Source organism: Embleya sp. NPDC056575 (assembly GCF_042793325.1).
Taxonomy (GTDB): Bacteria; Actinomycetota; Actinomycetes; order Streptomycetales; family Streptomycetaceae; genus Embleya.
This window is the reverse complement of sequence record NZ_JBHTVA010000022.1, coordinates 57672-115342: the sequence shown is the minus strand read 5'-3', so window position 1 is coordinate 115342 and position 57671 is coordinate 57672. Positions and strand designations below refer to the sequence as shown.

General features: G+C 72.5%; 25 protein-coding genes and 1 pseudogene (2 of these 26 cut by a window edge). 21 read left to right on the top strand and 5 right to left on the bottom strand.

Features of this window, described 5'->3' with window-relative positions:
* A protein-coding gene (locus ACFRCG_RS19225; protein WP_380032959.1) for a TetR/AcrR family transcriptional regulator crosses the window boundary here: on the bottom strand, positions 1–467 show its 5' portion. 142 nt of this gene lie to the left of the window's left edge; the window shows 467 of its 609 coding nt (coding positions 1–467); its start codon is at positions 465–467; its stop codon lies beyond the left edge, outside the window.
* Between the two features lie 282 nt (positions 468–749).
* Here ACFRCG_RS19225 and ACFRCG_RS19220 point away from each other — a divergent pair, with 282 nt between their 5' ends.
* The 12 genes from ACFRCG_RS19220 (at position 750) to bla (ending at position 14928) form a co-directional block, all read left to right on the top strand.
* On the top strand, positions 750–1961 hold the full coding sequence (locus tag ACFRCG_RS19220) for a hydroxymethylcytosylglucuronate/cytosylglucuronate synthase (protein WP_380032957.1): 1212 nt from the start codon (positions 750–752) through the stop codon (positions 1959–1961).
* Between the two features lie 86 nt (positions 1962–2047).
* A complete protein-coding gene (blsE, locus tag ACFRCG_RS19215) occupies positions 2048–3037 on the top strand; it encodes a cytosylglucuronate decarboxylase (protein ID WP_380032955.1) in 990 nt (329 codons plus the stop codon).
* Positions 3025–4002: a CGA synthase-related protein gene (gene blsF / locus ACFRCG_RS19210; protein WP_380032953.1), complete on the top strand. Its 978-nt coding sequence runs from the start codon at positions 3025–3027 to the stop codon at positions 4000–4002. The genes blsE and blsF overlap by 13 nt, the downstream gene beginning before the upstream one ends.
* A 155-nt stretch (positions 4003–4157) precedes the next feature.
* Complete coding sequence (blsG, locus tag ACFRCG_RS19205; protein ID WP_380032951.1) at positions 4158–5327, top strand: arginine 2,3-aminomutase; 1170 nt, start codon at positions 4158–4160, stop codon at positions 5325–5327.
* Positions 5324–6502, top strand: a complete 1179-nt coding sequence (locus tag ACFRCG_RS19200; protein ID WP_380032950.1) for a DegT/DnrJ/EryC1/StrS family aminotransferase — start codon at positions 5324–5326, stop codon at positions 6500–6502. The genes blsG and ACFRCG_RS19200 overlap by 4 nt, the downstream gene beginning before the upstream one ends.
* Complete coding sequence (locus tag ACFRCG_RS19195; protein ID WP_380032948.1) at positions 6499–7746, top strand: ATP-dependent carboxylate-amine ligase; 1248 nt, start codon at positions 6499–6501, stop codon at positions 7744–7746. The genes ACFRCG_RS19200 and ACFRCG_RS19195 overlap by 4 nt, the downstream gene beginning before the upstream one ends.
* Entirely contained in the window at positions 7743–9095 is a 1353-nt protein-coding gene (locus ACFRCG_RS19190; RefSeq protein ID WP_380032946.1) for an MFS transporter, read from the top strand. Before ACFRCG_RS19195 ends, ACFRCG_RS19190 begins: the two co-directional genes overlap by 4 nt.
* A 133-nt stretch (positions 9096–9228) precedes the next feature.
* The gene (locus ACFRCG_RS19185) at positions 9229–11121 is read left to right on the top strand and encodes a hypothetical protein (RefSeq protein WP_380032944.1); all 1893 of its coding nucleotides are present in this window, start codon (positions 9229–9231) and stop codon (positions 11119–11121) included.
* Positions 11122–11175: 54 nt separating this feature from the next.
* Positions 11176–11793, top strand: coding sequence for a class I SAM-dependent methyltransferase (locus ACFRCG_RS19180; protein WP_380032943.1), 618 nt, complete (start codon positions 11176–11178; stop codon positions 11791–11793).
* Between the two features lie 43 nt (positions 11794–11836).
* Positions 11837–12370 (top strand): nucleoside 2-deoxyribosyltransferase, encoded by a 534-nt coding sequence (locus ACFRCG_RS19175; RefSeq protein WP_380032941.1) that lies wholly within the window; start codon positions 11837–11839, stop codon positions 12368–12370.
* A 117-nt stretch (positions 12371–12487) separates the two neighbouring features.
* Positions 12488–13861 carry a M1 family metallopeptidase gene (locus ACFRCG_RS19170; protein WP_380032940.1) on the top strand — a complete coding sequence of 458 codons (1374 nt, stop codon included), beginning with the start codon at positions 12488–12490 and terminating at the stop codon, positions 13859–13861.
* 152 nt (positions 13862–14013) lie between these two features.
* Entirely contained in the window at positions 14014–14928 is a 915-nt protein-coding gene (gene bla, locus ACFRCG_RS19165) for a class A beta-lactamase (RefSeq protein WP_380032938.1), read from the top strand.
* A 117-nt stretch (positions 14929–15045) separates the two neighbouring features.
* Here the strand turns inward: bla and ACFRCG_RS19160 are convergent, their stop codons facing one another.
* Positions 15046–15909, bottom strand: a complete 864-nt coding sequence (locus tag ACFRCG_RS19160; RefSeq protein WP_380032936.1) for a helix-turn-helix transcriptional regulator — start codon at positions 15907–15909, stop codon at positions 15046–15048.
* Between the two features lie 240 nt (positions 15910–16149).
* Here ACFRCG_RS19160 and ACFRCG_RS19155 point away from each other — a divergent pair, with 240 nt between their 5' ends.
* From ACFRCG_RS19155 to ACFRCG_RS19140, 4 genes are all read left to right on the top strand, one after another.
* Positions 16150–16908, top strand: coding sequence for an SDR family oxidoreductase (locus ACFRCG_RS19155; protein WP_380033030.1), 759 nt, complete (start codon positions 16150–16152; stop codon positions 16906–16908).
* 42 nt (positions 16909–16950) lie between these two features.
* Entirely contained in the window at positions 16951–17166 is a 216-nt protein-coding gene (locus ACFRCG_RS19150; protein WP_380032934.1) for a tautomerase family protein, read from the top strand.
* Positions 17167–17384: 218 nt separating this feature from the next.
* Positions 17385–17909: a peptidylprolyl isomerase gene (locus ACFRCG_RS19145; protein WP_380032932.1), complete on the top strand. Its 525-nt coding sequence runs from the start codon at positions 17385–17387 to the stop codon at positions 17907–17909.
* A gap of 251 nt (positions 17910–18160) precedes the next feature.
* Entirely contained in the window at positions 18161–19189 is a 1029-nt protein-coding gene (locus ACFRCG_RS19140) for an alpha/beta fold hydrolase (protein WP_380032930.1), read from the top strand.
* Between the two features lie 7 nt (positions 19190–19196).
* Here ACFRCG_RS19140 and ACFRCG_RS19135 read toward each other — a convergent pair whose 3' ends face one another.
* On the bottom strand, positions 19197–20195 hold the full coding sequence (locus tag ACFRCG_RS19135; protein WP_380032928.1) for a hypothetical protein: 999 nt from the start codon (positions 20193–20195) through the stop codon (positions 19197–19199).
* Positions 20196–20305: 110 nt separating this feature from the next.
* Positions 20306–20746 (bottom strand): nuclear transport factor 2 family protein, encoded by a 441-nt coding sequence (locus ACFRCG_RS19130; RefSeq protein WP_380032926.1) that lies wholly within the window; start codon positions 20744–20746, stop codon positions 20306–20308.
* Positions 20747–20837: 91 nt separating this feature from the next.
* On the opposite strand from ACFRCG_RS19130, the gene ACFRCG_RS19125 reads away from it, so the two are divergent.
* Both ACFRCG_RS19125 and ACFRCG_RS19120 read left to right on the top strand, forming a co-directional pair.
* Complete coding sequence (locus tag ACFRCG_RS19125; RefSeq protein WP_380032925.1) at positions 20838–21389, top strand: winged helix-turn-helix transcriptional regulator; 552 nt, start codon at positions 20838–20840, stop codon at positions 21387–21389.
* Positions 21390–21564: 175 nt separating this feature from the next.
* Complete coding sequence (locus ACFRCG_RS19120) at positions 21565–22692, top strand: MFS transporter (RefSeq protein ID WP_380032923.1); 1128 nt, start codon at positions 21565–21567, stop codon at positions 22690–22692.
* A 263-nt stretch (positions 22693–22955) separates the two neighbouring features.
* Here the strand turns inward: ACFRCG_RS19120 and ACFRCG_RS19115 are convergent, their stop codons facing one another.
* Positions 22956–25745, bottom strand: a complete 2790-nt coding sequence (locus ACFRCG_RS19115) for an AAA family ATPase (protein WP_380032921.1) — start codon at positions 25743–25745, stop codon at positions 22956–22958.
* Between the two features lie 632 nt (positions 25746–26377).
* Here ACFRCG_RS19115 and ACFRCG_RS19110 point away from each other — a divergent pair.
* The 3 genes and pseudogenes from ACFRCG_RS19110 to ACFRCG_RS19100 form a co-directional block, all read left to right on the top strand.
* On the top strand, positions 26378–41230 hold the full coding sequence (locus ACFRCG_RS19110) for an SDR family NAD(P)-dependent oxidoreductase (protein WP_380032919.1): 14853 nt from the start codon (positions 26378–26380) through the stop codon (positions 41228–41230).
* A 44-nt stretch (positions 41231–41274) separates the two neighbouring features.
* Positions 41275–50694: a type I polyketide synthase gene (locus tag ACFRCG_RS19105; RefSeq protein ID WP_380033028.1), complete on the top strand. Its 9420-nt coding sequence runs from the start codon at positions 41275–41277 to the stop codon at positions 50692–50694.
* A gap of 66 nt (positions 50695–50760) precedes the next feature.
* Positions 50761–57671 (top strand): annotated as a pseudogene (locus ACFRCG_RS19100) (SDR family NAD(P)-dependent oxidoreductase) (its annotated part continues 3538 nt past the right edge of the window); the annotation flags it as partial.

The window sequence follows — 57671 nt, the reverse complement described above, 5'->3', positions numbered from 1 at the left end:
AGGAGGACGACCATCTCGATCCGGGCCCGATCCGGCCCCCCGGGCGGGGGGAGCACGCTGCGCACCCCCTCTTCCACGGCGTCGACCAGTTTGGAGAGGTTCGCCCCGGGCGTCTCGACGTCCCAGTCGTGCAGTTGGGACCAGGCCCACAGCCGTACGTAGCGCTCGTCCGCGACGATGTCGAACAGGACCCGCGTCATGCCGCCCGCGAAGGGCACGCCCCCGTCGGCGCGCATACGTTCGCGGACCAGTTCGCGTTTGCGCTCGTTCTCGCGTTGCAGGACGGCCCGCACCAGTGCCCGGTACGTGCCGAAGTAGTGCGTCACCAGTCCGTGTGTCACACCGACCGCTTCCGCGACCCGGCGCAACCCCACACCGTCCGGGCCGTGTCGCGCGATGAGTTCGGTGGCGGCCTCCAGGATCTCCTCCCGTGCCTGCTCGGGCGTGCGCCTGCGTCGTCCGGTCATGACCCTCCTATTGGCAAGGTGGATAATAAGCTGTTGGCCACCTTGCCGACAAGGCCGGGCGGACCGGCGGGGATTGGCGGGAGTCGGCCCGTGGGCGAGCCGTTGTCGCGTCCAACGATGCCGATTCTCATATAAGCGATCCGTATTCTCGGATCGTTGAAATTCCGATGGAAATAGCATTCGTGCATACGGGCGAATCTCGACTAACTGGTTGCATGGCTCCGGGGCGGCGACCTAGATTGATGTCGCCAACCGCCGACCGGGAAGTCGAGACGGATTCAATTGCGCACTGATTCCAGTACACGAACCGTAATCGTCTCCGGAGCGGAATTCGGCTGGGGCAGCTCGGGAAAACTCGGCGCGATCCTCGCGGCCTTGCACGAACGCTCGGCCGTGCCGCTGCGATTCGTCGGCCTGGCCTCCGGGCTCGGCCGGCCGGTGTTGTCCGAACACGCCATCGAGCGCTGGTACGACCTGCCGGACGACGCCGAGGACGTACCCGAAGCCGTCGCCGCCGTCGCCGGCGCGGAAGCGGCGGTGGCCGCGGTCGTCGTCCTGGACGGTGCCGTCGCCAAGGCGACGGAGGCGGCCGGCGTACCGACCGTGTTCGTGGACAGCCTGCCGTTCATGTGGGGCGAGGGGGACCGGGCGGCGCTGCCCTTGGAGGCGACGGTCTACTGCGCGCAAAGGTGCGTCGAACTGCCCGCCGAATGCCGGGACGTGCTCGCATCCGTGCGAGCGCTGCGCTGGGTGGGCGCAGTCGTCGGCACCCCGCCCCGCGCCGAGCGGTCGGCCTCCGCCGGCGGTGCCCACCGCACCGCCCTGGTCAGTCTCGGCGGCCTGCGCGCACCTCGGCTCGCCGACTGGACCGCCTATCCGCGCATCGTCGTTCCCGCCGTCCTGGAAGCGCTCGCGGCCCACGGGGTGCACGAGGTACACCTCGCCGGCAACCTGCCGGCCGACCTCGCCGGGCGCCTCGTGGACGCGTCGATCACCCCGCCACATGTGACCACGGGCGCGCTCGCACACGGCGAGTTCCTGGACCGGCTCGCCGGCTGCGACGTGCTGCTGACCTCCCCGGGCCTGACCACCCTCCTCGAAGCCGGCCGGCAGCACGTGCCCACGCTGTGCCTGCCGCCACAGAACCTCAGCCAGATCTTCAACGGCCGTTTCCACAGCCGCGCGATCGGCACGAAGACCCGAATCACCTGGCCCAAGGCGGTGTTCGCCGAAGAGGAGGCGCTGTCGCTGCGCACTCGCGGCGAGGACCACGCCCTGGAGCGCATCTACGCCGGAATCGCCGCGGCGGCCGCCGACACGGCGGGCCGGAGCACGACCGTCGTGTTGCGTGACGCCATCCTGACCGCGTTGCGCGGCGCCGCCGCCGGGGCCGACGACTGGGGCGCGCTGACCGCGACCGTCGGTGTCGACGGGGCCGCGGACGTGGCCGACGCCCTGCTCGCGCTCCTGCCGGGCGTACCCCGCGCCGCCTGACCGCCGCACACCCTCATCCGTCGTCCGACCCCGCCACACCCATACCCATACCCGCCCCGCCTCCGACCGGCCCGAAGGGGTCCCCTGTGCGTGAGCGTCATCGTTATCTGTTCATCCGGATTCTGGAAGCCTGCAACGCCGACTGTTTCATGTGTGACTTCGCGTTGTCGCGCGACACATTCCGCTTTTCGCGCGAGGACTTCGCCGACCTGTTGCCGAAAGCCCGCGCGGCCGGCGTGGCCTATGTGCGCTTCACCGGCGGCGAACCCCTCATGCACCCGGACGTGGTGGACCTGGTGCGCTCCGGCGCGGCGGCCGGTATGAAGATGTCCCTGATCACCAACGGCTCGATGTTGCCCAGGATGGCCGAGCGGCTGGCCGAGGCGGGCCTGGCCCAGGTGATCGTCAGCCTCGACGGGGCGTCCGCCGCGACCCACGACGTCTACCGCCGCTCGCCCGGCATGTTCGACAACGGGCTGCGCGGACTGCGCGCCGCCGCCGACCTCGGCGTCCTGCCCCGGGTCAACACCGTGGTCGGACCGCACAACTACCACGAAATGCCGCTGCTCCAGGAGGTGTTGACGCGCGCCGGAGTGCGACAGTGGGAGTTGTCCGCGCTGAAACTGGATCGCAGCATCACCTATCCCGACCCCGACGACGTACGTCGCGTCTGCGACCGCGTCTACGACGCGGACCCGAATGTGCTGCTCGTGCCGTTGGGCAAACGTTTCTACGGTGACGAACCGGCGGAACAGGAACGCTACTTCGCAGAATCCGTCACCCCGCGCGCGTCGCTGCCGCAGTGCCACGTCGCCGACGACGTCATCTACATCGACGGCAAGTACGGGCGGATGTACGCGTGCAGCTGCATCCCGCACCGCGAAGGGGACGACGGGCCGGGCGGCGCGCCGCTGCGCGAGGGCGGTGTGATCGACCTGGACACCCCGGCGTTCCGTGCGCACGCCGACTTCTACCGCGAACGCGGACCCCTGGTGTGCAACGGCTGTTCCACCACGGCGGCCGGCTACAGCGACGACGTCGCCCGGCTGGGGACGGTGACGGCATGGCAGTACTGACTCCCCGGGAAGGGGCCGACGCGCGACGAACGGCCGGCGCGGATCCCGGACCGGGCTCCGCGGTACCGTCCGCCGAGTCCGCGCGGCGGATTCTCCTGGTCTCCCGCGACGAGCACCTGGACTCGCTGCTCGCCCGGCGCCGGATCGCCGCCCATCTCGGCGACCTGCGGCCGGTACGGGAGGCGCCCGACGAGCCGCCGCCGGACGTGGTGTTGCTCTGCGACGACGAGGACGTCACCGGCCGACTCCGCGCGTCCGGCCTGCCGGTCGTACACCTGACGTCGGGTCACCGCCCCCCGGGCGACCCACCCGCGCGCGTCGACGGTGTGGTGCAACGGGTCCATCGGCCCGGATGGTTGCCCGACCCCGCCCCCGGCGCCGGCGAGGCCCGAGCCACCGGCCTGCTCGTGCCCGCCCGCTCGGCGCGCGGCCGGCAACGCGGCGGAACCCTGCTGTTGTTGTCGGCATGGGGGGTGCCGGCCGCCGAGGCGGACACCTTCGCCGCCGAGACGGTGCCCGCGCTGGTTCGGGCGGCGCTGCGCCGGACCGGTCGATGCGACGTGGTGTGCGATACCCGGCTGAAGCCGATCCGCGCCGCGCTGGCGGGGCTCGGCAACGACCGGCGGGTGCGGGTGAGCCGCGCGGTCGACGTGGACGTGGACGCGCTGCACGCCGAGGCCGAAGTCTTCCTGGCCGCGCCGACGTTGGGCGCCGTCGCCCTGGCCCGCGCCCGGCGTGCGCCGCTCGTGTTCCTGCCCGCCCTGGGCGAGAGCCAGCGCGATCTGACCGCCCGAATGCGGCGGTTGCTCCCCATTCCGCTCGTCGACGATCCCGAGCACGACGTGGTCTGGGAATCGTCCGACGGCACCGTGCCATGGGACGTACTCGACCCCGAGGCGGACGATCTGCGCGGCGCGCAACGCGTCGCCCGCACACTGCGCCAACTCGCGCTCGCACCACTGTGAGCGGCCCGGTACCCGACCAGGTTTTCCGCCGGGTCTCCACCCGGCCGCACCGCCCCCGCTGAGTGCCCGCGTCGCCACCACCCGGCCGGGCCCCGCCCCGCGCACCCCGACCGAACGCCTCGCGTCGCCGAAGGTCCGTCAACCCTGGAGCCGCCATGTCCGCCATCCCCCTCGACACCGACACCCAGGCCGCCGCCCCCACGATCGTGCGCCCCGATGTCCCCGACTCGGACTGGAACGACTGGCACTGGCACATGCGTCGACGCATCACCAACGTCGACAAGGCCCGGCAGTGGATCAACCTCACCGCCGCGGAGGAGCAGGCGATTGCCGGGGTGGCGGGGCGATACCGCTGGAGCGTCACGCCCTACTACGCCTCGCTGATGGATCCCGACGACCCGCTCTGTCCGGTACGGCAACAGGCCGTGCCCGCCGGCGGCGAACTGGTCGAGTTCTCCGGCGCGGAGGTCGACCCCGTCGGTGACACGTTCTACCGCAAGACCAATCGTGTCGTGCACAAGTATCCGGACCGGGTCATCCTGCTGGTCACCGAGGCATGCCCGGTGTACTGCCGGCACTGCACGCGCAAGTTCCACACCACCGACGTCAACGGCACCTACTTCCGCGACGACGAGGGCGAGTCCTTCGACGAGGATCTGCGCTACATCGCCGAACACCCGGAGATCCGGGACGTGTTGCTGACCGGCGGGGATCCGCTGTCCTATCGGGACGGCAAACTCGAGGAGATCATCGCGGGACTGCGGGCGATCCCGAGCGTGGAGATCATCCGCATCGGCAGCCGGTTCCCCGTGTTGTTGCCGCAGCGCATCACCGACGAACTGTGCGAGATGCTGGCCCGCTACCACCCGGTGTGGGTCAACACCCACTTCAACCACCCCAAGGAGATCACCCCGGAGGCGAGCGCGGCGGTGGACCGCATGTTGCGCCACGGCATCCCGGTCGGGAACCAGACCGTGCTGCTGCGCGGGATCAACGACGACGTCGCGACCATGCGCACGCTGATGACGGAACTGCTGCGCATCCGGGTCCGCCCGTACTACCTGTACCACTGCGACAACGTCACCGGCGTCTCGCACTTCATGACCTCCGTGGCCAAGGGCTGGGAGATCATGGAGGGCCTCCAGGGCCACATCACCGGCTTCGGGGTGCCGCAGTACGTGCTGACCACCCGCCTCGGCAAGATCCCCATCGCGCGGCCCTACTACACCGTCACGCCCGACGGCCTGCGCCTGCGCAACCACAAGGGCGAGGAAATGCTCGTCGACAACGCGGTGTACCCGATCACGGAGGCGGACGCGCGATGACCCTGGACAAGCGACTGGGACAACGTTTCCTGCCCTACGGCGCGAACTGGCTCGACTGGTCCGACATGACGGAACTGCGGGAGGTGATCGACCACCAGGTGCTGTTCCGCTACCAGACCGAAACCGAGAGCATGGCCTCGCGGTTGGAGCGGGTCACCTGCGAACGCCTGGGCGTGGCCCACACGCTGGCCGTACACAACTGCACGGAGGCGCTGCGACTCGCGCTGATCGCCACCCGCCCGCGCATCGGCGACCGGGTGTACATGCCGGCCGTCACGTTCGTGGCGGTGGCCGGCGCCGTGTTGTCCTGCGGGCTGATCCCGGTACTGGTGGACGCCGACGACTCGTTGTCGCTGGACCCCACGCTGCTGCCGGCCGACGCCGAACGGGTGATCGTGGCCCACATGGAGGGCGCGGTGGCCACGCTGCCGAAGGGGGTGCCGTATCTCATCGAGGACTGCGCCCAGTCCCTCGGCGCCCGCTTCCCGGACGGCCGTTCGGTGGGGACCGCCGGCTACGCGGGGACCTTCAGCTTCCACCACAACAAGGTGCTCACCTCGGGCGAGGGCGGGTTGGTGATCAGCAACGACGAGCAGGCGTGGGCGGCGATGCGCTGCTACCACGACCACGGCTCCGCGCGGGTGCCCGGGCGTTATCCCACCTGGAACGAAGACGCCTACTACGGGGAGAACTTCGTCACCGGCGAGCAGGTCGCCGCGGTCCAGTGCCAGCAGTTCCGCCACCTCGACGAACTCCTCGAGGGGCTGGAGCGCATGTACGCCATCGCGATGCGGGACCTGCCGGACCGTGCGGACCTGGAGGTACGGCCGCGCGCGGCGGGCGACGCGAAGGTCAGCCTGCGCTTTCGCTGCCGCGACCGCGCGCTGCGCGACGCCGCCGTGGCCGCGCTGACCGCCGAGGGCATCGCCAACTGGACGCTGAACAAGTACCTGTTGCCGGAGCACCCGGTACTCACCGGCCGCCGCTCGCTCTACGCCGACGGCTTCCCGTGGAACCACGCCCCCCAGGGCCCGCTCATGCTCAGCCACGACGGATTCGCGCGTACCCGCGACCGGTTGGACCGCACACTGTGCGTACCGCTGGCGCCGGAATTGCCGGAGGCGGAACAGGTCGCCGCGGTCAAGGCGATCCGGCGCGTCCTGGAGGCGGTGTGAGCGCGGGGCGGGCGCCCGTGTTGCTGATGGTGGACGATCGTGCCTCGTCGTTCACCCGCTACGCGGCGCGGGCGTTGCCCGAGGGCCTGGTCCTGCTGCGGTTCGCCGAGTCGCGCGGCGATCTGCGGGAGGACCACCTGAGCGAGACCGCGCACCTGCCGGCGTTCTGGGTTCGCGAGGGTGTGCCCCTGGCGGAGGAGGCCCGGCGCTACCGGGAGTGGGCCGGCGAACTGCCCACACCACCCACCCGGTTCTGCAACCCCTCCGAGCCGCGCCAGCACGTCGCCCAGCGCTTCGCCGCCCTGGCCGGGCTGCCCCACCTCGGCGAACACCAGGTGGCCTGGGTGCGCGACAAGGCCGCGATGAAGCAGCGGTTCCGCGAACTCGGCCTGCGCACGGCCGCCTTCGGTCGCGTGCGGTCGGCGGCGGACGTGGAGCGGTTCGCCGCGGAACACGGATGGCCGCTCGTGCTCAAGCCGGTGGACTCGTTCGCGTGCGTCGACACCCACCTGCTGCGCGACCGGGACACGGTGCGCGAGATCGACCTCATCGCCCGCGACTTCATGGTCGAGCAGTACCTCGGCGGCACCGAATGGGAGGTGTGCGGCCTCATCCACGACGGCGAGGTGCTGAGCGCCTGGCCCAGCGCGATGCCCTACCGCCCGCTGGCCATCGTCGACGGCGCGATGAACGCCAACATCAGCGTCGGTACGGACGAGGGCCCGGCCGTGGACCTGCCCGCCCTGCTCCAGCGTGTCGTCACCGGCATGGGCATCGACCACGGATACGCCCACATGGAGTTCTTCGTGGTCGACGGGCAGGTCTACGCCGGCGAGATCGGGATCCGGTTGGCCGGCTGCGAGATCCCCGCCAACCACGGACACGCCTACGGATTCGACGTCTTCGCGGCCACGCTGGACGTGTACCTCGGCCGCCGCCCCCGCCTGGACTACCGCGAACGCCGGTGCGCCGGCGATCTGCTGCTGCCGCTGCCCGGATCGGGAACGGTACGCCGGGTCACCTCGGCGGACGAACTCCTGCGCCTGCCGGGCGTGGTCGACGCGGTCGTGCGGGCCGGGGTCGGCGACGCGGTGACGGCCCGCCGCGCGTCGCACAACGCCTCGGGACACGTCCACGTCGTGGGCGAGTCGATCGGGCAGGTCGAACAGCGTATGCGGGCGGTCCTGGACGCCTTCACGATCGAGGTGGCCCCGGTCCGCGAACCCGATCCGGTCTCCGGATGACCGCCGCTCCGCGTCGGGAGAACACCGACACCGACACCGGGCCCGACGCCGGATCCGTGGTCGACCCGGGCCCGGCCGCCGCGAACTCGGCGCCGGCGGCGGCCTCCGGGCCCGGCGACGGGCTGTTCACCCGCTTCCGTGCCCTGCTCACCCGCCCCGGCGTCGCCGGCGTGGCCTGGTGGAGTGTCGTCGCCCGGCTGCCCGTCTACCTGATGTCGCTGGCCATGGTGCTGACGATCCGCGAGCAGGGCGGGAGTTACCCGCAGGCCGGGCTGATCGCCGCGCTGTACACGGTCGGCATGGCCCTCGGCAGCCCGCTGATCGCCCGCCTGCTCGACCGCGACGGCCGCCGAGGCGTGCTGATCGTGACCGGCCTCGCCTATCCGGCCACGCTCGCCGCGCTGGTGTGGGCCACCCGACCCGGCTCCTGGGCGCAGCCCGTCCTGGCCGTCGCCTCGGGCATCGCGCTGCCGCCGACGAACGCGTGCATGCGGGCGCTGTGGGCGCGTATGCCGCTCGACGACGCGCAACGGGAGACCGCCTACCTGTGGGAGGCCCTGCTCACCGAGATCCTGGTCATCGGCGCACCGCTGATGCTCGCGGCCCTGATGGTGTGCGGCTCCGCCGGGACGGCGCTGACCGTGGTCGCCGTCGTCGGCGGCGCGGGCGCCCTCGGCCTGGCCCGCGTGCACGTGCCCACGACCCCGGAGGCGGCGACCGAGCCGGGCTCGAAGGGGGCCGACGCCCGCGCCGCGCCGCGTCACCCCCTGCGCGATCCGTCGATGCTCGTGCTGATGGGCGTGATGGCGGCGAGTGCCGTGCCGATCGGCCTGATGACGCTGGCCATTCCGGCCTCGGTTTCCGCACACGGATCGAGCGACGGCACGGGAGTCGTGTACGCCTGCTGGGGCGTCGGCAGCGCACTGGGCGCGCTGTGGCTGGGGCGCGCCTCGTCGCGGGTCGCGATGCACGTGCGCTTTCCCCGACTGGTGCTCGCGTACGCGATCGGTACGGGGCTGACCGTGCCCACCACCTCCCCGGTGACCCTGGGCATCGCCCTGGTCGTGGGGAGCATGCCGATGGCCCTGGTGTCGGCCGGCGAGATGACCCTGGTCGGCGCCCTCGCGGACCGGCGAACGCTGGCACAGGCGTTCACGTGGGCGTCGCTGGCAACGGTCCTGGGGGACGCGGTGGGTCAACAGGTCGGTGGTCTGCTGATGGACCCGATCGGTCCGCGCGGCGTGTTCACGGTCGCGTTCGGCGTGGCCCTGGCGGGGGCTGCGCTGGCCTTCGCGGGGCGCAGGCTGCTCGTCCCCGAGGCCGCGGCCCCGGCGCGGTGCGGGATTTGACCGCCCGCTTCGACCGCCTCGACGGCTACGGCCCCGCGATGGCCGCCGACCGCCCCGCGAAGTCCCGTCCGCCCCACCCGGTTCGTCCTGTGCCCGACCGGGCCAATCCACATCACACACGAGGTCACCCGTCATGAACGCTCCCGTTGTCGCCGCAGCACCCGACCGCCCGGATCCGACGCCCGCCGGCGCGCTGTTCACCGTGGTCGACTTCGACCGACTGCCACAGGCGGTGGCCGAGTTCCTGGCCGCGCCCGCGCACACCCCGGTACCCGTGGCATGCGGGCAACGCCCGGACCTGGCGCACGCCGTCGAGCTGGCCTCGCGCCTGTACGCCGGGATCGCCCTCCCCGAACCCCTGGACGTGGGCATCCTGCTCGGGGCGGACGACCTGCCGGACGGCCTGCCCGCGCTCGCCCGCCCGCTCGCCCGCACCTGGGTGAGCGAGCACGAACTCTGCGGCACGGCCGAGGCGTTCCGCCGTCGACACCCCGGGACACTGCTGCTCGTCGGCGGCTACGACCGACTCAACCTGGACCCGATCCGCGGCCTGCTGCTGACCACCTATCGCGGCCGCGAGCCCGGCCTCACCCTGCTGAGCGGACGCGACGCGGCCTCGGTGGCCTGGAACGTGGCCAAGCAGTACACCTCGACACCGGCCGCCGGGGTCGACGCGATCGGCCTGTTCACCGATACCGACCGCCCGCCGCACCCGTCCGGGGTCCGGGTGTTCGACGACCGCGACTTCGAACGTGTCGACATCCAGGCGGAGATCCTGGGCACGCGCTGGCACCGGGTGGCGTTCCAGGGACACGGCAAGGACGACAGCGTCAACCTCGGCGAGTTCACGATCTGCGGCCTGAACGGGGCCGTCCCGCCCCGGGCCGGCCTGCTCGGGCCGCGCTGCGCGTACGGGCTGCCCTGCTACAAGCCCGAGGACAAGCTGGTCCCGCTCAACCGCGTGGAGGCGGCCGAGGTGGTGCTCAGCGCCTGCAACAGTGGCCCGCTGGCCGACCTCGCGCTGTACGACCCCCGGTATCAGCTGCTGCTCAACGCCCTCGACGGGCCGGCGCGCACGGTCGTCTCCGCCGTCTCCGTGCACGACTCCGACCGGCCGGAGAACGTCGCGTGGATGCGCGCGGCCCTGGCCGGCGCGGACTCCGTGGACACCCTGAACGCCGGCCTCGCCGGCTCGCACCCCTACCCGGCGTTCATGCGCTTCGGGCTGCCCCGTACCCCCCGGGACGTGCCCGCGCCGACCCCTTCCGAGCACCGCCCCGACCCGCTCGTGCTCACCGTCGGTCGCCGCCTGACCACTCTGCTCACCTCGGAACTGCTTCCGCACAACCACGCGTTGCGCCCGAGGCTGGTCAAGCTCGCGCGCAAGGTGGACCTGTGGATCGCCCGGCCGACGCATCTCGCCGACCAGTCGCCCGAGGAGATCCGCTCCTCGCTCACGGCCGACCTCCAGTCGCTGGACCACGTGATCACCGAACAGGTCGTGGCGAACCCCGAGAACGAGATCATGAGCTACCCCGCGCACTTCGGCGACCGCAGCTCGCTCGATCCGCAGGTGCACGAGGTGACCTGCCACTGCGGGCGCCCCGCCCAGGAGTTCACCCGGCGCGGGCTGCTCCCGCACGTCTCGGACACGATCTGCGCGGTCTGCATGCGGTGCGGCGACGTCACCTTCCGGGTGCCCGACGCCCCGTCCCTGCTGGCGTACGCGGCCGACGAGGTGGCGCAGGGCCAGGAGTTGGAGGTGCGCGCGGTGCTCACGGCCGCCCGGCCGGGACCGGTACGACTGGGCCTGTTCGTGCCCACGTACCTGCGTGGGGACACGACCGTGGTACCGGCCACCGTCCGGGTCCGGGCCGTGGACGATCGCCCCCAGGACGTCGCCTTCCGGGTCCGGTTCGCCGCCGAAACCGCGCCGCAGGCCTACTACTTCACGGTCTTCGCCGTGCAGGACCTCGCCGTCTCGACGGCACGCCGCCACTTCGGAGTCGTGCCGCGCCGAACCTGAGGATCCACCCGCCCCCGAACCCCCATTCCCTCGTCAACGCAAAGGACGGATGCCATGGAAACCCGAGACAAGCCCGATATCGAACTCGTCGAGCAGGACGGCGAGGTGACCCTGAGCATCGGCGGCGAACAGGCCATGCAGGCCTGGGAGCGCGACCTGATGTGGGCCAGTGCCGACATGTTGTGCGAATACGGCCGGGACTTCTACGAAGTCGGCCTCGGTCTGGGGCTGTCCGCGCTGCGCATCGCCGGCAACCCGGCCACCCGCAGCCACACCGTGCTCGAACTCTTCGACGAGGTTGAGGAGTTGTTCCGGATCAAGCACCCGACACTGCCCGACAACCTCGCCATCGAGCGCGGCGACTTCTTCCAACGTGTCTTCGAACTGCCGTCGGAGAGCGTCGACGGCATGTTCTTCGACCCCGCCCTGGACATGGAGGTGTGGAAGGACGAGGCGCTGTGGGCGAGGACCATGCCCGAGGTCGTTCGAGCGCTGCGCCCCGGCGGGGTGTTCATCCCCTTCTTCAGCACCCGGCCGGAACTGCGGTGGCAATACCTGCCGCACTTCCGCAGCATCCGGGTCGAGTCGCATCCCTACCAGGCGTACGACGGCACCGAGTACACGTACGGCACCAGCGGCCAGGCGTACATCCAGTGTTTCCGCAAGACCTGACCACGCCGTTTCGTTCCCACGATCTCATTCCGGAGGCAGCCGCATGACCATCGCCCCCTCGACCGACCGACTGTGCGGCCTCGACGTGAGTTCGCTCTTCCTGGCCGGGCCGTTCATCCAACTCCTGGACCCGGCCACCGGCGAGATGCCGGAGCAGGCACGGGCGCCCTTCGACATCCTGATCCGACACTTCGAGGCACGCGGACTCGCCGTGCACAACGCGCATCGCCGCGAGGCGTGGGGCGCCGAGCTGATGCGCCCGGACCAGTGCACCGGCCTCGACCAGGACGAGATCCGCAAAGCCGACGTCTTCGTCGCGCTCCCGGGCTTCCCCGCCTCGCCGGGCACCCACATCGAGATGGGCTGGGCCAGCGCCTTCGACAAGCCCATCGTGCTGATGTTGGAGGAGGGACGGGAGTACACGTTCCTCGTCCAGGGGCTGCACACCGTGGCCACGGTGGAGTACGTGGAGTACGCGCAGGGCCGGGACATCGCGGAATACCTGCCCGAAGTCGACGCGGCACTGCACCGTGCGGTGTCCCGGCACCGTGAGCGCACCGGCAAGGCCGCGAGCTGACCGGCGCGTTGCCGCATCGGCGGGTGGTCGGGCGCAGGCTCGGCCACCCGCCTACGCACGTCGGCGATCCGACGGGGACAGGGAAGGGACGGGGATCACGATGGGGACGGGGCTTCGATGAGAATCGCCGTGGCCGCGCTTGCCGTCCTGGCCACGTTCGTCGCGGGGGGCGTGGCCGGCTCCGGGGCGGTGCGCCCGGACGGGGCACGAACGTTCACCGTGGCGCGGGCGGAGGCGGCGCGCACGCCGGCGGCGCCCCGCTACACGGTCGAGTTGGCCGGTGACGCCTCGGGGAGCGGGTGGACCGGTCACGAGCGGGTGGGGTTCACCAACGTGTCGGCCGCTCCGCTCGGTGAGGTGTACCTGCGGTTGTGGGGCAACGCGCACGGTACGTGTTCCGCGCCGCCGATCGAGGTCTTCGAGGTCACCGGTGGTGTTCCGGCGGGCCTGTCGGTCGGCTGCACGGCCCTGCGGATCGAGTTGGGCAGGCCGCTGCGCCGCGGGGAGGGCGCCACGATCGGCTTCCGGCTGCGGATCCGGGTCCCGGACGGTATCGACCGGTTCGGCCACGACGGCGACCACGCCTTCCTGGGCAACGCGCTGCCGGTACTGGCGGTTCGGGACGGGACGGGCCGGCACCTGGACCCCTACACGAACACGGGCGAGTCCTTCTACTCGCTCGCCGCCGACTTCGACGTCACGCTCGATCACCCGTCGAACCTGCGGGTACCGGCCACCGGCACCTCGGTCGACCGTCCGGGCGCACCCGGGCGTACCGTCACCACCGCGACGGCCCGCGACGTGCGGGACTTCGCCTGGGCGGCGGGGCCGTTCACCGGGATCTCCGGGACCTCCTCGACCGGCGTCGAGATCAACGTGTATGCGGACGGCGGTGTCGAACCGGCGGACGCCCGGGCCATGTTGGACGTCGCACGGGCGGCCGTCGACGCCCATGCCGGGCGCTTCGGCGTGTACCCGTACACCGAACTGGACGTGGTCCTGGACGACGATCTGTGGTTCAGCGGCATGGAGTATCCGGGCTTCGTCCTGGACCGCGTGCGGCCCACGGCGCTCGTGCACGAACTGGCCCACCAGTGGTGGTACGGGATCGTCGGCAACGACGAGTACGGCGACCCGTGGCTCGACGAGTCGTTCGCCGAATACGCGACGGACCTCGCGCTCGGGAAGACGGGGGAGGGGTGCGGGAGCGGGCTCTCCTGGGCCGCGCCGACGGAGCGGATCACCAACTCGATGCGGTACTGGGACGCGCACCCGACACGCTACGAGACGGTGGTCTACGACTACGGGAAGTGCGCGCTGCACGAACTGCGACGGCTGATCGGCGAACCCGCGATGCGGACCCTGCTGCGCGACTACGCCACCGCCCACCGGTACGGGATCTCCACCACGGCGGAGTTCAAGGAGGCGGCCCGGGCGGCCACTTCGCGGGACCTGACGCCGTTCTGGGCGGTGTACCGCATCGACGGTTGACGGGACTCGCGGCCCGGACGGATCACGGGCGACGTCCTCCGCGCCGACGACTCGCGCGGACGGCGAGCGGGTTTCGGGTGTGCGGGATCTTGGGGGAGGGCAGGCGGGAAGGTCGGTGGCCTGTCCGCCGGTCGGTGTTCGAGGTGAGGGAGATGGTTGTGGAGTTCGGTCCGAGTCGGCGTGGGGTTATCGGTGGCGTTGCCGCGGGGGTCCTTGCCGTTGTTGTTCCGGGCGCGGGAAGCGCCGTCGCGCGGGGTGTGGACGACCGTGGGATCGTCGGGCGGTTGCGGGCGCTGGAGCGGGCGCACGCGGCACGGCTCGGGGTGTTCGCGTGTGATGTGGTTTCGGGGCGGACCGTGGTCCATCGCGCGGACGAACCGTTCCCGATGTGTTCGTCGTTCAAGACCATCGCGGTGGCCGCCGTGCTGCGGGACCTCGATCGGGACGGCGAGTTCCTGGCCAGGCGCATCCGGTACACCGAGAAGGACGTCACCGAGTCCGGGTACGCGCCGATCACGGGGCGGCCCGAGAACCTGGCCGACGGCATGATCGTCGCGGACCTGTGCGCCGCCGCCATCTCCTACAGCGACAACGGGGCGGCGAATCTGCTGCTGCGCCGGCTCGGCGGTCCCGGCGCGGTGACCGGTTTCTGTCGGTCCGTCGGGGACGGGGTGACCCGACTCGACCGGTGGGAGCCCGCGCTGAATTCGGCGGAGCCCGGGCGGGTGACGGATACGTCGAGTCCGCGTGCGCTCGGCCGGACCTACGCCCGGCTCGCGCTGGGCGATGCGCTCGACGCTCGGGACCGCGAGCGGCTGACCGGGTGGCTGCTGGCCAACACGACCGGCGGGAAACGACTGCGGGCGGGGCTTCCCCGGGACTGGGTCGTCGCGGACAAGACCGGCACCGGTGGCTACGGCACCACCAACGACGTGGCCATCGTTCGGCCACCGGGTCGGGGGCCGATCGTGATGGCGGTCCTGTCCACGAAGGACGACGCCGCGGCGCCGGCCGATGAACCGCTGCTCGCCGAGACCGCGACGGTGCTCGCGCAGGCTCTGGGCTGACGCGTACGGGGGCGGGTGGCCGGGACGGCGGGCGCCCCCGGCCACCGCCTCGGGTGACCGACCGGTTCCGTTCGGTTACGGGCCGTGCGGCGGGAGTTTGAAGACACGCGCCAGTGGTCAGGGTCGTGGTGCTCCGGAGCCGTCCGGGGACATGTCCTCGCTGCCGATGACCGACAGCAGTTCGAGGCGGGCGGCGCCCTCGGTGCCCGACGGGGCGGTGAACCACAGCAGGCGTTGGCGTCCGTCTTCGCTGAAGAGGCTGTGGCAGTCGAGTTCGATCAGGCCCAGGGTCGGGTGCACGATGCGCTTGTGGTCCGTCCGCCGCAGCCCGACGTCGCCGGTGTCCCACAGGTCGGCGAACTCCACGCTGCGGCGTTGCAGTACGGCGACGATGCGTCGGACCGCACTGTCGCGGTCGCGCCGGGCGGCGACCGCGCGCAGGTCGGCGACGAAGACGCGGGAGTGGTGGGGATGGTCCTCGGGCGGGTGGATCGCCCGAGCCGTCGGGTCGGTGAACCAGCGGTACACCAGGCTCGCCGCGGGACCGTGCAGCGCCGGCGCCGGTCCGACCAGGGCGACCGCGAGCGGGTTCTGGACGAGGGTCTCGTGCAGGTCGGTGATGACCTGCGCGGGTGTGTCGGCGAGCCGGTCGAGCAGCCCGAGCAGGGCGGGTTGTACGTGTGCGGCCGGGCCGTGCGGCGGTGGGAGCGGTCGGTCGGCGAGGTGGAACAGGTGGTCCCGCTCGTCGCCGTTCAGCCGCAGGGCGCGGGCCAGGGCGGCCAGGACCTGGGCGGAGGGTCGGGTGCCGCGGCCGCGTTCCAGTTCCGTGTAGTAGTCGGCGGACAGCCCGGCCAACTGCGCGACCTCCTCGCGCCGCAGGCCCGGGACCCGGCGCCGAGGGCCGACGGGCAGCCCGACGTCGGCGGGCCGGACCCGATCGCGCCGGGTCCTCAGGAATGCGGCCAACTCGGACTCGTTCACGCCACCATCCTCGGACATGCCGCCACGCGGATCCAGGGGTCGGCGACCCCAGGGTGAACACAACCGTGGTTGGACCGGGCCCGTCGGCCCAGGCTGGGATCGCAGCGAGCCGGCCGCGCCGCAGCGCGGTCGCGGCGGCCGGCTCCTCGATCCCTCCACTCATCCACCGCAGGAGTTCGAATGTCCGCCGAGGAAACCGAGAAGATCCCGATGCCGGCTCGGGAAGCCGGGCAAACCGCGATGCCGGACGCGGCGGGTGTCGGTCCGGTCCGACCCCGCGTCGCCGTCGTCACCGGCGGCTCGCGCGGCATCGGCCGGGGGACCGTGCACCGGCTGGCGGCCGACCGATACGACGTCGTCGTCGGGTACGCGGGCAACCGGGACGCGGCCGAAGCCGCCGCCGAGGCCGTGGTCGCCGCCGGTGGTCGTGCGGTGGCCGTGCGTGCCGACGTCGCCGACGAGGACGAGGTGGCCGCGTTGTTCGCCGTCGCCGAGTCGGAGTTCGGCGGGGTCGACGTCGTGGTGCACGCCGCGGGACGCATGTACCTGGCGCCGGTCGCGGATCTGGACCTCGCCGAGTTGGACGCCGCCCACCGCACCAACATCCGGGGCACGTTCGTGGTCGCCCGACAGGCGGCCCGTACCCTGCGCCCCGGCGGCGCGTTCATCACCCTCTCCACCTCGGTGGTCGGCTTGGCCTTCCCCGGCTACGCCGCCTACAGCGCGAGCAAGGGCGCGGTCGAAGCGCTCACCCTGATCCTCGCCCGCGAACTGCGCGGCCGGGACGTGACCGTCAACGCCGTCGCCCCCGGTCCCACCGCCACCGACCTGTTCCTCGACGGCAAGGACGCCGCGACGATCGCCCGACTCGCCGCCGAACCGCCGCTGGAACGCCTCGGCACCCCGGCCGACATCGCCGAGGTCGTCGCCTTCCTCGCCGCACCGGCCGGCCACTGGGTCAACGGCCAGGTCATCCGCGCCAACGGCGGCATCGTCTGACCGCCCGGCAACCCCGACAGACCACCTTCGAAAGGAAATCCCATGCCGTTCGCGAACTTCAAGATCCCCGCCGGAACCCTCGACGAAACGGCCAAGGAAACCATCGTCACCCGCACCACCGAGCTGTATGTCGAGATCTACGGCGAACGAGCCCGCGCCACCACGATGGTCCTCATCGAGGAGGTCCCCGACGGCGGTTGGGGAATCGGCGGCAACGTCCTGACCCTCGCCCGGCTCACGCGGCCCACCGACGACTGACACCCGATCGACCCGCCGATCCCACCGTGGGAGGCCATCGCCGGGTATGGTGATTCGCCTTGTGTGGGTGGGTTGTTCGGATATGGGACGGGCCCGGGACCGGGCTCTTCGCCGGAAATCCGTTGTCGTTCCGGCGTCGCCGGGGTCTTCGATGGGTGTTCGCGTGCTTCGATGTGGCGGCGGCCCGCAGGGGGTACGCACGAAAGGACGGAATACCGATGGCCGAAGAACTGATCGCCACGTTGAACACGACGCTCGGGCAGGTCGTCGTGCGACTGTTTCCCGAGCACGCGCCGGAAACCGTCGCCAACTTCGTCGGACTGGCCGACGGCACTCGCCAGTGGCGTGATCCGTCGACCGGTGCGCCCGGTAAGGGAGCGCTGTACAACGGAACCATCTTCCATAGGGTGATCGGCGGTTTCATGATCCAGGGCGGCGATCCCCAGGGAACGGGTATGGGCGGCCCGGGATACGAGTTCAAGGACGAATTCCACCCCGCCCTGAAGTTCGACCGGCCGTACCTGTTGGCGATGGCCAATGCCGGACCGGGAACCAACGGCTCCCAGTTCTTCATCACCGTCGCCGCGACGTCGCACCTCACCCAGCGGCACACGATCTTCGGCGAAGTGGTCGAGGGCCGGGAGGTCGTCGACGCCATCGCGAAGGCCCAGACGGACCGGAACGACCGCCCGCTGACGGACATCGTCATCCAGTCCGTCGCCATCGAGCGCCGCCAGTCCTGACCCGCGCCGATCGTGGTGCCCCCGCCTCCGAGATCGGAGGCACCACGATCGCGCATCGGGGTGACCGCCCTCGTATCGGCCGGACTTGCCATAACCGCAAGATTTCGTGCCGCCGTGGTGTGGGCCGGCGAGGCTGGGGTGCGTCGAACGGGCCGGCGGTTGCCGGGCTCGTTCGGTTCCCGTAGTCACCGGGTGCCGTCGGGCGGGTTTCGCGGACGGCCGGTGACCCCCCGTCCCGAGGGCAGGAATACATGAATTTCGGACCAGGGTTGTTGCCGCGCCGCCTTCTTCGATCCGGGCGGGTGGTGGTGGCCTTCGTGCTTGCGCTCCTGCTCACGGTCGGCCTCGCGGGCTGTTCGGCGTCGAGCGGGGACGATGTGCCCTCCTACGCCGCCGCGACTCGGGGTGATCGCGGCTTCGAGGGCACGTTTCGGCACGAGTTCGCCGACGTCGACGGTGTCCGTATGCACTATGTGACCGGTGGCAGTGGTACGCCGGTGGTGTTGATACACGGGTGGCCGCAGACCTGGTACGGCTGGTGGCCGATCATGCCGGAACTCGCCGAGCGCCACACCGTGTACGCCGTGGACCTGCCCGGACTGGGCGACAGCACCGGATCGCCGACCGGGTACGACAAGGCCACCCTGGCGCGGTACATCCACACGCTGATCGCCGATCGGCTCGGCGTGCGTGACGCCCGCGTCGTCGGGCACGACTTCGGCGCCGCGGTGGCGTTCCAGTACGCCGGACAGTTCCCCGGCGACACCGCGCGGCTCGGCTACCTCGATCTGCCGCTGCCCGGCCCCGCGATCGACGCGCCCACGTATCGAACGCTGAGTTGGCACATCGCGTTTCACGCCCAGCGGCGGGTTCCCGAGGCGGTCGTGGGCAATGACGTCCGGACGTACCTGGCGCTGTTCTACCCCCAAGTCGCCTTCGGAGGATCGGCGTTCGGAGGCAACTCGGATCGATCCCCGTTCAGCGACGAGGAGGTCGAGGAGTATGCGCGTACCTATAGCCGGCCCGGTGTGCTGTCGGGGGGCTTCGAGCTGTATCGCGCTCTGGAGAAGGACGTTCGCGACACCGTGGCGGCGGCACCGGTGCGAGTCCCGACGCTGTTGATGACCGCGCAGGGGCAACTGGACGCGATCCGGGGCACGGTGGCACCGCGGATGACGGACATCGTGCGGGCGGTGGACGTGCCGAACGCGGGGCACTGGCTGGTCGAGGAGAACCCGCGGTTCGTGGCCGGGGAGTTGTCGCGGTTCCTTGACGGGTGATCCGCGCTCAGTCGGGGCGCGTGGCGGTGACGTGGTCGAGGTCGTCGCGGGCTGATCGGGCCGCGGTCGAGGCGTCTTGGGCCGCCTGGTCCGCGCGTTCCCGTTCGGCTTCGGCCTTGTCGGCCGCGGCGCCGAGGCGGGTGGCGGTGGTGCGGGCCTTTTCGAGGCGGGTGGCCAGGGCTTCGGTGTCGGCGAGGGCTTCGGTGTGGCGGGCTCGGGCCTTTTCGGCGGCGGTACGGCGTTCCCGGGCCGTGCGGGTCGCCGCTCGGGCGGACTTCTCCGCGGCCTCGACGCTGGTGCGGGCGTGGGCGAGGTCGGATTCGTATTGTTCTCGGGCGCGTTCGCGGGCGGCGCGCTCCTCGGCCGCGTGGTTGCCCTTCGCGGGCTTGGCGGGCTTCACGGACTTGGTGGCCTTCCCTGCCTTCCCCGCCTTCCCGGTCGCGGCGGGCGGAGCGGCCCTGCCCTGCTCGGTCGTTCGGCCTGCGGGTGCGGAGGCGAAGGTGTCCTCGGGGTGCAGTGGGGCGGTGAGTCGGCCGGCGGCGAGGCGTTGCGCGGCTTCGGGGTCGGCCAGGGCCGTGTTCAGGGTGTCCTGGAGGTCGCGGAGGGTGGTGTCGCCGACGTCGGGGTGGCCGTGGGCGGCGGCGAGGGCGAGGGCCCGGTGTTGGAGCGCGTCGATCACGCGGTGGCGTTGGCGGGAGAGTTCGCGCAGTTCGGGGCCCTGCAGCTGCGCCTGCGCGTCGCGCATCGCGGCGCCCAGTCGGAGGAAGGCGTCGATTTCGTCGCGGTGTTCGCGGGCCAGGAGGTTCGCGAGCCAGGCCGCCAGGACGGGGCGCCGCAGGTCGCCGATCCGGCCGGCCAGGGCCCGGTCGCCGGCGGCCCGGGCGGTGTGGGCGTGTGCGTCGCGCGCGGCGACGAACTCGTCGGGGGCGAGGCCGTACAGCTCGTCGACGATCGTGTCCTCGTCGACGCCGGCGTCCTGGGGAGTCGGCTTCCCGCGTGTGGCCATGACCCCATGGTGGCGTCTCGACACCGCCGCTCCCCGGTAGTCCGGGCGCGGCCGGCGTGTCGGTGGCGCGCGGGCGGTCGGGTTCCCGGGGGCCGCCGCGCCGGCTCCGGTCAGCGGCCGCCCGCCCCCTGGGCGACGGCGTGGCGTTGACGCTCGATCGCGGCGGCGAGGCGGGCCGTGTCCTCCAGGACGTAGTCGTCGACCATGCGGCCCCACCGCAGGGTGACCCACTGGACGCCCTCGTTCTCGTAGCGACTGCCGTCGGCCAGGGTCGAGCTGACGGCCAGCCGGACCACGACCGTCGTCTTCCACGGCCACCCCTTGGCCACCACGTCGGTCAGCCGCAGCCGCAGATCGGGCAGGAGTGTGTACAGGTCGGCGAACCACTGTTCGAACGCGTCCCGGCCGACCAGTTCCGCGGCGGGCGCGGCGTCCCCGACGAAGCGAAAACGCACCGTCGGCGCGGCCATGTCCACCGCCGCCCGGTAGTCGCCTCGAGCCATGCGGGCCCAGATCCTTCGCGTCTTCGCGCGCACGATCGTGTGGTACATGCCGGCCTCCGGCCTCGAACCAGTGACTTGCTTTCTGCAAGTCACCGTAGGCCCAGTGACTTGCCGAATACAAGGCACTAGCCTGACCTGGGTGAACAAAGACCGATTCGCGGACATGTCCTGCTCGGTGGCCCGTACCGCCGCCTTGATCGCGGACCCGTGGGCGCTGCTGGTCCTGCGTGACCTGTTCCTGGGATTGGCGCGTTTCGACGAATTGCGACGTGATCTCGACATCGCCACGAATGTCCTCGCCGATCGCCTGGACCGCCTCCGGGCCGCCGGACTCGTGGTCCGGGAGCCCTACCGGCAACGCCCCGTGCGCCACGAATACCACCTCACGGACGCGGGCCGCGACCTCTACGGCGTCGTCTTGAGCCTCCTGGCCTGGGGCGACCGGCACTTGGCCGTGGACGGGGTCCCGATGCGGCTGGTGCACAAGACCTGCGGACAGCCGTGCACACCCACGGTGACGTGCGACCACTGCGGCGAAACGCTCGTCGACGAGGCGGTCGAGGTGCTTCCCGGCCCGGGCGGGCGCGACGCACCCGGCACCACGGTCATCGCGCGCAAGCTCTTCGGGGCACAGGAGCATGCCGTCGACGCGGGCGAATCCGACATACCCGAAGCCGCTACGAGGCCCTGACGGGCACGGCCGGGCCCGTCCGCCCGACGAATCTCGGTTGCGGTGGGGCCGGTGCGCCGGGTGGAGTGGCGCCATGGAAGGTGTCACGGCACGTACGCGAGCAGGCTCGGAAGCAACCCGTGGCGGCGCGGTACGACCGGCTCCGTGGCACAGGACGGCGATACTCGCGGCGCTGATGCTCGCCGCCTTCACCTTCAACACGGCGGAGAACCTGCCGGTGGGCCTCCTGGAGCTGATCGCCGACGGCCTGCACGTGTCGGTGCCGGCGGTCGGCCTCCTGGTCACCGGCTACGGCTTGACCGTGGCCGTCGCCTCGGTGCCGCTCGCGCACGTCGTACGGGCGGTGCCCCGGCGGCACGTGCTCACGGGTGTACTGGCGGCGCTCGTCGTGTCCAGTCCGGTCGCGGCGTCGGCGGCCTCGTACGGGCTGCTGCTCGGGGCGCGACTGTCGACCGCGCTCGCCCAGGCGCTGTTCTGGGCGGTGATGGCGCCGGTCGCGGTGGGTCTGTTCGCGGCCGAGGTGCGCGGGCGGGTGCTCGGGGCGTTGTCCGTCGCCGGGTCGCTTGCCCTCGTACTCGGTGTTCCCGCCGGGACCTGGCTGGGTCGGCACAGCGGCTGGCAGGTGCCGGTGGCCGTGCCGGCCGGTCTGGGGCTCGCCTCCCTGGTGACGATCGCCGTACTGCTGCCGACCTCGCGGCCGGAGGAGGAGCAGGCCGCCTACGGAACCGCTCCCGACGCCCGCCGGTTCGCGATCGTGCTCGCGGCCGGGACCCTGTCCGCCTGCGGGGCGTTCGCCGGATTCACCTACATCGTGAAGTTCCTGGGCGACGTGAGCGGGTTCGCCGCGAGCACGGTCGGCGTGCTCCTGGTGGTGTTCGGGGTCGCGTGTCTGGTCGGGGTGGGCATCACCGGGGCACTGCTCGACCGTTTTCCGTGTGCCGCGCTCGCGGCGGCGATGGGCACGCAGGCCGTGGGCCTGCTCGGGCTGTACGCGTTCGGTGTCCACCCGGTGGCGGCGGTGGTGTTCCTGGTGCTGATGGGTGGTGCGCTCGGGCCGGTGTTCATGGCGGCGCAGAACGCGATGTTGTTGTGCGCCCCGGGGCGTACCGACATCGCACTCGCGGCGAACTCCGGTGCCTACAACGCCGGTATCGCGGCCGGCGCCGCGCTCGGCGGCCTGATCCTGCCGTTCGCCGGCGTGCGGGGCACGTTCCTCGCCGGTGGGCTGGTGACGGTCGGGGCGTGCGCGGTGCTCGGCGGCGGATGGGCGTGGCGGGGGCGGAGCGCTCGGGCGATCGCCTGACCGCCGGCCGGTTCGGTCACCGGGCGGAACCGGTCGGCCACTCGACGGTCCGCTCCTCGTCGACCGCGACGATCGAGGGTTGCCACGCGCCCACGGTCGGATCGCCGCCGCGATGCGTCGGGCCGGCGCCGGTTCGACGACGCGACGACGGCCCGACGCGCGGCTCGGGGCGGTTCCGGTTCGATCCGTGGCGCCTTCGCCGTCACGGGAGTGCCGGTTCGAGACGGATCGGCGGCTCCGCGTCGGTGGCCGGTTTCGCCGGATCAGGCCCCGATCGCCTGCGTGTGCGGTCCGGTGAACAGGGCTGAGGCCAGCTGCGCGCGGTCGTTGACGCCGACCTTGCGATACATGCGCGTCAGATGTTGTTCGACCGTACTGACCGTGATGTAGAGGAGTTTGGCGATCTCGCTGTTCGTGTGGCCGAGCGCCACCAGGTCGGCGACGCGCTGCTCCGCGTCGGTGAGCAGCGCCGACCGGGCCTTGGACTCGGAGTCGGGACGGTCCCGGTCGGCCGGGAGCAGCCTGCTCAGCGGCTCCGCCCGGCACGTGTCCGCGATGATCCTGGCCTGGGAGCCGATCACCCGGGCCCGTCGGGTCTCGCCGACCGCGTTGTACATGTCGGTCAGGTCGGCCAGTGCGCGGGCCAACTCGTAGCGGTCCCCGCTCTCCTGCAACGCGTCGACGGCCTGGCGCAACAGGGCCGGCCGCCGGTGCGGTTCGTGGGTCGCCGCCAACAGGCGCAACGTCGCCCCGCGAGTGCGCGGCGAACCACCGTGCTCGCTGCGGCTCGCCTCCTCCTCCAAAACGGCCCGGGCCCGGTCCCGCTCGCCCATCCGCAACCACGCCTCGCCGGCGTCGTTGCGCCACGCGATCAGCCCCGGCACGTCCATGCCCCAACGGACCATCAACTCGCCACAGTCCCGGAAATCCGCCAGCGCACCCTCCCAGTCCCCGACGGCCATGCCGTACCGGCCCCGCGCGTGCAGGTAGTGCAGGCCGGGGCGGCTGTGGAGCATACGCTCCGGGATCGGCAGATACAGCAGTTCGGCCGCCTCGTCCCGACGGCCCATGCAGGTGAGCGCGTTCAACAGGCAGGACAGCGGCGCGCCGACCGCCGCACCCCACGCGCCGATCGGGACCAGGTCGAACGCCGTGGTCGCGTGCAGCGCGGCCCCGGGCAGGTCGCCGAGACGGACGCAGATCTCCGCGCGCACCGCGTGCAGCCGGGCCTGGCTGCCCGATTCGCCCCGCTGCAACGCGGCGGCGATCAGTTCGTCGCAGTACGGCAGCGCCGACGCGGGACGCTCCGCGTAGGTCAGCGCGAGCAGCGCGCACTCGACGGTGTCCAGATCGGTGCCGTGCAGTCGCACGCCGTGCAAAATCCTTTCGGCGGTATGCACCGCGCCGTCGCTGAAACCCCTGGTCAGCACCGAGTCGAGCACCGCCGCGGCGTCGTGGTGGCGCCGACTTTCGGTCGTGCCGGGCATGCCGGCCGTTGCCGTGCCGAACTCCTCGACCTCGGAAAGCAGTTCGAGCAGCGGGGGATACGAGCAACGGATCCACATCCGGGCGGCGCGCAGCTCCGGCGCCGCCTCGGGCGTTGACGCCCGGCCCGATGCGGCCAGGTGCCGTACCACCTCGCCGGCGGCCTCGAAGCGCCCGGCCCACACCAAGGCCCGCACCACGGCCAGGATTTCGCCGCAGTCCGGTCCGTTGCCCCGGGTATCCGGGCCACCGGTGCGCACCGCCCGAAGCAGATCGGGAATCCGTCGATCCGGGATCCCGGGTTCCATCCGCCGCTCCGCCCGGAGCAACGCCATCGTGGTCCGGGCCAGTTCGCCCCCGTCCCGGCTCAACGCGCACGCCAGACGCAGACAGTCGACCGCCCGGGCGCTGCGGCCCTCGGCCAGCGCGGACGACGCGGCGGCGTCCAGTACCGGCACCGCCCAGGGCGCCCGCACCCCCCGGCCCGCCAGCAGATGCTCGGCGACCACGGTCGCGTCCGCGCCGTCCGCGTAGCTCAGTTCCGCCGCGTTCCGGTGCAGCGCGGCCGTGCCCTCGGGGCCCAGATCCGCCAGGACCGCCGCTGCCGCCACCGGATGCCGGAACCGACCCCCCTCCAGCACACCCGAGGCGTCGAGCACGCTCAGACAGCGCGCCACCGCACCGGCCTCCAGACCCAGCAGTCGACCGATCGACTCCGGGCCGGCCAGGACGGCCAGCGCCCGCGCCACCGCCGCCGTGGGCGCCGGGCTCCGGTGCAGGCACGAGAGCATCGCCCGCGAGTACCCCGGCGACGACGCGGGTTCGCCGCGCCGGAAGTCGTCGAGGATCCCGTCGAGCAGCAGCGGGTTGCCTCCGCTCAACCGCTGCGCTCGAACCGCGACCTGCTCCGCCCGTTCCGCGCCGAGCCCGGCCGCCGTCGCCGCGACCCGTACCTGATCCGGGTCGAGCGGCGCCAAGTGCACACTGCGCACGTGCGGCAGCCGCAACAACTGCTCGACAAAGGCCGCACTTTGCTCGTTCGTCCCGTCGACGTGACCGAACACCGCCACCAGTGGGGCGGTGTGCATACGGCGGGCCAGATAGGCCAGACACGCGAGCGAGGCCGGATCGGCATGATGGATGTCGTCGACCACGATGGCCAGGGGACGGGGCCCGGCCGGACCCAGCAGGACCGCACACAACGATTCCACGATCTCGGCGTCCACCGCGGACAACCTGCCCGACGCCCCGTGCGGCGAGGCCGCCAGATGCGCCCGGGCGATCGCGAGCAGTCGGTCCACGCCCGTGCCGTCCGGGCCGGACGGCGCTGCCTCGTACAGCAGTTGGGCGACCACGCCGAGCACGACGCCGGCCTCCGCCGCGGACCCCACGGCCGACCGGACCAGGCCGCCGGCCGCCCGTACCCGATGGGTGAACCCGGCCAGCAGTGTGGTCTTGCCCATGGCCACGGAGCCGCCGACGACGGCGATTTTGTTCTCTCCCGCGAGCGCGTCGTCGAGGAGTTCGACCAGTGCGGCGCTCGCGTGCGAACGATCCCGTGCGTTCATGCGCCGCTCGCGCCGTGACGGGCGCCGGCCGGTGCCGGGCGATGAGGTGGTCGCCGGGGTGGTACTCCCGCGAACAGGGGCGGAGTGGACTCGGTGGGCGTGCTCGGCTGACGGTGACAACGCTCGATGGCCTCCATGTACCTTCCTTCACACCGGTGATGGGGACACGAAAACGTCGACGGGTGCCACGCGGTGGCACCGACGTCCCGGTCGCCGACCGCGCGACCGGCTGGGGACTCCCGCACCGGGATCCGCCGGGCTCGCAAAACGGTTGGCATCGGTCACGTTAACAGGGAAATCGGGACCGTTGGCGAATCCTCGACGCAAGCCTGACGGTGGCCCGAAACAGCCTCGGAAGCCCGCGAAGTCGACGCCCTCGCCGCCCTGATCGCCCAGTGCGGCGACCTTGTCGCCGGTATGCGGGTCGGCACGTTCCCATGCGCGTTTGTTGCCCGGCGGGGCGGGCGCCGGGGTGCGCAGGGGTTGGAAACAGGGGTGTTGCGGGCCATGGGGGCGATCGAAGACTTGGTCCACCGCGAGCCCGTGCGTCCGACGGGAACCGGCGTGTCCGCCCGGGTCGGCCGCCGGGCCCCGACAGCGGACCACCTCGGCCGAGAACCGAAAGGCTTGACATGGTACGTGCGGACCGCTCGGGCAACGACCCGTCCGCGAACCGGCATTCCGGTCCGCACCGGCACGAGCCGATCGCCGTCGTCGGCATGGCATGCCGACTGCCGGGCGTGCACGGTCCGGCGGACCTGTGGCGGTTGTTGCGGGCGGGCGTGGACACCATCGCACCGCCGCCCGCGGACCGTCCGGGCATCGGCGGGGTGTCGGGTCGCGGATCCTTCCTCGCCTCGATCGACCGCTTCGACCCGGCCTTCTTCGGCATCTCCGGGCGCGAGGCCGCCACGATGGACCCCCATCAGCGGCTGATGCTCGAACTGGGCTGGGAGGCACTGGAGGACGCGGGCATCATCGCCGACACCCTGGCCGGCACCCGCACCGGCGTGTTCGTCGCCGCCGGTTCCGACGACTACGCGCTGCTGCTCGGGGCCGAGGACCCGGACCTGGCCACCGCGCACGCCGTCACGGGTCAGCACCGCAGCATGGTCGCCAACCGCCTCTCCTACTTCCTGCGCGCCGGCGGCCCCAGTCTGACCGTGGACACCGGCCAGTCCTCGTCCCTGGTCGCCGTGCACACGGCCTGTGAAAGCCTGCGCTCCGGCGAATCCGAGACGGCCCTGGCCGGCGGGGTCAACCTGATCCTGACCGCACGATCCACCGACCGCCTGGAGCGTTTCGGCGCACTGTCCCCGGACGGCCGCTGCCACACCTTCGCCGCCGGGGCCAACGGCTACGTCCGCGGCGAGGGCGGCGCCGTCGTGGTGCTCAAGCCGCTGCGGCGCGCGCTCGCGGACGGCGACCGGATCCACTGCCTCGTGCGCGGCGGCGCCGTCAACAACGACGGGGGCGGCGAGACACTGACCGCGCCCGACGTGAGCGGGCAACGGGACGTGCTGCGCCGGGCGTACGAGCACGCGGACGTGGACCCGGCCCGGGTCGGCTACGTCGAGTTGCACGGAACCGGAACCAGGCTCGGCGACCCGGTCGAGGCCGCCGCGCTGGGCGCGGTGCTCGGGGCCGGGCGCGAGGCGGACCGGGCGCTGCCGGTGGGGTCGGTGAAGACCAATGTCGGCCACCTGGAGGCCGCGGCCGGGGTGATCGGGTTGGTGAAGGCGGCGCTGGTGATCTCCCACGGGGAGATTCCGGCGAGTTTGAACCACACGGAGCCGAATCCGGAGATCCCGTTCGCAAAGTTGGGGTTGACGGTGGCGACGGAGTCGACGCCATGGCCGGGGCCGGTGGACGCGGTGGATCCGGTGGAGTCGGCGGGGCTGCGGATCGCCGGGGTGAGTTCGTTCGGCATGGGCGGGACCAATTGCCATGTGGTGCTCTCCGGGGCGGAGTTCGCGCCCGAGAGCGGGTCGACGGTCGAGACCGGGCCGCACACGGTCGACGTCCGGCCCTCGGTCACCCCCGACGTCTCACCCCTGGTCGTCTCCGGCACAACCGACCAGGCCCTGCGTGCCCAGGCGGCCCGGCTTGCCCGCTTCGTCGGCGACCGGCCGGAACCGGGTCTACCCGACATCGCGCACTCGCTCCTGTCGACGCGGTCGACGTTCGACCACCGGGCTGTGGTGATCGCCGGCGGTCGGACCGACGCGGTCGCGGGTCTGCGGGCGCTCGCCGCCGGGGAGCCGGCGCCGGGCGTGGTGGCCGGGCGGGCCCGAACCGCCGGGCGCACGGTGCTGGTCTTCCCCGGCCAGGGCTCACAATGGCTCGGCATGGCCGTCGGACTCCTCGACTCCGCACCGGTGTTCGCCGCACGGATCGCGGACTGCGAGGCGGCGCTCGCGCCCTACCTCGACCGCTCGGTGGTGTCGACGCTGCGCTCGGCGTCCGCCGACTGGCTGGAGCGGGCCGACGTCGTACAACCCGTGCTCTGGGCGGTCATGGTCTCGCTCGCCGAACTGTGGGCCTCCTTCGGCGTACGACCCGCCGCCGTGCTCGGCCACTCCCAGGGCGAGATCGCCGCCGCGTGCGTCGCGGGCGCGCTCACCCTCGCCGACGGCGCGAAGGTCGTGGCGCTGCGCGGCCGTATCCTCCTCGACCTGTCCGGCCGCGGCGGCATGGTCTCGGTGGGCGTCTCGTCCGAGCGGATCACCGCACTGATCGCCCCCTTCGACGGACGCCTGTCGGTCGCGGCGGTCAACGGCCCGGCATCCGTCGTCGTCTCGGGCGAACCGGCCGCCCTCGACGAACTCCTCGTCGCCTGCGCGGCCGGGGGCATGCGGACCCGGCGGGTCCCGATCGACTACGCCTCGCACTCCACCCAGGTCACCGGCACCCGCGCGGCCATGCTCCGCGACCTTGCCGACATCCGGCCGCGCCCGTCCCGTATCCCGTTCTGTTCGTCGGTGACCGGTGTGCCGGTGGACACCACCACCCTCGACGCCGAGTACTGGTACGCCAACCTGCGCCGGACCGTGCGCTTCGAGCAGGCCGTCCGGACCCTCCTGGAGCGAGGACACGACGTCTTCATCGAAGTCGGCGCACACCCCGTGCTCACCACGAGCATCCTGGAGACGATCGAGGACGCCGGCGCGGAGGCTGCGGCGCTCGGCACGCTGCGCCGCGATCAGGGCGGCCCCGAGCGCTTTTGCACCGCGCTCGCGGAGGCGTACACCTGCGGCGTCGCGGTCGACTGGAACCCGCTCCGGGCCCCGGGAGCGCGTCGGGTCGATCTGCCCACGTATGCGTTCCAGCGCGAGCGCTTCAGGGTCGGCGGTACGGCCGACGCAGCCGCCGGGGTCCGTCGGCAGGCGCGGTCCGCGTGGGCCGATCGGGCGGCCGGGCTCGCCCGTGCGGAGCGGGAACAGACGGTATACGAACTGGTGTTCGCGCACAGTGCGATGCTGCTGGACCGGCCCGCGCTGAACGCGACCGACGGTGAGCAGACGTTCGAGGCCCTGGGTCTGGACTCTCCGGGCGCCGTCGAACTGCGCAACCGGATCAACACCGACACCGGGCTTCGGCTGCCCACAACGCTCGCCTACGACCACCCCACGCCGGCCGCTGTCGCGCGGCATCTGGCCGGCCTGCTCCTCGACACGACCCCCGACGACTCGGGCCCCGAGTTCGACGTGGTGGCGGAACAGCCGACCGACACCGACCCGATCGCCATCGTCGGTATGGCCTGCCGCCTGCCCGGCGGCATCGCCTCCCCGGAGGACCTGTGGCGACTGGTGGCCGCGGGCGGCGACGCCATCACGCCCTTCCCCGATGACCGGGGGTGGGACCCGGCGGCGCTCCACGACCCGGATTCCGGCCCGGACTCCGGCTTCGGGAGCACCGATTGCGTCCGGCATGGCGGCTTCCTCGCCGGCGCCGCCGACTTCGACGCGGACTTCTTCGGGATCTCGCCGCGCGAGGCGTCGGCGATGGATCCGCAGCAGCGGTTGTTGCTGGAGACCTCGTGGGAGGTCTTCGAACGGGCCGGCATCGACCCGGCCGCCTTGAAGGGCAGCCGGACCGGTGTGTTCGTCGGCGCGATGGGCCAGGACTACGGCGCCCGGCTCGACGCCGCCGTCGACGGCTCCGAGGGCTACCGGCTCACCGGAAGCGCCGCCGGGGTCCTGTCCGGACGGCTCGCCTACACGTTCGGCTTCGAGGGCCCGGCCGTCACGGTCGATACGGCGTGCTCGTCGTCGCTGGTCGGCCTGCACCTCGCGGCGCAGGCCCTGCGCGCCGGCGAGTGCTCGATGGCGTTGGCGGCCGGGGTGACGGTGATGTCGACCCCGGGCATGTTCGTCGAGTTCGGTCGACAGCGGGGGTTGGCGCCGGACGGCCGGTGCAAGGCGTTCTCGGCGGCGGCGGACGGCACCGGCTGGTCCGAGGGTGTCGGGGTGCTGCTCGTGGAGCGGTTGTCCGACGCGCGGCGGCACGGGCATCGGGTGCTGGCGACGGTGCGTGGTACGGCGATCAATCAGGACGGCGCGAGCAACGGCCTGACCGCGCCGAACGGTTCGTCCCAGCAGCGGGTCATCCGGCTCGCGTTGGCGAACGCCGGTCTGTCGGCGGGCGATGTCGACGCGGTCGAGGCGCACGGCACCGGTACCAGGCTCGGTGACCCGATCGAGGCGCAGGCGCTGATCGCCACCTACGGCCAGGGCCGGGACGGCCGACGGCCGCTGTACCTCGGGTCGTTGAAGTCGAACATCGGCCACGCGCAGGCAGCCGCGGGTGTGGCCGGGGTGATCAAGATGGTGATGGCGATGCGCGAGGGCGTACTGCCGCGGACCCTGCACGCCGACGAGCCGTCCCCACACGTCGACTGGTCGGCGGGCACGGTGGAGTTGCTGACCCGGGCACGGGAGTGGCCCGAGGCGGGCCGTCCGCGCCGGGCCGCGGTCTCGTCGTTCGGGATCAGCGGGACGAACGCGCACGTGATCGTCGAGCAGGCGGCCGAGACCGTGCGGGCGGCGCCCCGGTCCGATGCGCGTACGGGTGCGCCGCTCCCCTTCGTGGTGTCCGGGCAAGGCCGAGACGGTCTGCGGGCGCAGGCGGCCCGACTGGCGCGGTTCGTCGGGGACGAGCCCGAACTCGGGTTGTCCGACTTGGCGTCGGCGCTGACCGTGTCGCGGTCGTCGCTGGCGCGTCGCGGCGTCGTACTGGCCGCGGACCGGACCGAACTGGTCGCCGGGTTGGCGGCGTTGGGCGCGGAGGAGCCCCGACCGGGCGTCGTCTCGGGAGTGGCTCGCTCCTCGGGTCGGACGGTGTTTGTGTTTCCGGGGCAGGGGTCGCAGTGGGTGGGGATGGGTGCGGAGTTGCTGGATGGTTTTCCGGTGTTCGCCGGGCGGGTTGCGGAGTGTGAGGCGGCGCTTGCGCCGTTTGTGGATTGGTCGTTGGTGTCGGTTTTGCGGTCGGGGTCGGGGGTGTGGTTGGGGCGGGTGGATGTGGTGCAGCCGGTGTTGTGGGCGGTGATGGTTTCGCTTGCGGAGTTGTGGCGGTCGTTCGGTGTGGTGCCGGGTGCGGTGGTGGGTCATTCGCAGGGGGAGATCGCGGCGGCGTGTGTGGCGGGGGCGTTGTCGTTGGCGGATGGTGCGCGGGTGGTGGCGTTGCGGAGTCGGGCGCTTGGGGTGTTGGCGGGTTCCGGGGCGATGGTGTCGGTGTCGGCGTCGTATGGCGATGTGGTCGGGTTGTTGGGGCGGTTCGGGGGGCGGTTGTCGGTTGCGGCGGTGAACGGGCCGGTGTCGGTGACGGTGTCCGGTGATCCGGGTGCGGTGGACGAGTTGGTTGCGGTGTGTGGGGCGCGGGGTGTGTGGGTGCGTCGGGTGCCGGTGGATTATGCGTCGCATTCGGTGGGGGTGGAGTCGGTTCGGGAGCGGTTGTTGGGTGGGTTGGCGGGTGTGGTGCCGGTGGTGCCGTCGGTGCCGTTGTATTCGACGGTGACCGCGGAACGGTCGGGTGCGATGTTGCTCGATGCGGAGTATTGGTATGCGAATCTGCGGCGTACGGTGCGTTTCGAGGAGACGGTGCGGCTTTTGCTGGCTCGGGGGTTCGACGGGTTCGTCGAGGTGAGTGCCCATCCGGTGTTGACCGCGGCCGTCGAGGGCACGGTCGAGGCCGCGGGTGCCGAGGCGGTGGTGTTGGGGACGTTGCGGCGTGGTGAGGGTGGTCCGGGGCGTTTCACCACGGCACTCGCCGAGGCACACGTCAACGGCATCACCGTCGACTGGACACCTCTCACGGGCGAACACACCAGCAGCGACCTCGAATTGCCGACCTACGCCTTCCGCCGTCGACGGTATTGGTCGGCCCGTTCCGCGTCCCATGGTGACGCGCGCGGCCTCGGTCAGGCCCCGGCGCGCCATGCGCTGCTCGGGGCGGTGGTGCGGCTCGGGGACGGGCGGGGAGTCCTGTCGACGGGACGACTGTCGTTGTCCACGCACGCCTGGCTCGGGGACCACGTGGTCGGCGGGACGGTGCTGCTGCCGGGTACGGCGTTCGCGGAACTGGCGATCCGGGCCGGGGACGAGGTCGGCTGCGGCCGGCTCGTCGAACTCGCCCTGGAGGCCCCGCTGGTGCTCCCCGAGCACGGCTCGCTGGAGATCCAGGTCGTGGTCGGTGCGGCCGAGGCCGACGGGTCGCGTTCGGTCGCCGTGTACGCCCGCGGCGCGGACGAGCCGGCGGAGCCGGACTGGACCCGGCACGCTGTCGGGACACTCTCGGCCGCCACATCGGCGCAGGACGAGTCCCTCGCGTCGGAGACCTGGCCGCCGACCGGTGCGGAGCCGATGGATCTCGAAAGTTTCTACGCCGACCTGGAGCGCGGCGGCTATGCGTACGGGCCCACGTTCCGGGGCCTGCGGGCCGCATGGCGAGTGGGCGACGACACGTACGCGGAGGTGGCGCTGCCCGACGACGCGGCGGCGGATGCGGTTCGTTTCGGACTGCACCCGGCGCTGCTGGACGCCGCGTTGCACGCCGCACTGTCCCCGGGCGGCGAGCGGATGTTGTTGCCGTTTGTCTTCAAGGGGCTGACGCTGCACGCGAACGGCGCGTCCCACCTGCGGGTACGGCTGTCCCCCGCCGGGTCGGACGGCGTCCGGGTATCGCTGGCCGATGCGACCGGGGCCCCGGTGGCCGTGATCGAGGCGCTGACGCTGCGCCCCATCGCCCCCGACGTGCTCGGCGCGGCCCGGTCGATCGCGGAGCAGGAGCTGTACCGCGTCGAGTGGACTCCGATCGGTGCGGTCGATGTTCGCTTCGCCGGGGCGATCCGGGTGCTGGGCGTGGATGCGCCCGATCTGCGGGCGGTGGCGGCCGACGGCGTACCCGAGGTGGTCGTTGTGCCCTGTTTCGCCGACTCGGCAGCGGGCGGCGATCAAGCCGCCGCAGCCCACCGGGTGGCGGTACGGGTGTTGTCGGTGGTGCGGGAGTGGCTTGCCGACGAGCGGTTCGCCGGGGCGCGGTTGGTCGTGGTGACACGGGATGCGGTGGGTGTCTCGACGGGTGAGCACGCCTCGGCGCTGCCGGGACTCGCGGCGTCGGCGGTGTGGGGTCTGGTGCGGTCGGCGGCGACCGAACACCCCGATCGATTCGTCGTGGTGGACGTCGACGACGCGCAGTGGGCACCCGTCCTGCCGGACGTACTGGCTTCTGGGGAACGGGAGTTGGTGGTGCGCGGGGGTGTGGTTTCGGTGCCCCGACTGGTTCGGCACGCCGCTTCGCCCGTCGAGGCGCCGGGGCGTTTCGGGGATGGGGCGGTCCTGATCACCGGAGGCACCGGCCTGTTGGGTGGGCTGATGGCCCGCCGTCTCGTCTCGCGGCACGGGGTGCGCTATCTGGTGCTCCTCGGCCGCCGGGGTGAACAGGCTCCCGGGGTCCGCGAGTTGGCCGGGGACTTGGCGAAGCTGGGTGCGTCGGTGGTGGTCGAGGCCGGTGACGTGGCCGATCGGGACGTCTTGCGCGGGGTATTGGATCGCCTGCGGGTCCCGCTGACCGGTGTGGTGCATGCCGCCGGAGTGCTGGACGACGGTCTGGTCGCGGCCATGACCGACGACCGGCTGCACGCCGTGCTGCGCGCCAAGCTCGACGGCGCGGTCAACCTGCACGAACTGACCGCCGACCACCACCTCGCCGCCTTTGTGCTCTTCTCCTCGGTCTCCGGCATCCTGGGCGGTCCGGGACAGGGGAACTACGCGGCGGCGAACACCTACCTCGACGCACTCGCCCACGCCCGCCGCGCCGCCGGGCTCCCGGCCACCTCGCTCGCCTGGGGGATGTGGGGCGAGGCCGGCGGAATGACCGGCGGGATGAGTGACGCCGACCGGCAGCGTATGCGCGGGCTCGGCATCGGACCGCTCGACACGGAGCAGGGGCTGCGCCTGTTCGACGCCGCGCTCGGCTCGACCGAGGCCTTGCTGGTCCCGGCCGCGTTGGACCTGCCCGCGCTCCGTGCCCGCGCCGGGAGTGGCCCGTCGGCGGGCATGCTGCGCGGCTTCGTGCGCACACCGGCTCGCCCGGTCGCGGCCGGCGCGGGCGCGCTCCCGTCGGGGCCCGCCCTGACCCGGCGGCTCGGCGCGCTGTCGGAGGTCGAGCGGGAGCGGGCCCTCGCGGCGCTGATCCGCGAACACGTGGCGGCCGTACTCGGCCTCCCCACGGGCGCCGACATCGTCTTCACCGCGACCTTCAAGTCGCTCGGCTTCGACTCGCTGACCGCCCTCGACCTGCGCAACCGGCTCGACACGGCCACCGGCCTGCGCCTGCCCGCCACCCTCGTTTTCGACCACCCGACACCGGCGGCACTGCTGCGCGAGGTCCGCCGGGAACTCCTGGGCACCCGGGACGCTTCGCCCATCACCATGCCCGCCGCGCCGATGGACGACGACCCGATCGCCATCGTCGGGATGGCCTGCCGCTACCCCGGCGGGGTGGAGTCGCCCGAGGACCTGTGGCGCCTGGTCGCCGACGGCCGGGACGTCGTCTCGCCGTTCCCGTCGAACCGCGGCTGGGACCTGGACGGCCTGTACGACCCCGACCCGACGGCATCCGGGAAGAGCTATGCCCGCGAGGGCGGGTTCCTGCACGACGCCGGGCAGTTCGACGCCGGATTCTTCGACATATCGCCGCGCGAGGCCATGGCGATGGATCCGCAGCAGCGGCTGTTGCTGGAGACCTCGTGGCAGGTGCTGGAACGGGCCGGGATCGATCCCGGCACGTTGCGCGGCAGCCGAACCGGCGTGTTCGTCGGGGTGATGTACCACGACTACGCGTCGGGCATGCGGAAGGCGCCCGAGGGCGTGGACGGCTACCTGCTGCTCGGCAACTCCGGCAGCGTCGCGTCGGGACGGATCGCCTACACCTTCGGGTTCGAGGGTCCGGCGGTGACCGTGGATACCGCGTGCTCCTCGTCGTTGGTCGCGCTGCATCTGGCCGTTCAGGCCGTGCGCGGCGGCGAGTGTTCGATGGCGCTGGCCGGTGGGGTGACGGTGATGGCGACGCCGGAGGTCTTCGTCGAGTTCAGTCGGCAGCGGGGGTTGGCGCCGGACGGTCGCTGCAAGGCGTTCTCGGCGGCCGCGGACGGCGCGGGCTGGTCGGAGGGTGTCGGTGTGCTGTTGGTGGAGCGGTTGTCCGACGCGCGGCGGCACGGGCATCGGGTGTTGGCGACGGTGCGCGGTACGGCGATCAATCAGGACGGCGCGAGCAACGGGCTCACGGCGCCGAACGGTTCGTCGCAGCAGCGGGTCATCCGGCAGGCGCTGGCGAACGCGAGACTGTCCGGCGCCGACATCGACGCGGTCGAGGCACACGGCACCGGTACCACGCTCGGTGACCCGATCGAGGCACAGGCGCTGATCGCCACCTACGGCCGAGAGCGCAGCGCCGAACGGCCCTTGTACCTTGGGTCGTTGAAGTCGAACATCGGTCACGCCCAGGCCGCCGCCGGGGTGGGTGGCGTGATCAAGATGGTGATGGCGATGCGCGCGGGCGTGTTGCCTCGGACGCTGCACTGCGATGAGCCGTCCCCGCATGTCGACTGGTCGGCGGGTACGGTCGAACTGCTCACCGAGGCGCGCGAGTGGCCCGAGAACGGTCGTCCCCGCCGGGCCGGTGTCTCGTCGTTCGGCGCGAGCGGCACCAACGCCCATGTGCTTCTGGAGCACGAACCCGAACCGGCTCGCGTCGAGGACGGCGCGGAAGTCCCGGCCGGCGAACGGGTCCTGGCCTGGCACCTTTCGGCGAGGTCCGACGACGCGCTGCGTGCCCAGGCCGCGAAGTTGTCGGGCTATCTGGACGAGAACCCCGAACTCGACCTCGCCGCGGTCGCCTCGGTGCTGGCCGGCTCGCGTGCAGCGCTCGAAGAGCGCGCCGTGGTGATCGGTTCCACGCGTGCCGCACTGTCGGGTGGGCTGGACGCGCTGGCGGCGGGCGAGTTCGGGACCGGCGTCGTCCGGGGATCGGTGCTCGGGGCGGGGGACCTGGCTTTCCTGTTCGGCGGGCAGGGCGGTCAGCGCGTCGGCATGGGCCGTGAACTACACGCCGCCTTCCCGGTGTTCGCGCAGGCTTTCGACGCTGCGGTGTCCGAGCTGGATCGCCGACTGGCCGGGCATGTCGTGTATTCGGTGCGGGACGTGGTGTTCGGGGCGGAGGGCACTGCCGGGCTGCTGGACGAGACGGTGTTCACCCAGGCGGCGCTCTTCGCGATCGAGGTGGCGCTGTTCCGCCTGCTCGAATCGTTCGGTCTGCGGCCACGATTCCTGCTGGGTCATTCGATCGGGGAGTTGGCCGCCGCGCATGTCGCCGGCGTCTGGTCGCTCGCGGACGCCGCCGAGGTGGTCGCGGCGCGTGGGCGGTTGATGCAGGCGCTTCCGGCCGGGGGCGCGATGGTCGCGGTACAGGCCGGCGAGGACGAGGTGGCGGCGGCGCTGGCGGCGGCGGGTGTCGGTGACACGGCGGGCATCGCCGCGCTGAACGGTCCGACGTCGGTGGTGCTCTCCGGCGACGAGGAGCCGGTGCTTCGGGTGGCCGCCGAGTTCGCGGCACGCGGACGCAAGACCAGGCGACTGACGATCAGCCGCGCGTCCCACTCGCTGCGGATGGACGGGATGACGGCCCAATTCCGGGCTGTGCTGGAAGGGGTCACTTTCGGCCGACCCACACTGCCGATCGTCTCCACCCTGACCGGACGGCTCGCGAGTGCCGAGGACCTGATCGAACCGGACTACTGGGTACGGCAGGTGCGCGGCGCCGTGCGCTTCGCGGACGGTGCGCGGGAACTGCGTGCGGCGGGTGTGGGAACCTTCCTCGAACTGGGGCCGGACGCGGTGTTGACCGCCCTGGTGCAGGATTGTCTTGCCGAGCGGACCGACACCGAGGCGGACCCGCCCGATGTTGCCGCCGGCTTCGTACTGCGCCGAGACCGCCCGGAGCACGAAGGGTTGTTGACGGCACTCGCACTGGCCCATGTCCGCGGTCGCTCGATCGACTGGTCGGCGGTGCTCGCGCCGACCGTGCGCCGGCACCTCGACCTGCCCACCTATGCCTTCCGACGCCGGTCCTACTGGCTCGACGGCGGCGCGGGCGCACCGGTGGACGCCGCCGGGCTCGGACTGGTCGCGGCCGGGCACCCGTTGCTCGCGGCGACGGTACGCCTGGCCGGAGTCGACGCGATCGTACTGACCGGCCGAATCTCCCTCCGGGCCCAGCCGTGGTTGCGCGACCACGCCGTCGCGGGGACGGTGGTGTTGCCCGGAACCGCCTTTGCGGAACTGGCCGTCCAGGCGGGCGATCGGGTGGGCTGCGGACGTGTCGACGAACTGACGTTGCACACGCCGTTCGTGGTGCCCGAGCAGGGCGCGTGCGCCCTTCAGGTACGGGTGGAGCCGCCGGCCGCCGACGGACGCCGGGCCATCGCGGTGTACTCCCGGGACGAGGCTGTGGGCGAGGACGGCGAATGGACCCGCCACGCCGCCGGATTCCTGGCCGAGGAGGCCACCGAGGCGGCGTTCGACCTGGTGGCGTGGCCCCCCGCCGGTGCGCGACCGGTCGACCTCGACGGCTTCTACGCTCGTGCCGCCGACGCCGGATACGGCTACGGGCCCGCGTTCCGGGGCTTGCGGGCGCTGTACCGGGGTCGGGACGGCGAGATGTTCGCCGACGTGCGGTTGCCCAACGAACTCGACGGGAGCGCCGGTCGGTTCGCGGTGCACCCCGCGCTGCTCGACGCCGCGCTGCACGGCCTCGTCGGGGCCGAGGTGGACGCCGCCCCGGCGGGTACGATGCGGCTGCCGTTCGGGTGGCAGGGGCTTACGGTGCACGCGGTCGGGGCGTCGGCGCTGCGGATCCGATTGGCGCCGGTCGGCGGTGATCCCGACCGGATCGTGGTGCAGGCCGCCGACGGCACCGGGCGACCGGTGCTCACGGCTGAGGCCCTCGAACTGCGCGCCGTCGACCGGGCGCGGCTGGGCGCCGGGTCGGCGGCCGCGGATTCCCTGTACTCGGTGGTCTGGAGTCCCCTCGACCCGCCCGCTCCGGACGGCGTCGGGCCGGATCCGCGGCCGGACCTGACCATCCACGCCTGTGCCCCGATCCCGGCGGCGGTCGCCGATCTCGCCTCGGCGGTCGAGGCGGCGGCCGTCCGCGTGCTCACGGAGATGCGGGATTGGCTGACCACCGCATCGGACACGTCGTGCTTCGTGGTGGTCACGCGTGGGGCGGTGGCGGTGGCATCCGGTGACCCGGTGTCGGACCTCGTACACGCTCCCGCGTGGGGGTTGGTGCGGTCGGCGCAGCACGAACACCCGGGTCGGTTCCTGGTGATCGACCTCGACCCGGATGCCGACGACGACGCGGCGGACCCCGTCGAGGTGGCGCGCACGGCACTGGCGGCGCGGGAGACCCAGGTCGCCGTGCGGTCGGGCGCCGTGCTCGCGCCGAGGCTGGTTCGCGCGGATGGGGACGGAACGCTGACACCGCCGGTGGACGCGTGGCGACTGGATGCGATCTCGCGCAGGACGTTGGGAGATCTGACGCCGGTGCCGGCGCCGGAGGCCCTGGAGCCCTTGGGGTCCGGGCAGTTGCGGATCGCGGTGCGGGCGGCGGGGCTGAACTTCCGTGATGTGCTGATCGCCCTGGGCGTGTACCCGGGAGCCGGTGCGTCGATGGGCGGCGAGAGCGCGGGCGTGGTGACCGAGGTGGGTCCTGGCGTGTCCGAATTCGTGGTCGGGGACCGGGTGTTCGGGATGTTCCCAAAGGCGTTGGGGTCGCACGCCGTTGCCGATCACCGGACCGTTGCCCGGATTCCGGCGGAGTGGTCCTGGGAGCGGGCGGCGTCGGTGCCGGTGGTGTTCCTGACGGCGTATCACGGGCTGTCCGCGCTCGGTCGGCTGCGGGCGGGTGAGTCGGTGTTGATCCATGCGGGGACCGGTGGGGTGGGGATGGCGGCGGTGCAGGTCGCCCGGCATCTGGGTGCCGAGGTGTTCGCGACGGCGAGTCGTGGCAAGTGGGATGTGCTGCGGTCGTTGGGTTTGGACGACGCGCATATCGGTGATTCGCGGACGCTCGATTTCGCGACGCGTTTCCGGGCCGCGACGAACGGTCGGGGCGTGGACGTGGTGTTGAACTCGCTGGCGGGCGAGTTCGTGGACGCCTCGCTGGGACTGCTCCGCGACGGTGGCAGGTTCGTGGAGATGGGCAAGACCGACATCCGGGACGCGGACACCGTGGAGTCCGCGTTTCCGGGAGTCGTGTATCGGGCGTTCGACCTGTTGGAGGCGGGACCGGAGCGGATCGCGGTACTGCTCCGCGAACTGTCGGCGCTGTTCGCGTCGGGTGTGTTGACGCCGGTGCCGGTGCGATCCGTGGATGTGCGGCGGGCGCCCGAGGTCTTTCGGTTCATGGCGCAGGCGCGGCATACGGGCAAGTTGGTGTTTCGGATGCCGGTGCCGCTCGATCCGGACGGGACGGTGTTGATCACCGGCGGTACGGGCACGCTGGGGGCTCTGGTGGCCCGGCACCTTGTCGCCGAACACGGTGTGCGCGGTCTGGTGTTGCTCAGCCGCCGGGGCATGGCCGCCCCGGGTGCGGCGGAGCTGGTGTCCGAACTCGCCGGTCTCGGGGCGCGGGTGGTCGTCGAGGAGTGCGACGCGGCCGACCGCGAAGCGCTCGCGCGGGTTCTGGCGCGCATCCCGGATTCCGCGCCGCTGACCGGGGTCGTCCACGCCGCCGGAGTCCTGGCCGACGCACCGGTCGAGTCGATGACGCCCGAACATGTGGAGCGGGTGTTGCGAGCGAAGGTCGACGGTGCGATCAACCTGCACGAGCTGACCGCCGGCCACGACCTCGCCGCCTTCGTGTTCTTCTCCTCGATCGCCGGCGTCCTGGGCGGCCCGGCGCAGGCCAACTACGCCGCCGCCAACACCTTCCTGGACGCGCTCGCCGCCCGCAGACAGGCCGCCGGTCTTCCCGCCACCTCCGTGGCGTGGGGACTGTGGGGCGCGGCGAGTGGCATGACCGGACACCTCGGCCGGCCGGACCTCGCCCGGATGCGCCGCTCCGGCATCGTCGCCATGACCGCCGAACAGGGCCTCGCGCTGCTGGACGCGGCCCTGAGGACGGCGCAGGCGAACCCGGCCGCCGTCCGGTTCGATCTCGGCGCGCTGCGTGCGGCGGCCGAGCAGGGTGTCCTGGCCGCACCCCTGCGCGGCCTGGTGCGTGCCCCGCTGCGGCGGGCCGTCGCCGCCGAGGCCCACGCGGAACCGGCGCTCGCCGAGCAGTTGTCGGGACGGTCCCGGGCGGAGCGGGAGCGCATCCTGATCGACCTCGTCCGTCGGCACAGCGCCCTCGTCCTGGGGCACGCTGCGACGGACGCGATCTCCTCCGAACGCGGCTTCCTGGAATCCGGATTCGACTCGCTGACCGTGGTCGAACTGCGCAACCGGCTCGGCGTCGCCACCGGATTGCGCCTGCCCACGACGGTGACCTTCGACTGTCCGACCCCGAAGGCACTCGCCCGGTTCCTGGACGAAGGGCTGGACCCCGCACAGGAGTCCGCGCCGGCGCCGCTGCTCGGGGAACTGGACCGGCTCGAGGCGGCGTTCGCCGACTCGCCCCCGGGCGCGCCCGACGAGCGGGAGGCGGTGCTGCGCCGCCTTCGCGAACTGGTGTGGCGATTCGAGGAGACGCCGAACGGGACGGCATCCGTCGTCGCTCCCGGCGACCAGGGATCGGACGGCTTCGACGACGTGACCGATGACGAGATGTTCACCCTGCTCGACGAGGAGTTGGGCCTCGACCGATCCGGCGAACCACCGGTCCCGTGGGCCGCCGACCCGCCGAACCGGTCAGCGCCCGACCCGCCGGACCCCTCGGCCGCCGATCGATCCGGACCCCCGACTTCTGGAGAGCGTGGCCGATGAGCGCCGGTGACACCGAGGACAAACTTCGCGACTACCTCAAGCGGGTGGCCGAGGAACTGCGGCAGACCAAAAGGCGGTTGGTCGCCGTGGAGGCGCGCGGCCGGGAGCCGATCGCCATCGTCGCCATGTCGTGCCGCTTCGCCGGCGGGATCCGCTCGCCCGAGGACCTGTGGCGGCTGGTCGCGACCGGCGCCGACGTGCTCTCCGACTTTCCGACCGACCGGGGCTGGGACGTCGACGGCATCCACGACCCGGACCCGGCCGCGTCCGGCAAGACCTATGTGCGCCGGGGCGGCTTCGTGTCCGACGTGGGCGACTTCGACGCGGAGTTCTTCGGCATCTCGCCGCGCGAGGCGCTGGCGATGGACCCCCAGCAGCGGTTGTTGCTGGAGACGTCGTGGGAGGCGTTCGAGCGAGCCGGGATCGATCCGGTGGAGCTGAGGGGCAGCCGCACCGGTGTCTTCGTCGGGGCCGGCGCGTTTCGCTACATCGAGCATCCGGACGACGTGCCGCGGAGCGTCGAGGGCTACGTCCTGACCGGAAACGTGGCCAGTGTGCTGTCCGGCCGGCTGTCCTACACGTACGGGTTCGAGGGCCCGGCGGTGACCGTGGACACGGCCTGCTCGTCCTCGCTGGTCGCGCTGCACCTGGCCGCGCAGGCCCTTCGGCAGGACGAGTGCTCCCTCGCCCTGGCCGGAGGGGTCACGGTGCTCTCGGATCCGTCCCTGTTCGTCGAGTTCAGCCGGCAACGCGGCCTCGCGCCGGACGGCCGCTGCAAGGCGTTCGCCGCGGCCGCCGACGGTACCGGCTGGTCGGAGGGCGTGGGCCTGCTGCTGCTCGAACGGTTGACCGACGCGCGTCGCAACGGCCACCAGGTGCTCGCCGTACTGCGCGGCAGCGCGGTCAACCAGGACGGCGGCAGCAGTGGGCTGACCGCACCCAGCGGGCCCGCGCAGCAGCGGGTGATCCGACAGGCGCTGGAGAACGCCCGCCTGACGGCCGATCAGGTCGACGCGGTGGAGGCGCACGGCACCGGCACAACACTCGGCGACCCGATCGAGGCGCGGGCGCTCCTGGCCACGTACGGACGCGACCGGGACCCGGAACGGCCGCTGTGGCTGGGCGCGCTGAAGTCCAACCTCGGCCACTCGGCCGCCGCTTCGGGGGTGGCGGGGGTGATCAAGATGGTGCAGGCGATGCGCCGGGGCGTGTTGCCGAAGACACTGCACGTGGATGCGCCGACCCCCCACGTGGATTGGTCGGCGGGCGCGGTGGAGCTGTTGACCGAGGCGCGACCGTGGCCGGAGACGGGCCGGCCGCGTCGGGCCGCCGTGTCGTCGTTCGGGATCAGCGGGACGAACGCGCACGTGGTCATCGAGGAGGGCGAGGAGGCGGCTCCCGATGCCGACGCCGAGGACGGCGGCGCATCGGCGACGGCGGCAGGGCCCGCGTACGAGCACATCCCCTGGCTCGTCTCCGCCCGCTCCGAAGCCGGACTGCGCGCGCAGGCACGGCGCTTGCTGGACCACATCGAGACGCACCCCGACCTCACCCCGCTCGACCTCGCCCACTCGCTGGCCGCGACTCGTTCGGCACTGGATGTGCGCGGTGCGGTCCTCGGTGCCGATCGTGCGGAACTCCTCGCGGGGTTGGGCTCCTTGGCGGACGGAGTGCCGGGGCCCGGCGTGGTGACGGGGGCGGCCCGCGCGGACGGTCGAGTGGCGTTCCTTTTCAGTGGACAGGGCAGTCAGCGGGTCGGGATGGGGCGTGAACTGCACGCCGTCCATCCGGTGTTCGCGGCGGCCTTCGACGAGGTCGTGTCCGCGTTGGACGACCGGTTGGCCGGGCACGTGGCGCATTCGGTGCGGGACGTCGTCTTCGGAGCGGAGGGCACCGAGGGGCTTCTCGACGAGACGGTGTTCACGCAGGCGGGGTTGTTCGCCGTCGAGGTGGCGCTGTTCCGACTCGTCGAATCGTTCGGCGTGCGACCCGACTTCCTGCTGGGCCATTCGATCGGGGAGCTGGCCGCCGCACACGTCGCCGGTGTGTGGTCCCTTGCCGATGCGGCGGTGATCGTGGCGGCGCGTGGGCGGTTGATGCAGGCGCTGCCGGCCGGTGGCGCGATGGTCGCGGTGCAGGCCGGCGAGGCGGAGGTGCGCATCGCCCTGAAGGGGCTGGATTCGGCGGGCCTGGCCGCGGTCAACGGGCCGACGTCCGTGGTGGTTTCGGGGGACGAGGACGCCGTACTGGCGGTGGCCGCGCGCTTCGCGGAGCAGGGTCGGCGGACCCGGAGGCTGCGGGTCGGCCACGCGTTCCACTCGGCGCGGATGAAGTCGATGCAGGTCGAGTTCCGGGCGGTGCTGGAGGGCGTGTCGTACGGGACGGCGCGGTTCCCGGTGGTCTCGAATGTCACGGGCCGAATCGCCGAGGACGCCGAACTGGTCGACCCCGGCTACTGGGTGCGCCAAGTGCGCGAACCGGTCCGCTTCGCCGACGGCATCGGCACGCTCGTCGCGGAGGGCACCACGGCCTTCGCGGAGATCGGCCCGGACGCGGTGGGAGCCGCGATGGCGCGGGAGAACATCGACTCGCGGACCGGACCCACCGTCGTACCGTTCCTGCGTCGGGACCACCCCGAGACACGGACCACGAGCACCGCACTGGCCGGCCTGCACGTCGCCGGAATCCGCGTGGACTGGTCCGGTGTCCTGGCCGGGCGCGGCGGCAGGCGCGTGGAGTTGCCGACGTACGCCTTCCAGCGGCGGCGCTACTGGCTCGCCACGCGACGCCGTGACGCAGGCGCCGTTCCGGTCGCCGCGGGTCGGGACGCGGACGGCGCCGATCCGGGAGCCGGTCTGCGCTACACGATTCGGTGGCAGTCGGTCGCCGAACCGTGCGATGTCCGGTTGTCCGGAACCTGGCTGGTGATCTCGTCCGACCCGGACGACGCCGCTCTCGGCGCGGCGGGTGGGCGGGCGCTCGAAGCCCGCGGCGCGCACGTCGCACACCTCGGGGTCGAGCCGGGCGCGGCGAACCGTGCCGCGCTGGCCGAACGGCTTCGGGCGTACCCCGACATCACCGGTGTCGTCTCGCTCCTGGGGCGCGCGACGGCGCCCGACCCGGTCGCCCCCGGGCTCACCGCCGGGCTCGCCGGCACGCTTGCCCTCGTTCAGGCGCTGTGCGATCTCGGGCTCGACGGCCGGGTACGGGTGTGGAGTCTGACCCAGGGCGCGGTGGGTACGGACGCCTCGGACGTGCTCCGGCACGTCGAACAGGCCCAGGTCTGGGGCCTGGGCCGCACCGTCGCGCTGGAACACCCCACGCTGTGGGGCGGCCTGATCGACCTGCCCGCCATGCCCGACGAGCCAGTTTGGTCCCGGGTTGCCGCGATGATCGCCGACGGCGCCGAGGATCAGGTCGCCGTGCGTACGACCGGGGTGTGGGTACGGCGATTGTCCGCCGGGACGCCGTCGAAGCACTCCGCCGACTGGCGGCCCACGGGCCGGATCCTGATCACCGGCGGCACCGGCGGCCTGGGTGCCCGAGTGGCCCGCTGGGCGGCGGAACGCGGAGCGCACGACCTGGTGTTGGTCAGCCGGGGCGGCACGGACGCGCCGGGCGCGGACGAACTCGTCGCCGACCTGACCGAGTTCGGCGCCCGCACGACCGTCGTCTCCTGCGACCTCGCCGATCGGGCCGCCGTGGCCCGGCTCGTCGCCGAAGTGGAAGCCGACGGCGGCCCGATCGAGGCCGTCGTACACGCCGCCGGCATCGCCCGCGACCGTGCCCTGCTCGACACCGACCCCCGAACCTGTGCGGACGTGCTCGCGGGCAAGGCGGTCGGTGCCGCGAATCTCGACGCGGTGTTCGGCGAACGCCCCCTGCGGGCCTTCGTGTTGTTCTCCTCCATCGCCGGCGTGTGGGGCAGCGGCGCGCAGGGCGCGTACGCCGCGGCGAACGCCGCCCTCGACGCGCTGGCCGAGCAGCGCCACGCGCGCGGACTCGCCGCGACCTCGATCGCGTGGGGACCATGGGCCGGCGACGGCATGGTCGCCACGGAACGCGACATGGTGTGGGTGGCCCGGCGCGGCCTGCGCCTGCTCGACCCGGACACCGCCCTGGCCGCCCTCGCCCACGCGGTCGGCGGCCCCGAGCCCACGGTGAGCGTCGCGGACGTCGACCGGCAACGATTCACCGCCACCTTCACCGCACCGCGCCACAGCCCGCTGTGGAGCGAACTCGTGCCGGACGCCGAGGAATCGGCATCGCCGGAGGGCGCCGCGGCCGCCGAACTCGGCCGCCGGCTCGCCGCCTCCCCGCCCGCCGGCCGACCGGCGCTCGCACTCGACGCGGTCCGCGTTGAGGTCGCACGCGTACTCGGCCATGTCGCACTGCGGGCGATCAACCCCGACCGGGCCTTCCGCGACCTCGGCTTCGACTCGCTCACCGCCGTCGAACTGCGTGACCGGCTCGCCACCCTGACCGGCCTTCCCCTGCCCGTCTCCGCCGTCTTCGACCACCCCTCGGCGACCGCGCTGGCCGGATACCTGTGCGCCGAACTCGACGGCGGGCAGCGGCGGACGAGCCTGCCGGCCCCGCCCGTCGCGCGGGCCTCGGCGGACGAACCGATCGCGATCGTCGGCATGGCCTGCCGCTTCCCCGGCGGAATCGGCTCGCCCGAGGACCTGTGGCGGCTGGTCGCCGACGGCGGCGATGCCATCGGACCCTTCCCGGACGATCGCGGCTGGGATGTGGAAAGCCTGTATCACCCGGACCCCGACCACCCCGGAACCTCCTACGCCCGACACGGTGGATTCCTGCCCGGCGCCGCCGAGTTCGACCCCGGCTTCTTCGGGATCTCGCCCCGCGAGGCGCTGGCGATGGACCCCCAGCAGCGGCTGCTCCTGGAGACGTCGTGGGAGGCGTTCGAACGGGCCGGGCTCGATGCGTCGGCGCTCCGGGGAAGCCCCACCGGGGTGTTCGTGGGCGGCACGCCGTCCGGGTACGGAATCGGCGCGCGCGACACGGAGGGCTACGCGCTCACCGGCGGCGCGGGCAGTGTGCTGTCCGGTCGACTGGCCTACACCTTCGGCCTCGAAGGCCCGGCGGTGACCGTGGACACCGCGTGTTCGTCCTCGCTGGTGGCGCTGCACCTGGCCGTGCAGGCTTTGCGACGCGGCGAATGCGCGACGGCCCTGGCCGGCGGTGTCACGGTGCTGGCCGATCCCACGGGCTTCGTCGAGTTCAGCCGGCAACGCGGCTTGGCCCGGGACGGCCGCTGCAAGTCGTTCGCGGCGGCGGCCGACGGCACCGGCTGGTCCGAGGGGGTCGGTGTGGTCCTGCTCGAACGGCTCTCCGACGCCCGGCGGCACGGCCGGCGGGTCTGGGCGCTCGTGCGCGGCAGTGCCGTCAACCAGGACGGTGCCAGCAACGGGCTGAGCGCGCCGAACGGTCGGGCGCAGCAGCGGGTGATCCGACTCGCCTTGGCGGACGCCGAGTTGACGGGCGATCAGGTGGACGCGGTGGAGGCACACGGGACCGGTACCACGCTGGGCGACCCGATCGAGGCGCAGGCGCTGCTGGCCACCTACGGCCACGACCGGCCCGCCGACCGACCGCTGTGGCTCGGCTCGGTGAAGTCGAACCTCGGCCATGCGGCGGCGGCCGCCGGTATGGCGGGCCTGCTCAAGACGGTGATGGCGCTGCGGCACGGCGTACTGCCCAGGACGCTGCACGTGGACGCGCCGACGCCGCACGTCGACTGGTCGGCCGGCGCGGTCGCGCTGCTCACCGACAGTGTGCCCTGGCCAAAGTACGATCGGCCCCGCCGGGCCGGTGTCTCCTCGTTCGGGATCAGCGGCACCAACGCGCACGTGATCGTGGAGCAGGCGCCGCCCACGCCCGCCCCCGCCGGAGAGCCGGTCGAAGCCGACGGCCACGCCGCGCCGCTGCCGTACCTGCTCTCCGCCGCCACCGAACGCGAACTCCGCACGGTCGCGGATCGACTGCGCGCCCATCTCGCGCGGCACCCCGAACTCGCTTTGGCCGAAATCGCGTTCTCCCTGGCTGGCACCCGCACCCGGCTCGCCCGTCGCGCGGTCGTGGTGGCCCGGAACCGGGACGGCCTCCGGCGCGGGCTGGACGGGCTCGCCTCGGGCGAAGCGGCGGCGGGTGTCGTCGAAGGCAGCGGGCCGGCTCGCGACCGGGTCGTGTTCGTCTTCCCCGGCCAGGGCTCGCAGTGGCCCCGGATGGCCGCCGAACTGCTGCACCAGTCACCGGTGTTCGCCGAGCACATCGAGCGCTGCGCGGCGGCGCTGGCCCCGTACGTCGACTGGTCGCTCATCGAGGTGCTGCGCGATCCGGAGGGCGCCGGCCTGGAGCGGGTGGACGTGGTGCAGCCCGCGTTGTGGGCGGTGATGGTCTCGCTCGCCGAACTCTGGCGCGCCCACGGGGTACGACCCGCCGCCGTGGTCGGGCACTCCCAGGGCGAGATCGCGGCGGCTTGCGTCGCCGGCGCGCTGACCCTGGCGGACGGCGCGCGGATCGTCGCGCTGCGTGGCAGGGCACTACTCGACCTGGCCGAGCGCGGCCTGATGGCGTCGGTCGCCATGTCGGAGGCCGAAGTGGTGGCGCGCATCGCGGAGTCCGACGACCGGTTGGCGCTCGCGGCGGTCAACGGCCCCGGCCAGGTGGTCGTCTCGGGCGAGCCGGCGGCGGTGCGGGAACTGGTCGAGGCGGCGGAGCGCGGGCGGATCCTGCCGGTGAACTACGCCTCGCACTCGGCCCGCGTCGAGGAGATCCGCGATCGGCTGCTCGGCGACCTGGCCGGGATCGAACCGGTCGCCGCGACGGTGCCGTTCCACTCCACGGTGACGGGCGGGCCGCTGGACACCACGCGGTTGGCCGCCGACTACTGGTACGACAACCTGCGGCACACCGTGCGGTTCGAGCAGACCGTACGCGGGCTGCTGGCGCAGGGCTACGACACGTTCGTCGACGTGGGTCCGCACCCGACCCTGCTCACCCCGATCCAGGAGACGGCGGCGGCCGTCGGCACCGAGGTGGCGACCGTCGGGACCCTGCGTCGCGAGCAGGGCGACCTCGAACGGTTCCTGCTCTCCGTCGGCGAGGCGAGCGTCCTGGGCGTCTCACCCGACTGGGGCGCGGTGTTCGCCGGCCGCCGCGCCGAGGCCGTCGACCTGCCGACGTATCCCTTCCACCGGCAGCGCTACTGGCTCGACCGGGCGCACGCCGCGGCCGAAGCGAGCAGTGACCCGGCCGAGACGCGTTTTTGGGAGCTGATCGAGGCCGACGATTCGCGGGCCCTCGCCGACCTGCTCGACACCCCCGACGCGCGGCCGTGGCACGCGGCGTTGCCCGCGTTGCGGACCTGGCGCCGCCGGGCCCGCGAGCAGCGCACCGCCGACGAGTGGCGCTACCGCGCCATCTGGCGGCCCGCCGACGACCTGCCCGCCGACCCCGCCACGCCCACCACGTGGCTGGCGGTCGTACCGGCCGCCGACGAGGAAAGCGGCGCATGGGCGGCGGCGCTCGCCGAGCGAGGCACCACCGTCGCCACCCTCGTCGTCGACCCCACCCTGCCCACCACCGGGGCCGAACTGGCCCGCGCCCTCGAAACGGCGCTTCCCGACGGCGCGGGACCGCTCGGGATCCTGTCCCTCCCCGGCCGCGCCCCGGCCGGTCTCGCCGACACGCTGCTCCTGATCCAGGCCGCCGCCGCCCGCACCGCCGACACCCGGCTGTGGTGCCTGACGCGCGGCGGCGTCGAGGTCGACGGCGACCCGGCGCCCCCGGACCCGGAACAGGCCCGGATCTGGGGTCTGGGCCGGGTCGCCGCCCTCGAACTGCCGGACCGCTGGGGCGGCCTGATCGATCTGCCGGCGCACCCGAAACCGGACGCCGTCGAACGGGTGTGGCGGGCACTGGGCAACGCGGCCCACGAGGACCAGCTCGCCGTCCGACCGACCGGGACCTTCGTCCGTCGCATGGTGCCCGCGCCGGTGGCCGGCGCCGCAGCGGTACGGGACTGGCGGCCGTCCGGCACCGTGCTGATCACCGGCGACATCGGCGGCACGGGCGCGCCGGCGGTCCGGCTCGCCCGCCGACTGGCCGAGCGCGGCGCGGAACACGTCGTGCTGGTCGGGCGGATCGACCCCGACGCCGCCGCCCGCCTCGAAGTCGACCTCACCGCGACGGGCACCGGGCTCACCACCGCCGCGTGCGATCTGAGCGACCGGCGCGAGGTGGCCGACCTGATCGAGCGCCTCACCGCGGCGGGCCGCACGATCACCGACCTGATGCACACCGCCGGCCACCCGGACCTGGCCGCCCTGCTCGATACCGACCCCGCCGCCGTCGCCGACGTACTCGCCGCCAAGGTGGACAGCGCCCGCGTCCTCGACGAACTCCTCGACCCGGACGAGCTGCGCACCATCGTGTACTTCTCCTCGGTGGCCGCCTTCTGGGGCAGCGGCGAACACGGCGCCTACGCCGCCGCCAACGCACACCTGGACGCCCTCGCCCGACAACACCGCGCGCGGGGCAGGCACGCCCTGTCCGTGGCCTGGTCGGTCTGGGATCCGACGACGGAGCCGGACCCGCCGGGCCGCCCCGCAACGGAACAGGGCGCGGTCGACCCCGAGTTCGCCCGCGCACTACGCCGCATCAGTCTCGGCGGCCTGCGTGCGCTCGACCCCGAAGCGGCCCTGACGGCACTGCAACGGGCCCTCGACCACGACGACACCTGCGTGACCGTCGCCGACGTCGACTGGCCGGTCTTTACCCGCGCCTTCACCGCCCGCCGACCCAGCCGCCTGATCGACACCCTCCCCGAGGCCCACATCACCCCGGCCGCGACCGGGGAGCAGGCGCACGCGGCCGACGAATTCCGCCGCGAGATGGTCGAGCTGCCCGCCGCCGACCGCCCCCATCGCCTCATGGAGTTGGTCCGCACACATACCGCCGCGGCCCTCGGCCACGACTCCGTCGAGGACATCCGACCCGAACGCGCCTTCGCCGAACTCGGCTTCGAGTCCGTCACCGCCGTGGACCTGCGCAACCGGCTGAACCGGCGCACCGGCCTCGACCTGCCGGCCACCGTCCTGTTCGACCACCCGACCCCGCTCGCCCTGGTCGAGCTGCTGACCGCCGAACTCCTGCCGGACACTCCCGTGAACGCCGCCCACGTCCACGCCGATCTCGACCGCCTCACCGCCGATTTGGCCTCGGCCGCCGTCGGGGATACGGACCGGGCCGGCATCACCCGGCGACTGCGGGCACTGCTCGCCGACTGGAACGGCACGGCAACGGCAGGCGCCACCACCGAACCCTCGACCGACCCGCCGAGCGTCGCCGCCGAACTCGAAGCGGCCTCGGACGACGAGATGTTGGCGTTCATCGACCGCCGCCTCGGCCGAGGCACCCCGGCCGGGGGTACGCCATGACCCGCCCCGCCCGCACGCACACCGCGACCCCAGCACCGGAGGACTGCCGTGGCCACTGAGGAAACCCTTCGCGAATACCTGAAGTGGGCCACGAGCGAACTGCACGACGCACAGCAGCGGATCGCCGCCTTCGAGGCCGCCGCCGCCACCACCGAACCCGTGGCGATCGTCGGCATGGCCTGCCGCCTCCCCGGCGGCATCGCCTCCCCGCACGACCTGTGGGACCTGCTCGAACGCGGCGAGGACACCATCGGCCCGCTGCCCCGGGATCGCGGCTGGGACGTGGACCGGCTGTACCACCCCGACCCGGAGCACCCCGGCACCACCTACGCCGCGGCCGGCGGCTTCATCCGCGATGTCGCGGACTTCGACGCCGACTTCTTCGGCATCTCACCGCGCGAGGCGCTGGCGATGGACCCGCAGCAACGCCTGCTCCTGGAGACCTCCTGGGAGGCCTTCGAACACGCCGGCATCCCCCCGGCCGGTCTGCGCGGCAGCCGGGCGGGCGTATTCATCGGTACGAACAGCGTGGACTACGCCTGGACGAGCGGTCGGGTACCCGACGAACACCTGGGACACCTGACCACCGGTACGGCCGCCGCCGTGCTCGCCGGCCGACTGTCCTACCTGTACGGCCTCGAAGGCCCCGCCGTGACCGTGGACACCGCGTGCTCCTCGTCGTTGGTGGCCCTGCACCTGGCCGTACAGGCGCTGCGCAACGACGAATGTTCGCTGGCCCTGGTCGGCGGCGTGACGGTGTTGTCGTCCCCGATCCAGTTCCTCGGCTTCGGCGCCCAGCGCGGGCTGGCCGCGGACGGCCGCTGCAAGGCGTTCGCGGATGCCGCCGACGGTATGGGCCTCGCCGACGGCGCGGGCGTACTCCTGGTCGAGCGGCTGACCGACGCACGGCGCGCCGGCCACCGGGTGCTCGCGGTGGTCCGGGAGAGCGCGGTCAACCAGGACGGCACGGGCAACGGTCTCACCGCCCCCAACGGCCCCTCACAGCAGCGGGTCATCCGGCTCGCGTTGGCGAACGCCGGTCTGTCGGCGGGCGATGTCGACGCGGTCGAGGCGCACGGCACCGGTACCAGGCTCGGTGACCCGATCGAGGCGCAGGCGTTGATCGCCACCTACGGTCAGGGCCGCCCGGCCGATCGCCCGCTGTGGCTGGGCTCGGTGAAGTCGAACATCGGCCACACCGGCGCGGCGGCGGGCGTCGCGGGCCTGATCAAGACCGTGCTGGCGATCCGGGCCGGAATTCTCCCCAAAACCCTGCACGCCGAAGAGCGCTCGACCCGGATCGACTGGTCGGCGGGCGCGGTGGAACTGCTGACCGCCGCGCGGGCGTGGCCCGAGGTCGATCGCCCGCGCCGGGCCGCGGTCTCGTCGTTCGGGATCAGCGGGACGAACGCGCACGTGATCGTCGAGCAGGCGGCGGACCCGGAGCCGGAGGCGGGTCGGCCGCGCCCCGCCGCGTCGGGGGCGCTGCCGTTCGTGGTGTCGGGCACGTCGGAGGCCGCCTTGCGGGCGCAGGCGGGCCGACTCGCCGATTTCGTGGCCGCGCACCCCGAGTCGGACCCTGCGGCGGTCGCATCGGCGCTGGTCGCCACCCGGTCGGCGTTCGAGCACCGGGCCGTCGTATCCGCCTCGGGCCACGGGGAGTTGACGGCACGTCTGGCGGCGCTGGCTGCCGGGGGGCCGGCGATGGATGTGGTGTCCGGAGTCGTGCGGTCCTCGGGTCGGACGGTGTTTGTGTTTCCGGGGCAGGGGTCGCAGTGGGTGGGGATGGGTGCGGAGTTGCTGGATGGTTTTCCGGTGTTTGCCGGGCGGGTTGCGGAGTGTGAGGCGGCGCTTGCGCCGTTTGTGGATTGGTCGTTGGTGTCGGTTTTGCGGTCGGGGTCGGGGGTGTGGTTGGGGCGGGTGGATGTGGTGCAGCCGGTGTTGTGGGCGGTGATGGTTTCGCTTGCGGAGTTGTGGCGGTCGTTCGGTGTGGTGCCGGGTGCGGTGGTGGGTCATTCGCAGGGGGAGATCGCGGCGGCGTGTGTGGCGGGGGCGTTGTCGTTGGCGGATGGTGCGCGGGTGGTGGCGTTGCGGAGTCGGGCGCTTGGGGTGTTGGCGGGTTCCGGGGCGATGGTGTCGGTGTCGGCGTCGTATGGCGATGTGGTCGGGTTGTTGGGGCGGTTCGGGGGGCGGTTGTCGGTTGCGGCGGTGAACGGGCCGGTGTCGGTGACGGTGTCCGGTGATCCGGGTGCGGTGGACGAGTTGGTTGGTGTGTGTGGGGCGCGGGGTGTGTGGGTGCGTCGGGTGCCGGTGGATTATGCGTCGCATTCGGTGGGGGTGGAGTCGGTTCGGGAGCGGTTGTTGGGTGGGTTGGCGGGTGTGGTGCCGGTGGTGCCGTCGGTGCCGTTGTATTCGACGGTGACCGCGGAACGGTCGGGTGCGATGTTGCTCGATGCGGAGTATTGGTATGCGAATCTGCGGCGTACGGTGCGTTTCGAGGAGACGGTGCGGCTTTTGCTGGCTCGGGGGTTCGACGGGTTCGTCGAGGTGAGTGCCCATCCGGTGTTGACCGCGGCCGTCGAGGGCACGGTCGAGGCCGCGGGTGCCGAGGCGGTGGTGTTGGGGACGTTGCGGCGTGGTGAGGGTGGCCCGAAGCGTTTCACCACGGCACTCGCCGAGGCACACGTCAACGGCATCACCGTCGACTGGACACCTCTCACGGGCGAACACACCAGCAGCGACCTCGAATTGCCGACCTACGCCTTCCGCCGTCGACGCTACTGGCTGCGCGACGTCGCGACCGGCGGCGGCGACGATGCCGCCGGGTTCGGGCTCACCGGCGAGGGCCACCCCCTCCTCGGCGCCTCGGTGTCCCTGGCGGACGGGCAGGGATTCCTGCTCACCGGGCGGCTGTCGCTGTCCTCGCACGCCTGGCTCGCGGACCACGCGGTTGCCGGGACGGTGCTGCTACCCGGTACGGCCTTCGTCGAACTGGCCGTGCGCGCCGGGGATCGTGTGGGCTGCGGCCTGCTTGCCGAACTGACCCTGGAAACACCGCTGGTGCTGCCCGAGCAGGGCGGCGTACGGATCCAGGTCGTGGTCGCGGCACCGGCGGCCGACGGTGGCCGGGCGGTCTCCGTGTTCTCGCGCCTCGACGACGACGCCGACCGGGAGTGGACCAGGCACGCCGGCGGCATCCTCCTGCCCGACACCGCCGCGCCGACCGACGCCGGCACCGCGCCCCCCGCGTGGCCGCCTGTCGGTGCGCGGCCGATCGAGCTGGAGCGTTTCTATCCGGACCTGGCCGAGGCCGGCTACACCTACGGCCCGTCCTTCCGGGGGCTGCGCGCGGCCTGGCACGTCGGCGAGCACGTGTACGCCGAAGTGGCCCTCCCCGCCGAACAACGCGAGCATGCCAACCGCTTCGGGATCCACCCGGCGCTTCTGGACGCCGCGGTACAGGTGGCGGCGTTGACCGAAATCGGCGACGCCCGCACCGCGATCCGCCTGCCGTTCGTGTGGAGCGGCGTACGCCTGTCGGCCTCCGGTGCGTCGTCGCTGCGGGTGCGACTGTCCGTGGGAGACGGCGATCTCGTGAGCATCGAGGCCACCGACGGTAGCGGCGGACCGGTCTTCTCCGCGCGAAGCCTCACCCTCCGGCCGATCACCGCCGACCGACTCGCCCACGCCGCCGACGAGACGGCCGACAGTCTTTTTCACCTGGACTGGATCCCGACCGCGGTGGTCGAACAACCGGGCGCGGACGAGATCACCCTGCTCGACTGCGCTCCGTCGGCTTTCGGCGACGGGCTCGCGGACACCATGGCGGCGGCGACAGTCGAGGTGTTGGGGCGCATTCAGGGATGGCTCGCGGCCGCGGAGCGGTCGCGGTCGCGGCTGGTCCTGGTGACCCACGGCGCGGTGGCGGCGGGACCGGCCGATGTGGTCACGGACCTCGTACACGCGCCGGTGTGGGGCCTGGTCAGGTCCGCGCAGACCGAACACCCGGGCCGATTCGTGCTGGTGGACACGGACGACAGCCCGGCGTCGGCGGCGCTCCTGGACGCCGCCGTGCGCAGCGGCGAGTCACAACTCGCGCTGCGCCATGGCGACATGCTCGTGCCGCGGCTGGCCCGGGCCGGCACCGCCGACGCGCTGATCCCGCCGTCGGGCGCCTGGCGGTTGCACACGTCCGGGACCGGCACCTTGGAGGACCTGGCGCCGGTGCCCGCGCCGGAGGCATTGGAGCAGCTGCGATCAGGGCAGGTGCGCATCGCGGTGCGGGCGGCGGGGCTCAACTTCCGCGATGTGCTGATCGCGTTGGGCGTGTATCCGGATGCCGCGACAATGGGCGGCGAAGGCGCGGGCGTGGTGACCGAGGTGGGTCCCGGCGTTTCCGAATTCGCGGTCGGGGATCAGGTGTTGGGGCTGTTCCCGGCCTTCGGGCAGACCGCGGTAGCCGACGTGCGGACCCTCGTACAGGTGCCCGACGAATGGTCCTGGGAGCGGGCGGCGTCGGTGCCGGTGGTGTTCCTGACGGCGTATCACGGGCTGTCCGCGCTCGGTCGGCTGCGGGCGGGTGAGTCGGTGCTGATCCATGCGGGGACCGGTGGGGTGGGGATGGCGGCGGTGCAGGTCGCCCGGCATCTGGGTGCCGAGGTGTTCGCGACGGCGAGTCGTGGCAAGTGGGATGTGCTGCGGTCGTTGGGTTTGGACGACGCGCATATCGGTGATTCGCGGACGCTCGATTTCGCGACGCGTTTCCGGGCCGCGACGAACGGTCGGGGTGTGGACGTGGTGTTGAACTCGCTGGCGGGCGAGTTCGTGGACGCCTCGCTGGGACTGCTCCGCGACGGTGGCAGGTTCGTGGAGATGGGCAAGACCGATGTCCGGGACGAGGCCGCGGTTCGCGCGGCCCGCCCCGGGATCGCGTCGTATCGGGCCTTCGATCTGGTCGAGGCGGCGGGCGCGGACGGGATCGCGGAGTTGTTCGCGGTGCTGATGCCCCTGTTCCGGTCCGGCGTCTTGGCACCGGTCCCGGTACGGTGTTTCGACGTGCGGTGGGCGTCGGAGGCGTTTCGGTTCATGGCGCAGGCGCGGCATACGGGCAAGTTGGTGTTTCGGATGCCGGTGCCGCTCGATCCGGACGGGACGGTGTTGATCACCGGCGGTACGGGCACGCTGGGCGCTCTGGTGGCCCGGCACCTTGTCGCCGAACACGGTGTGCGCGGTCTGGTGTTGCTCAGCCGCCGGGGCATGGCCGCCCCGGGTGCGGCGGAGCTGGTGTCCGAACTCGCCGGTCTCGGGGCGCGGGTGGTCGTCGAGGAGTGCGACGCGGCCGACCGCGAAGCCCTCGCCGAAGTGCTCGCGCGCATCCCCGAATCCGCGCCGCTCACCGGGGTCCTGCACGCCACCGGGGTGCTGGCCGACGGTCTGGTCGAGTCCATGACGCCGGAGGATCTGGAATCGGTGTTGCGGGCCAAGGTCGACGGCGCGATCAACCTGCACGAGCTGACCGCCGGCCACGACCTCGCCGCCTTCGTGCTCTTCTCCTCGATCGCCGGCGTCCTGGGCGGCCCGGCGCAGGCCAACTACGCCGCCGCCAACACCTTCGTGGACGCACTGGCCGCGCACCGGCAGGCCGCCGGCGCGCCGGGCACGTCGTTGGCCTGGGGGCTGTGGGCGAAGACCAGTGGCATGACCGGGCGACTGGGCCGCGACGACCTGAACCGGATGGCGCGCGGCGGCACCCTGCCCATGTCCGACACACTCGGACTCCGGCTCTTCGACGCCGCCCGATCCGGGCCGCGCACGCTCGTCGTGCCGATGCGCGTGGACCCGGCGGCGCTGCGCACGTTGGCCGGGACGGGCACGCTGCCGGTGATGTTCGGCGGCCTGGTACGCGGTCCGGCCCGGCGGGTCGCGGCGACCGACGGGGACGTGGACGGGTCGACGTGGCAGCGGCGCACCGCCGCGCTCGGGCCCGCCGAGCGTTCGCGCGTGTTGCTGGAACTGGTCCGTACGCACGCCGCCGCCGTGCTCGGCCACGGCGACGAGAGGGCGGTCCCCGCCGACCGCGCCTTCAAGGCGCTCGGTTTCGATTCGCTGACCGCGGTCGAACTGCGCAACCGGCTCGCCGCCGGCACCGGGCTGCGGCTGCCCGCCACGCTGATCTTCGACCACCCGACCCCGGCCGCGTTGGCCGGCCGGCTCGACGCCGAACTGTTCGGAACGGAACCGGAATCGGTCGAGGAGCCGCCGGTCGCCGCCGCCCACGAGCCGATCGCGATCGTCGGCATGGCCTGCCGATTCCCCGGGGACGTGCGCTCCGCCGACGACCTGTGGCGGCTGATCGCGGCGGGCGCGGACACGATCTCCGAGTTCCCGACGAATCGCGGCTGGGACCTCGCCGGACTGTTCCACCCGGACCCCGACCATCCGGGCACCAGTTACACCCGATCCGGTGGATTCCTGTACGACGCCGACCGGTTCGACGCCGACCTGTTCGGGATCAGTCACCGCGAGGCACTGGCGATGGATCCGCAGCAGCGGCTGCTCCTGGAGACGTCCTGGGAGGCCCTCGAACACGCCGGCATCGCGCCGGACGCCCTCGGCGGCAGTCGGATCGGCGTGTACACCGGACTCGCGGCGCAGGGGTACGCGGGCCGGCTCGCCCGCGCCCCGCACGAGTTGGAGGGCTACCTGGGCACCGGGAACACGCCGAGCGTGGGCTCCGGCCGGGTCGCGTACACCTTCGGGTTCGAGGGGCCCGCGGTCACCGTCGACACGGCCTGTTCGTCCTCGCTCGTCGCGCTGCACCTGGCGGTCCAGGCGCTGCGCGGCGGGGAGTGCACGATGGCCCTGGCGGGTGGGGTGACCGTGATGTCGGAGCCGGGGTTGTTCGTCGAGTTCAGCCGGCAACGCGGTCTCGCGGCGGATGGCCGCTGCAAGGCGTTCGCGGCGTCCGCCGACGGGTT

Bases quoted from the DNA above. Each gene is read 5' to 3' on its own strand.
- ACFRCG_RS19140 (WP_380032930.1), top strand. From the start codon at position 18,161: ATGAATTTCGGACCAGGGTTGTTGCCGCGCCGCCTTCTTCGATCCGGG.
- blsG (WP_380032951.1), top strand. From the start codon at position 4,158: ATGTCCGCCATCCCCCTCGACACCGACACCCAGGCCGCCGCCCCCACG.
- blsF (WP_380032953.1), top strand. From the start codon at position 3,025: ATGGCAGTACTGACTCCCCGGGAAGGGGCCGACGCGCGACGAACGGCC.
- ACFRCG_RS19135 (WP_380032928.1), bottom strand. From the start codon at position 20,195: ATGGCCACACGCGGGAAGCCGACTCCCCAGGACGCCGGCGTCGACGAG.
- ACFRCG_RS19115 (WP_380032921.1), bottom strand. From the start codon at position 25,745: ATGAACGCACGGGATCGTTCGCACGCGAGCGCCGCACTGGTCGAACTC.
- ACFRCG_RS19170 (WP_380032940.1), top strand. From the start codon at position 12,488: ATGAGAATCGCCGTGGCCGCGCTTGCCGTCCTGGCCACGTTCGTCGCG.
- ACFRCG_RS19120 (WP_380032923.1), top strand. From the start codon at position 21,565: ATGCTCGCCGCCTTCACCTTCAACACGGCGGAGAACCTGCCGGTGGGC.
- bla (WP_380032938.1), top strand. From the start codon at position 14,014: ATGGTTGTGGAGTTCGGTCCGAGTCGGCGTGGGGTTATCGGTGGCGTT.
- ACFRCG_RS19150 (WP_380032934.1), top strand. From the start codon at position 16,951: ATGCCGTTCGCGAACTTCAAGATCCCCGCCGGAACCCTCGACGAAACG.
- ACFRCG_RS19145 (WP_380032932.1), top strand. From the start codon at position 17,385: ATGGCCGAAGAACTGATCGCCACGTTGAACACGACGCTCGGGCAGGTC.
- ACFRCG_RS19175 (WP_380032941.1), top strand. From the start codon at position 11,837: ATGACCATCGCCCCCTCGACCGACCGACTGTGCGGCCTCGACGTGAGT.
- ACFRCG_RS19190 (WP_380032946.1), top strand. From the start codon at position 7,743: ATGACCGCCGCTCCGCGTCGGGAGAACACCGACACCGACACCGGGCCC.
- ACFRCG_RS19180 (WP_380032943.1), top strand. From the start codon at position 11,176: ATGGAAACCCGAGACAAGCCCGATATCGAACTCGTCGAGCAGGACGGC.
- ACFRCG_RS19155 (WP_380033030.1), top strand. From the start codon at position 16,150: ATGCCGGACGCGGCGGGTGTCGGTCCGGTCCGACCCCGCGTCGCCGTC.
- ACFRCG_RS19185 (WP_380032944.1), top strand. From the start codon at position 9,229: ATGAACGCTCCCGTTGTCGCCGCAGCACCCGACCGCCCGGATCCGACG.
- ACFRCG_RS19110 (WP_380032919.1), top strand. From the start codon at position 26,378: ATGGTACGTGCGGACCGCTCGGGCAACGACCCGTCCGCGAACCGGCAT.
- ACFRCG_RS19130 (WP_380032926.1), bottom strand. From the start codon at position 20,746: ATGTACCACACGATCGTGCGCGCGAAGACGCGAAGGATCTGGGCCCGC.
- ACFRCG_RS19200 (WP_380032950.1), top strand. From the start codon at position 5,324: ATGACCCTGGACAAGCGACTGGGACAACGTTTCCTGCCCTACGGCGCG.